This window comes from Marinobacter flavimaris (genome assembly GCF_045057155.1).
In the GTDB taxonomy this organism is placed as follows: domain Bacteria; phylum Pseudomonadota; class Gammaproteobacteria; order Pseudomonadales; family Oleiphilaceae; genus Marinobacter; species Marinobacter manganoxydans.
This window is the reverse complement of record NZ_CP171359.1, coordinates 509,462-567,132: the sequence shown is the minus strand read 5'-3', so window position 1 is coordinate 567,132 and position 57,671 is coordinate 509,462. Positions and strand designations below refer to the sequence as shown.

Sequence of the window (57,671 nt, the reverse complement as noted above, 5' to 3'; positions counted from 1 at the left end):
CCACCATGGGCACCCTTTCCGGTGGAGGCAACATCATCATTGCCGTTGGCGAGAACTGCCTGATCGGCGCCAACGCCGGTATCGGCATCCCGCTGGGCGACCGTTGCAAGGTCGAGGCCGGGCTGTACATCACAGCCGGCACCAAGGTTGCGCTGCTCGACGACAACAACGAGCTGGTTGAGGTGATCAAGGCCCGCGATCTGGCCAACCAGACAGACCTGCTTTTCCGCCGTAACAGCCAGACTGGCGCGGTGGAGTGCAAAACCAACAAGTCTGCCATCGAGCTGAATGAAGAGCTGCATGCAAACAACTGATTCCCCGACCCTCGAACTTGCCGTTGATCTGATCCGCCGGCAGTCTGTCACGCCAGACGATGCCGGCTGTCAGGAACTGATGATGTCGCGCCTTGCGCCTCTGGGCTTCACCGGCGAGAACCTGCGCTTTGGCGATACCGATAACCTCTGGGCCCGAAAGGGCTCCGAGGGGCCGGTGCTGGCCTTTGCCGGCCATACCGATGTGGTACCAACCGGGCCGGAAAAGAACTGGTCGCACCCACCCTTTGATCCCGTGATCAGGGATGGCTACCTCCTCGGCCGTGGCGCCGCGGACATGAAGGGCAGCCTGGCAGCCTTCGTAACCGCATGCGAGCGCTTCGTTGCAAGCTACCCGGACCATCGGGGTTCCATAGCCCTGCTGATTACCAGTGACGAAGAGGGGCCAGCCCAACACGGTACGGTCAAAGTGGTGGAAACTCTCGAAGCCAGGAACGAAAAGATCGACTGGTGTCTGATTGGCGAGCCGTCCAGCACCCGAGAAGTGGGTGATGTGATCAAGAATGGTCGACGGGGCTCTCTGCATGGTTACCTGACCGTGCATGGGGTTCAGGGCCACGTAGCCTATCCGCACCTGGCCGAGAACCCGGTTCACCTGGTTGCGCCTGCCCTGGATGCGCTGGCAAAGGAATTCTGGGATAACGGCAACGACTTTTTCCCGCCAACCACCTTCCAGATTACTAAGCTGGAGGCCGGTACGGGCAGCAACATTATTCCCGGTGAATGCCTGGTGCACTTCAACTTCCGCTACTGCACGGAAAACACTGCAGAAAGTCTGGAGGAACGGGTGGTAGCCATCCTGGACCGCCACAACCTGAAATACGATCTGCAGTGGCACCTCAGTGGCCGTCCGTTCCTGACGGACAAGGGCGCACTCGTGTCTGCCAGCCAGAGCGCCATTCGCACGGTGACAGGCCGGGAAACCGAACTTTCAACCTCCGGCGGCACCTCGGATGGTCGCTTCATTGCACCTACCGGCGCGCAGGTGGTCGAACTTGGCCCCATCAATGCGACGATTCACAAAGTGGATGAGTGCGTAAAGGCCGAAGATTTGAATACCCTGTCTGAAATCTACGAACAGATTCTGATCGAACTGCTGGCATAAAAGCAGGAGCCGGAATCCAACGAAAAGGGATCAGATGAAACCTTCATCTGATCCCTTTTTAATGCGCCACTTTCAATAATGAGGGGGAGGTGTTTCGTCCTGCTCTGACTTGATATTGGACGGTGAAACATCTTTCAACTGTTTGTGCAGCAGCCGCTTGGCCTCCCACAACTCACGGATATCCATTTCCTGCTTGGCAACCTGTTCGCTCAGGGTATTGATAACGTCGTCCTGAAAGGCCAGCCGCGTTTCCAGCTCGTCCAGTCGGGTTTCCAGATCGTTCTGGCTCATCGGGTATTGGTACTCCCCTGGGTAGTTCTCTCTAGAATGTGATTGATGACACTGCTTATTCCGTTGCTTGGTCAGCGCTCGGGATAATCTGGTATCATGCCGCTTTTGCCCGCCAGCACTCCCGTTTTTCGGGGTACTGTCGGTTTTCACCGGCCGGATGTGCGATTTTACCCGATATCCGGTTTTTATCGTTAGCGTTACAAGAATGGAGAAATTTCAGTCAATGCGTAATCCATCCAAAGCGATCCTTTTTTCTCTCCTGATCGCCATCCCCGCACCGCTGGTGCTTGCCCTGTTGCTGTCTTTTACACCAGAGCCTCTTCGCCTGATCGCTGCAGGTCAGCTTATTGAGGCCCTCGGTAGCACTCGTGGCATCGCAGCCTACATTATTACGCTGATCGTTTTCGGCATTGCGGGCTTCCTGGCCATTGCGCTTTCAGTCAAGAAACCGGCCGAACAGCAAAGCCCATCCCGGCCGAGCAACCGTGCCCCCAGCCAGAACCACAATGATGACGATGATGATGGCTATGACGAAAGCAGCCCTGAGGGTGATGAAGAAGGCACCGTAAAGTGGTTCAACGTCAAGAAAGGCTTCGGCTTTATCGTGCGTGACAGCGGTGACGAGGTATTTGTTCACTTCCGGGCGATTCGTGGCCGTGGGCGCCGGGTCCTGCGACAGGGTCAACTGGTCCGCTTCAATGTTGTGGAGGCAGACAAAGGCCTTCAGGCCGACAACGTATCCATCCTGAGCGATTGAATCGCCCACTGAAAACAAAGAGGCAGCCCAAGGGCTGCCTCTTTCAGTTCCAGACGACCTGTTGTTCGCCCCGGTGGTCCAGGCGCCACCACTTTTCATCCTCTACCGGCTCGCCCTCTTTCCAGTCTCCCGGGCTGCAACGGATCTCGGCACCCATGGCACGCCAGGCACTGCGCGCGCAGTCGAGGTCGCTGTTCCAGGGCACCTTTGGCCCCTCAATGACCAATGAGGTGAAACGTTTGCCAAATGCCCCCGGATAAAGCGATATCCGCAGTCTCTCGCCCTCGAAGCGGGCAAAGCCCTTGATCACGCCTGTTACCTCAACGTCATCCAGTTCCAGTTCTTCAAGGTGGTTCTCAAGCCACCCGGAAACCGCCCCCGGCTCCAGATCACGAATGTAAATTTCCAGATCCTGCACCCGCTGAATCTCCATCCTGATTATTGCAATGCCGCACATAGTGAACCGGCCCGGGCCGCGCTGCAACCCAGCGTTCCAGTTCCTGCCGCAAATCTTCAGTGCTCAGCTGCCGGAGCTTGCCGGCGGCTTTACGCTCATGCCAGGCAACCTCTGCAGCCACACGATGAAGCTGAATTTCACCAAGCGAAGCCTCGATGTCGTCGATCGGCTCTTTCCGCGCCAGGGCAACCAGGGACTGACGCCTCAGAGTATCAGCCTGTCCAGCCAGGGCCACCGCCTCGGCCGGGCCTCTGCGGGCAACGAGGTTCAGCCGGGCGGCCGCCCGTTCCAGCCACTGCAGCATTCCGCCCGGCGTGCTCACGCACCGGCTCCGGCGAGAAGCAGCAAACCGGATCGCCGACCGAGGCACCTGCACATTCCACTGCTTCTCGATGGCGGCCTGGTGGGCTGTCAGAATGGCCTGACGCTGAACCACGCTTGAAACCGGCATATCAAAGGTGTCGAGGGTGCGGCCCAGACGATGCTGCAGCGCCAGGGCGGCACTGCTTTCGCGAGGCTCTTCAGGCCCCAGCAGAAGTATTGGACCTGCCCATTGAAGTACCAGCGCTGACGCCAGCCCATCAGGAAGATCCATCAGCGCAATCAGGTCCGCTGGCGAGATATTGTCCAGTACCAGTACCGGCCAGCGTGGCCCTTCCTCTCCCGGACCGCCCTCCGATGAAAGCGCCGGAAGAACCGGAAGATCACTGGCCATGATCTCCGCTTCACGCCTGAGATCCAACTCAACGTAATCCTGCTCCAGTACCGGAAGCAGCGATTGCAGCCAGGCGGTCTTGCCCGCTCCACGCTCGCCACGGACCCAGATCATGGCTGACGGCGACGCCGCCAGACCGATCGCGACATCCTCAGCCAGCTCAACCCATGCGGAATCCGTCACTACCACGGGCGCTCTCTGGAAGTTATCAATCGGCGCCGGCTCCCGCTCCCCGGACGAATCGGGCCAGCGTGGGACCAACTCAAAAACCGCCACATAGGCTTTTTCCTGCAGCCGCTCCGCGTGGCGAACCAGCGCCCCCAACAGTTGAGACCATCCGAGCCATGGCGAATCGTTGGTTTCCCGGGCCGCCGCGAACCAGTACATCAATTGGGAAGATAATTGCCCTTCGCCGCCCACTTCCGTCACGATCGGTTGTTCGCATTGAATGGTGCGGGTGAGTTCATCCATATCCACGCCGCAGCCGCGCAGAAAGCGGGCTATAGCGGGTGCGGAGTCCAGCAGCGCAAGCAGGTAGTCTTCAACGGTAATCACCGAGCCACCACGGCGTTCAACGCTTTCCCGGGCTCGTAATAAAGCGGTCTGGCACTGGGGATCCAGGCATCCTTGCCAATCGTCCATCAAACTTCTCCATGTTCTGAGTGCATCATCCTGATGCGAAAGCTATGTTGCGGAGCCTTATTGTATCACGCTCAAGCCCCTTGCGGTGCCCCGCCTGCGGGCTTACCAGGTGCCAGTGTTTTCCATGCTGGCCCAGGGTTCCTTCGGTGGCAGCGCCTCGCCTTTCTGCAGAAGCTCAATCGAGATGTTATCCGGCGTGCGGATAAAGGCCATATGGCCGTCACGGGGCGGACGATTAATCGTTACCCCATTGACTTTGAGATGCTCACAAAGGGCATAAATGTCATCCACCCGGTAGGCCAGATGGCCAAAATTACGCCCGCCGGTATACTCTTCCGGATCCCAGTTGTAAGTGAGCTCGATCATCGGCGCCCGGTCTTCACGGGCACGGGCTTCGTCTTCCGGTGCAGCCAGAAATACCAGGGTGAATCGGCCTTTGTCGCTGCTCTTGCGATTGATCTCAACCATTCCCAGCAGATCGCAAAAGAAATGGAGTGTCTCGTCCAGGTTGCTCACCCGGATCATGGTGTGAAGATATTGCATGAAGCCTCCTTCAGAACTGTATTGATCATCGTGCCTTGCGGACAGTTTACGGTATTCTGGCCATATGGATGCAAAAACAACCCCCTACTCAACTCGACAACTGACCACGCCGGCGATCAGGCACCTTGCCTGGCTATGCCGGGCGCCCCAGCTGCTGCAGTCACCACTGACGTTTGAGCCGGCCAGTTATCTCCCTGACGGTATTACAGAACAACTTCAGGCCTGGGATGAAAAGCCGGAAATAGCGCCTGCGCTGCTCAGAGAGACACCCCAGAAGCGGCTCGGCTTCTATTTCGAGCAGCTTTACCGCGTATTACTGGAAGACCTTCTGGGCTGGGATGTTCTGCTTCAAAATCGACAAATCCAGTCCCACGGCCGAACCATGGGCGAGCTGGATTTCGTGGTGCATAATCGGTCAGAAGATCGAATCGAGCACCACGAAATTGCCATCAAATACTATCTGGGAGTTCCGGAGCAAAGCGGGAGAACTCTGTGGTATGGCCCGAATGCCAAAGACCGGCTCGATCTGAAAACAGACCGGATGCTGCGCATGCAAAGCCAGAGAACCGCGTTGCCCGAGGCCCGGGCGTTGCTGGCAGACGCTGGAATCGCAGAGCCTGTCATTCCCCGGATTTTCATGCCGGGGTACCTGTTTTACCCGGCAGGAACACAGGTGATCGCTCCTGAGTCCGTGCCAGCCAGTCACCTGCGCGGCCAGTGGCGCTATCTCTCACAGATTGAGACATCGGACCTCCCCGGCTGGGTGGTATTGAACAAACCCCACTGGATCGGCCCGTGGCGTCAAAGCGAGCCACCGGCCCCCAATGCAGTAACTGCTGCATTGAACACCATCGAGCGCTACAACATCCCGCTCCTGTTCGCGAAACTCGAGGAGGACTCCATCAGCGGCCTCTGGCAGGAAACCAACCGCTTTTTCGTGGTGCCGGACAGCTGGCCATAGCCGTCTTTCAGTTATCAATAAGGTCGGTTGCCCACTGAGGCAAGACCTCCTGACAGGTACGCCACTGCCCCGCCTCCCAGACCGCAATGCGCACGTAGGGTTGATCGAGACTGGAGTTATCAACGAGGTGCAGTTCGTCCGCCAGCCCGATACATTCGCGAAGATTGGCAAGGGTCCTTGGAATTCTGGACTCAACCTTGGCCTCGGGCACATGATGGCCGCCGGATCTTACCCGGGAAGCCACCCGAGCCTTGTTCAACGCAGCGAATTCGAGGTGGAAATAAAACAGCCGAATGCGAAATCCGGCAGCCTTGGCAGCCCCGACAAAATCCACCTTCGAGGAATGAGAAAAGACAGTTTCGAAACAGAAACTCTGGCGCTCCTTAAGCAGTCGGAACCGTTCCTGTTCAGCAATCAGCGCCGCCTCATAACTGTGTTTCTCGGGCGCGTCAGGCCACACACTGCGGGCGATGTTATCGGCATTCACCAGAGGAATCTTCCGGCGGGCCAGGAACCGCTCATAGAATGTGGTCTTGCCGGCACCGTTGCCGCCAACCAGCAGCCAGAGTTCAGGCTGCGTTGTCACGGTCACTCAGTGCTTCAAAACGCCCGTTGCGAAACTGACCGACTTCCCGAGTGCCATCCGGATAAATCGCCTCCAGATAGCCGGGCTTTTCTCCAGACGCCTGATACACCGTACGACCTCTGGCAATCGAGCGCCCCAGATTACCGCTTTCCCGGGCCTGATCTACTTCAGCCCAGAGGTCATCACTGGAAACAGACTCAGCCACCACCGGTTCAACCCGCACCTGGCGGATACCCTGCAGAATAGCAATCAGATCTTCCGCACTCACGTCCCCGGCAACGGCACGGCCTATCTCGGCCCAGTACTCAATCTGCTTGGGTGTCGAACGCCGATGAACCGCGCCCTCTGCGGCGGCGTGGCGGACCAGAGTGTCGTCGAGACGGACAGCGGTTGTCATGGTGGCCTCCTGAGGTATTGCTTAACGCTTGTAACAGGCTACCACATGCGTTGCATTATGCAACAATTGAGGTTTTGTTCATCAACCCGGCTTTAGATTGGCCACGCACCGGGCGGTCGCAGCTTCCGATACTCCTCCATCGAGATCTTGCCCAATTGCGGCGTAAGCTTGCAGGTTCGGCTTCCCCAAGGAAACCTGCTCTGGCGCTGGTGGACCTCTGTCCAGCCTTCCCCGTCCTTCCAGGATTCAAGATCCAGGTCCCGCCAATACCTCGGGTTCCGCCCGGTCTTTCTGTCATGCTCAGCTGTTACCGGGTCCAGATGACGGAAGGGCTCTAGTCGCGGTGTATCCGGCAGTGGCTGGGTCACATCCATGTAGCGTTGCAACATATCCCACAACGCCAACACTTCTGACTTTTCCGACTCAATGGTACTGAAGCCTGTTTTGTTAAAGGTTTTCTGAGTGTAACGGTGCACCAGCATCAACCGGTAAAAGATACCGCCGTGCTGGACAACACGTTCCACATAAGCATCAAACTCCGCGAAAGGCGCCTCGAAAAAACGCCCCCGACACAGGGCAATACGAACCTGACCATCAACGCGGTTGAATTCGCTACAGCCGTCTTCAAGGGTGGAATCCAGTCTTTTGTTAATGGTGTTTTCGAAGGGTTTGAGGAGGAAGCTTATTCCGGTGCTCATTATCCAGTTGGTTGAAGGGGGAATAATCCAGAATGAAAATAACAACCAAGCTGGTACCAACAAAAAAAGCAGCAACAAGTGAATGAATGAGGGAAGTCCATACTCAGTCGCGGCATCAAAATCCTTATTAGAGAGGCTGATCCGCATTTCCCGGGGAACGATGATCGGCTCTTTCTGCCCCTCCGGCACGAAACACACCTCGCGGCGTTGGCGGTTAAACGGGCGGGCGTTACGTTCTTTAATTTGGAATAAGCCTGCCAGCACGGAAGGGAGAGTGTGAACAAGCCCAAAGAGCCACCTAACGTCATTTGCCAACCGAACACCGATGTCGCCCCTGCCCAAAAAGTCCAGGTATCCGTCATTCACTTCCCCCACCGCATGGCCATGATCCACCGGCGGCAGGCCGGTTGGCAGGGGTTTGGGGGATAAAAGAGTCAGCCGGCCACTCGGGAAAGGCTCGGAACGCCCCGCGTGTAGAGGCTGTTCGAACTGAGTACTTTTTGAGTTCATGAGAGACCGTCCATCGTCTGCCATTGACTGCAGACTAGGGTTTCCGATCTTCCAAGCTGATCAAGCTCGGCTTGTGACAGCTGAATGACGCCATAAAGCCTGTGCGGTTTGCGTTTACAATGTTTGTCATCATTTCCTCCTTGAAATGGCTTTACTACTTCATCAATTGGTTGATGCCAGCGGCAGACGGTCCTCCTCGGCATACACTTCCGCAAAGACTTCATAGGGCAACCGCCCCGGACGGGCCTTTTGCTTCTCAAGAACCTTCTGGCTTAAGCGCTTGAAGGTCTCGCTGGGCTTGGCCCACTCGCTCTCAGATAACGGTTCAGACCACTCCGCCATGTCCCTGGGCAGCGTTTTTCGGGTCATGCGTTTGATCTTCCTGACTTCCCACTCCACCAGTCGGTTGGGCAGGGTCCAAAAGGTCATCAGGTGGTACAGGTACCAGCCGGTCAGGTAGTGCACTCCCCGTTTGCCTTCCCGGTATTCCTCATGAAGACGTTTGCGGGCATTGCGGAAAACATGGACGCCCTCCCAGGGCGGATCATCCGGGCCCTGAAGTTCCAATGGATCCTGGATCTCTTTCAGGGTGTGGACTTCGTACTCCATGTAGGCCCGGATGGCCTCCCAGTTGCTGATGGCCTGGGGCAAACCGTAAGTCTGGAATTCCAAGCTGTACTTCTCGCCGGTTTGTGGGTGGAGAAAGCCTACACCGAAGCCGTACTGGCGCTGTACACCGTACTCGGTCACCCCCTGGGCCTCGGTCACCCAGGCCACCAGTTCCTCCCAGGGTACGAAAATGGGCTCCCGGTGACCATTGGGCACGAAGCACACCTCGCGGCGCTGGCGGTTGAAGCGGGTGGGGATGACCTGGGATTTTTTCTTGAGTTCTATTACGGACGCAACTAGCCACCAAAGCATTAAACCTCCCCCTCCCCAAAAGCCAATCCAGAAGCTGATCTCTATCACTCCCCAAAAAGCATGAATGGCATCGGGCAGACCATTGCCGAGCCAGTAAAGCATTAAAAAGGCAATCGCCGGAAAAACCATGGCCACCATAACGAATAAGCCAAAAGGGCCGCCAAGAGTCACCTGCCAGCCAAACACCGAAGGCAACCCCACCCCGAAGTCCAGATAGCGTTCGTTCACCTCACCCACTGCGTGCCCGTGGTCCGTGGGCGGCAAACCAGTGGGCAGGGGCAACGGTGACAGGTACGTCACCGTTCCGCTGGGGAACTTGTCACTTCGCCCGGCCCTGGGGGCGTTCGCTATATCCGCCTTGGGCGTTTCCTGTGTCATTCGAAGATATCCAGTTCCATAAAGGGATTGCGTACCTGGTACCAGAAGGTCCTGCCTTCGTTATCCTGGGGAGGTTCCTGGACAGGCGTCACCGGCCAGTCACTGTCAGGCGTTACCTTGAGCATGTACACCTCCTGGGTGTAGCGGTCCTCCGAATGGTGGGTGTCCAGCCGGACCATCAGCGCCAGGTCACGGGTTTCGGGATACGGATCGCTCTTGCTGTGGTCCGGGGGCGAGAACGCCAGTTGCAGATGCCCGCCCCCTTCCCGGATGGCCAGGCTCGTCAGGATATCATGGGAACAGCGCACCCAGGTTTCCGGGGTGTCACGGAACCAGCCCGAGCGTTCTGGCCGGATGCGCCAGGCACTGAGCCACACTCGCCGGGGCGCCGGCTGGTCCAGGGGCTCTATCAACCCCGCCGCCGTCAGAGCATGGCAGTTCAGCACCAGTTGGTCCTTACCGTCTTGCTCTTCCGCCGGGACCTTCTCCAGGGACAGGCTGTTGCCGAGCTGGGCGAAGGCCTGCTCGTACTCCTCCAGCGATCCGTTGTGGATCTGGCCGGGTTCCCGCGACCAGGGGGTGGTCTGCAGCCACTGATCCCGCTCGCTCAAATTGTAGCGGTTGTACAGCCAGGTGCCCCCCAGCTCGAGCATGGTAAACGCCAGCCCGGCAATGTTCAGGCGGACGAACAGGCTGGACAGACGGGTGCCTGCGGTGGCCCAGGCACCTGCCTTGTCGGCGGCTCGCCATACCTCCATCGCAGCTATTCGTGTCTGGTTTAGGCCATATAGATTTGTCGCCGTCAGCCCGCCGCTGCCCACCATGCCAAGGGTCGCCCCCAATTGCGCCTGCGCATTACCGGTCCGTACGGCTTCCAGCCAGTTGCTGGCATGCTTGTAGGTGCCGATGGCGGCGCTGATAGCACCCGCGCCGTATGCAAATATTCCCAACCCAACATGCAAGCGGCCCATCTGGATATGGACCGACTGCACGGCGCTGCGCTGCCAAGAGTTTGCCAGGGTCTGGGCCCTGGAGGACAGAGCGGTGTCCGCCAGGCTTTGGGCGGCCAGGAAACCGGCGCCGGATGTAGCAGACAGACTTTCGATAAGTTTGCCATAGCTCCTGGCGTCTGGTGACTGAGCTTTAACTTCGGAAACAGCGTGAAAAAAGTTCACCAACTGCGCCGCAAACACCATCACACCCAGCCCATCCCCCAGCAGGTTCACCCGTGGCGCAGAGGTCAGGCCCTGGCGGAGGTGCCCCATCAGTGTGCCCATCTGCTGCTGGCCCGCGGCAGGCAGCAGCAGGGAGATACCCGCCCTGCCCGTGGTTGCGGGCTCGAGCCGCAGGCCGGTATTGGTTTCCTCCACCGGGCTGAGGGCGCCGGCCAGACGCCGGCCCAGGGCCCGCTGTTCCTCCCGGGTGGCCTTGAACTCGTTGACGATGCTTTGCGCCCGCTCGGATTTGTGGCCGTGGGTGGCCTTGGCCACGTCGTGGTCGTGGGCCAGGGATTCCAGCCGCTCGTTCAGCGACAGCAGTTGTTCCAGGTTCTGGCGGAAGGTGGCCAGCTCCGGTTCCGAGGCAACGCGGAACTCTACCTCACCGGCTTGGATGACCTTGAGCATCTTGCCCTTGAAAAAATACGGCAGGTCCCGGAACAGGTCGTCCAGGGGCGGTATCCGGTTTGCCTCAATGCCTTGGTAAAGCTGTTCCATAGCCCGGGCGATACCTTTTGACACCGCCGGTGCCAGGGTGTCGCCAATGGCGGCTGCCTTTGCCTGGATTTCATGGGAGCGTAACTCAAGGTCCGGCAGGTGTCCGGCCTCCGCCTCGGCCAGGCGCCGCGCCCACTCGGCGGCCCTGGTCACCAGGCTGTAGCCGGCCCCTGCGATACCAAAGTAGGTGGTCGATGGCTCTGCATCCGGCGCCTGGGCGGCCTTGGGCAAGGTGTGGAACAAGGGGTGACTGTACTGGGGATTCTCCTCCAGCCAGGCCAGTACCTTTTCCGCCGCCTCGTCGGTGCGGCAAAGATCCTTCACGCAGGCATAGTTCAGGTCCAGGGCCGCCTCCAGTTGCTTCTCATCCGCCACGTCGAAATACCAGGCGGCCTGGTGGAAGCGGGAATCACACAACAGGGTGGCCCGGTCATCGGTGATGTCCGCCAGCAACCCTTGCCACCGTGCCAGCTTGGCCCGCTGCGCCGCCATGAAGGCATCCATACGGGGGCGGTCGATCAGTTCATTGATGCCGCGCTGGCCCAGTTTGGCCCCGTTAAGCTGGTAATAGTTCTGCAGGTTGAGCTGATTGATGGTGTCCCGGTGCTGATCGTAGTTCGCCTGCCCCAGGGCATCAATCATGGCCAATTGTGCCCGGACCAGGGGATTATCCCCGTGGTGCTCGCGCAGGTAGGTTTCGGGGCCCATCGGTTGCGGGCCACGGTAATCCCTTCGCACCTCCAGGTAGTCGTAGATGGACTGGCGTTGTGCATCGTCGGTACTCTCGTACAGCGACTGGAAAGGTTCGCCTCCCGGTCTTTCGCCAGCCGTCTCCAGAGCGTGATCGTTGATCAGTGTCATGGACTCTATCCAAGCACCCAGCATATAGTCCCGCTCGGTGTGCCCCGGCTCGTCACCACCTTCCGCCCAGTCGCCGATCCAGCCCACCACATCATCCTGCTGCTGAGCCAGGTCCAGCATCACGCCCACGTCGTCCCTCAGCACCAGGCACAGGCAATTGTCCGGGTCTTCCACGGCCTGCTGCTTGATCAACTTGCCAAATCGGCTCTTGTGGTAATAGGGCTGATTCTCCCAGTGATAGGGCTCGCTTTCCTGGGCGTGGCCGTTTTCGGGGGCATCCGGCGTATAGTCTTCGCCAAATTCAGCCACCCATTGTTTGGCCTGTTCAGGCGTCAGCAGGTGCTCACCGCCGCTGACCGGCGAGGCACTGGCCAGGTCGATTTCCTGCATGAAGTGCGCACGCTCCTCCTGGCTGTCAAGTATCTGAGCTTTCTTGCGTTCGGTGAGGGGCACATCGGCGAAGCAAACGTAGAGGGTGTGCTGCTTCGGGTATTCCAGCTTGCCACCGTTGTGGCCCGTCAGTTCACCATTTTCATGCAGGTACTCGTGGAGCTCCCCGGTATCTGCGTCCAATACATAAAGATAGCGATACCTAAGAAGGCGGTAGCCAAGCGGGCGGGAGGTCAGTGAGTAGGGGTACCCCGGGTCTGTATCGGCGGGCGCAACTTCTACCCTGCCGTACCGAATAGGCAGCAGGTTCACGGTTCTCAGCAGCGGGCATGAAGCGGGTTCATCAATGGGGGTGCCTGGTTGTTCCCAGCACAAAAGATCGTTGCTTGCCCGGTCGTCAGTGGGGCGTTGTATCCGTGTCATTGTTCATCCTTGATTCAATGGAGGCGCCGTTTCCGTCACGGCATTGCTATCGGCTTGTGGTGGCAAGGTTACGAACAGGAATTGCATAACCTCCCGCAAGTTGTTGCATCCGTTGCCAAGGGCCTCTTCCAGTATTCTGCCGAGTGCCGGGTAGGCATCCCTCAAATCAGGACCACCCAACTGGTTGCGCACCGACTCATGCAGGTTGTTCCATATGTGCAGTGCGCCTTTGCGCCGATTGAAGGCATCGAAAGCGCCCTTCAAGTCCCGCGAGGCCATCATTTTTTCGGGTTGGTCACCTATGTCGCCAGACTGAACAGCCGGGGGCTCGACAAGGTGCCACTGCTCGCTGATACAATCCGGAACAATCAACCGGTCCACGGCCCTGGTGGGGAAACGCGGCAAATTGCCCCCGATCACCGTGGCAGCCAGTGCCGGATGGGCAATCCGCACCAGTTCTTCACAGCCCGGCGCCACTTCTACCTGCAGGTGGGAGCGCATCCAACAGGCACAGCTAGCATGGTCTGTGGCCGAAATCAGCAGGTAACCCTGCTCTTGCCTGGGCCCCTGCTCCAGGAACCCTTCCAGCACCGGGTCTTCTGGCCCACTGAGCCATACAAGCCAGGGGGACAAGTCCGAAACCGCCTCCCAGCGGGTTGCAACGTACAGGCACTCTGCATTAATGGTTTGTCCGCCGGCCCACTGGTAGATTTGCTCACCGAGTTCGGGGATAGCAACACCATCCAGGACAAGCCCAACAGGTTGATGGCCAGGCCAGGGAACATGGGTAAAGGGCGACTCCCGCAACGACCAGGAATCCTGATTCATGAGTTTTGCTCCTCACAAACCAGGCAGGTTGCATTCCCCTTCCTGAGTGCCGCAACTTGGGATTCTACATTGATGGCCGGAGCGTTCTTCCGTTGTTCAACTTCCGCCAGTGCCTCCTGCTCGGGCTCGTGGGGCTGATCACCCTCAATAACCCTTGGCATTTGCGCCATCACCACGCTCTGTCCAGAACCGCTGCCTGGCGAACCACCAGAATTGATCTTGATGCCAGGCCCGGATAGCGTCACGCCGCTTGGGTCCAGTTTCAAAAAACTGCCACCCGCCGAAATGGTGATTTCAGCGCCGGCATCCAGCACCACTTTGGTTCCCGCCTTGTGGTGTACTTCAGTGCCCGCTTCGCTAAATGTTCCCTGGGAGGATTTCTGGTGGAATGTGCCGCCTATGTTCTGGCTGCAATCGCCTCCGATGGATTCCCGCTGTTCGCCATCGACTGTGCGATGCTCGTTGCCTTTCACATGACTGAAATCGTGGTTTTCCACAGTGCGATGACTGTAGTTCCGAATCACCTCCGTGCGGTTGTTCTCGGTAAGCAGGTCCAGATCTTTCTGGGCGTGTACGTAGATCTGTTCCTGATCGGCCTCGTCCTCAAACCGCAGTTCGTTACTGCCCTCGCCCTTGTGGGTTTTCGTTTTCAGGGTGGTGCGGGTTTTGTGCTCGGGCAGCCCATAGGGTGGCGTGTTGGTCACGTGATGGGTTCGCTGCCGCCTTCCTCTTCCAGAGCCTGGGGCTGCGTTCCGGTGTGGATGATAGACGTTAGCAGCCACTCCCGATTGAGATTGTCACTATCGTGCTCGGTCAGTTCCACTTTCGCGCCGGGGCTGAAATCCGGGCGGTTGCTCTCGCCGGAGGCGGTGCTGGCGTCATTGCGAAGGGATTGCAGTCTGGCTTCGGTAAAAGGCTGGCCACTGGCGTCGGCCTTGAAGCGGCCGGGGTAGTCGTAGTGCTGGTAGTCTTCCCGGTGCTTCAGATCGCCAGAAGCATGCTCATGCATCAGGGCATAGGCGGGATTTCTGAAGGTGTAATCCTTCATTGCCACAGAGGCCACCCGCACCCGTTCTTCATACCGGAACCGATACACCGCCGGGCGCTGGGTGCTGCCGCCTGCTTTGGCGTTGTATGCTGCCGGCTCCAGTTTCGGAGCATCGCCATGATGGTCGGCGATTATAAGCGCCGACTGGGTGTCCCCGTCCACGCTCCCCTGTTCATAGCGGTAATGCCAACCCTCTTCAGCCGCGAGGCGTTCGAGAAAGGCCAGGTCGCTTTCCCGGTGCTGAACACAGTATTCCCGTTGCTCCGGCGTGCGCTTCAGATCGAAGATCGAATCGATAATGCCGCGCTCTTCCAGGAGAGTGCGCACAATGGTGTCGGTGCCCTGGGTTTGGAAAATCCGGCTGTTGTGCATCAGTCCAAGACGCCAGAGCGGCGGCTGGATAATCAGTTCATAGCGGGTACGCCGGTGGCCGGCATCGCCTCGGACGAATTCGTTGACCACCCCGGTAAACCGCCGAAGAGGCATGCTGTCCTGCCAGATAACGAGATCTACTGGTTGCTCCAGAATCTCTGCAGCCTGAATGGAGGGGTCGGTGCTGGCCAGCTCAAGGTGACCCTGAAACACCTCGGACAGGCGCTCGGTCAGTTTAAAGCCAACCACTGAAAATAAATCTGAGGGGAGTCCGCCAACACGGGCGGTAAACTGCAATCCACTTGCCTGGGGCATATCTTCATTCCTTGAAGAGCAATCGGTTTTTAAGCTCGTCCTGAGCAGGCCTCCGATTATAGCCATCAAGCCGTAGAATGAAACCCCGGGGCCAGTCTTGTGTTGGCATGATGAGAGGTTGACCGGAAATCCATTCTGCTGCACCCTAATCTGGTTTCATTATGCAACCGGAGAGAACAAGTGAGCGAATACAAGAACCGAGCCGTCGTGCTCAAACAACGCCCACAGGGCGAAATCCAACAAGGCGATCTCGTTTTGGAAGAGCGTCCTGTCCGTTCCCCTAACGAGGGAGAAGTTGTTGCTCAAGTGCTCTGGCTTTCACTGGACCCCTACATGCGTCCACGCATGAACGATGCCAAGGGTTACATGGACCCCATTGGCATCGATGAGCCAATCGTCGGCGAGAGTGTTGCACGTGTTGTTGAGTCCCGCTCGGACGACCTGAAAGTCGGCGACCTGGTTACCTGCTACTCCGGCTGGCAGGAATACGTCACCTTCCCGGCGGACGCGCCGATGGTCTACAAAATTCAGCAACGGGACAATGTGCCCCTTCAAACCTACCTTGGCGTTGCAGGCATGCCAGGGCGCACCGGTTATTGCGGCCTTATGTACGTCGGCAAACCGAAAGCCGGCGAAACCGTGGTTGTCTCGGCAGCCTCCGGCCCTGTCGGCACTGTCGTTGGCCAAACCGCAAAAACAGAGGGTTGCCGGGTGGTTGGCGTTGCCGGTGGGCCTGAGAAGTGCGATTTCGTGGTCAATGAGCTGGGCTTCGACGCCTGCGTCGACTACAAGGCGGGGAACCTGGAAGCGGATCTCAAAGCGGCCTGCCCCGACGGCATCGACATCTACTTTGAAAACGTGGGTGGAGCCGTTACGCGCGCCGTTGCCCCATTGTTGAATGAGGGGGCCCGGGTGCCCATCTGCGGTTTTGTCTCTGCCTACAATGCAAAAGATATGGCCAGCGTGGAAACTCCCTTCCACGTGCTCGGGGCGCTTGATCCGGCGCCGGAGCATCGTTTTTTCCTCGTGACCGAATGGCAGGACCAGCATCAGGAAATCACGGACATCCTGGCCTCACGGGTTGCTTCCGGAGAACTGAAATACCGCGAAACCGTTGCCGAAGGGCTGGACAACGCCGTTGATGCCTTTAAGGGCATGCTCAAAGGCCAGAACTTCGGTAAACAGCTGGTTCACATTGCAGACTGACTGCAATACCTGAGACGCGTGTGGTCTGTGTGATTCAGTCCGAGATTTTCAGGAGCACCTTGCCGGTGTTCCTGTTCTCAGCCACATAGGCCATCGCCTCTTCCACCTCTTCTATCGGCCAGGTGCTATCGATCAGAGGTTCAATCTGGCCGGCTGCGAGCAGTGGCCAGACGTGCCGGTAGAGCGCCTGCATCACCTCGCCCTTATCCTCGACCGTGCGTGAACGGAGAGTGGAACCGATCAGGCGCTGGCGTTTGATCAGCATGATGCCCAGATCCACCTCGGCCATACGCCCCCCCATGAGTCCGATGAGCACAATGCGGCCATCGACGTTCAGAACCCGCTGATCTTCGGCAATATAATTGCCACCGACCGGATCCAGAACCATATCCACGCCACCCCACGCTGTAACAGCATCAACGAAGGAGCCTTCGTTCCGGTTCCAGACGCCACTGGCTCCCAGATTGCGACAAACCTCCAGTTTGGCCTTATCACCGGCGGTCGCAAAGACCGGATTGCCAAAGGCCGTTGCGAGCTGAATTACCGCGGTGCCAAGGCCGCTGGCACCCGCATGCAGGAGCACACGCTCGCCCGGTTTCAAGGCTGCTTCGTGATACAGATTCAACCAGGCGGTCGCAAAAACCTCGGGAATGGCCGCAGCTGTCTCCAGCGACACTCCTTTGGGAACGGGCAAAACCTGCACCGCGGGTACCACCACACGAGTCGCATAACCGCCGCCGGTCAGCAGGGCGCAGACTTCATCACCGGGTTTGAGATGGGTAACGCCAGATCCGACCGAAGCGATGCGACCACTAACCTCCAGCCCGAGAATATCGGATGCTCCCGGAGGCGGGGGATAGACGCCAGCGCGCTGCATGAGATCCGCACGATTGATGGCTGTCCAGACAACCTCGATTTCGACGTGGTCTGCGGGCGGTTCACCCGGTCCTTCCCAGGGCTCCCAGCTTAGATTGCCCCCGGTTACCTTGATTGCTTTGATCATGTATGACGTCTCGGCCTTGCTCATATGGGCACAGGATACCCCAAGTTTTCCGAGCATTGCACAAATGGCGCAAAGACAGGATCAGCCGGTAACTTCCAGGTTGGACAGCCAAACACTCTGATAAGGTTTCAGGGTGATCGAGCCAGACAGATCATCAATAGTCATCCCGGAAATCAGATCCAGCCAATGATCGGTGCCGATGAGATTGATGTCGCTCAGCGCTACCTGCTGCACCTCGTTACTGATGTTGTGAATGCAGAAGATGGACTGGTCCCGGCGCATACTCTGGCGCCAGAAACCAAACAGCTGCAGGCCAAGATGCAGGGTGAACTGGGTGGCGTTCGGGTGAAACGCTGGCTGTTTACGCCGGATGGCAATCAGCCGTTTCAGCTCCTGGAACGCCTTGCTGTGGTGGCTCAGGGGATCTGCGAGCTTCTGCTCCAGAGTATCCAGTTGCCACTGGCTGCGGTTAATGGATCGAAGCCGGCCGGTGTGCTCCACCCGCTCCAGATCGTTCTCAGTCGCCAGCAGACTGTGAATGTAGAAGGCCGGAATCCCCTCAAGCGCCAGCATCACGGTGTGGGCGCAGACGAAGCGCTGCAACTGCCAGTGGTCCCGACCCGACTCCGCCGTGCCTTGCAGCGCATCGTACAGGGCGATGTTGATTTCGTAGGGCTGGTCGCGACCATCCGGCGTGCGCCGGTACGAGACCTTGCCGCCGAACGAGTCCATGGTGTTGATCAGTCGCTGCTTCTCTTCCTCCGTCAGCAGACCATCCGTTGGCCGCATACCCACACCATCGTGGGACGCAATAAAATTCAGATAGGTGGTGCCCATCTGCGCGGGCGGCATGCTCATCAGCCAGGTTTTCAGGTGCTTGCAGTCACCGGTAACCAGGGTATTGATCAGCAGGGGCGGCAGGGAAAAGTTATAGATTACATGGGCTTCGTTGGCGTTGCCGAAATAGGTGAGATTTTCGCGATTGGGTACGTTGGTCTCGGTAATCACTACCGCATCCGGGCTGTGGTGCTCGATCAACAGGCGCAGGATCTTGATCAGCTCATGGGTTTGCTGCAGATGGATGCAGGGCGTACCCGGTTCCTTCCAGAGGAAGGCGACGGCATCGAGCCGGAAAATGATAATGCCACGCTCCAGGTAGCGCCGGATGATAGCAGCAAACTCGATGAGCACCTTCGGGTTGGCAAAATTCAGGTCAACCTGATCCTCACTGAACGTACACCAGACATATCGCTCGCCATCGTCGGTCTGGACCGGGTTAAGGAGCGGCGAGGTACGGGGCCGCACAACGGCACTCAGATCATCCCTTGGATTGCCCTCGAAGAAATAATCCTTGCCCGGGTCTACCCTTTTGCGGAAATTCTCGAACCAGCGGCTGCGGGCCGACATATGGTTGATCACCAGGTCCGCCATCAGCTTGTAATCCCGGGCGATGCCCTCGATATCCTCCCAGTTTCCGTGGGACTCGTTGACGGCCAGATAATCCATGACCGAGAAACCGTCGTCGGAGCTGTAGGGGAAAAACGGCAGAATGTGCACTGAAGAAATTGAATCTGACAGGCAATCCGCGAGGAACCGATGCAATGTCTGCAGTGGTTTTTCTTCCGCCCGCTGAACCGTGTCGGCATAGGTAATCAGCACCACATCCGATTCATCCCAGTTATTCTGGTGCGCAGGCGGCGGCGCCTGGTTGGGCTCCAGACCCATAGTGGTCAGCAACTGTTCGGCCAGAAATTCACAGTCCAGCTCTGGATAGACGACATCCAGCATGGAAACCAGCTTCGCTTTCAGAGCCTGGGTCATGGCCGGAATTCCTCATTATCCAACTCCACGGCCTCCAGCAACTGCTCCTTGATGTCGGGAATCGCGCTTGTGACCCGGTTCCAGCTGGGAATAAAAGGTGTGTCCATCGGGTTATCGAGGAAATAGGCGCCCGCCCGCATCACGTTCTGGGCGAACAGCTCCACCGCCTTCTCTTCCTTGTGTCGATCAAACGTCAGGCCGTTGATAATGGCGTCGTTCTGATAGGTCTCCACAAAATCCAGTGCAATACGGAAGTACGTGGCCTTGATAGTACGGAATTTCTCATTGGAGAAAATCTCACCGTTGGTCGCCAATTTTCGGAACAGAGCCTTGGCGATATCCATGCTCATTTTGGACAGGCCCTTGCTGGCATCTTCCGGTGAGAGTTCCTGATGCTTGTGATCATAGACATCGGCAATATCCACCTGGCACAGGCGGTTGGTGGCGTAGTTACGCTTCATCTCCGACAGCACACCGATCTCCAGTCCCCAGTCGCTGGGAATACGCAGATCATTGATCACATCCGTGCGAAACGAGAACTCCCCGGCCAGTGGGTACCGGTAACTGTCCAGGTAATCCAGGAAATCGTTGGGGCCGCAGACCTTCTTCAGGGATCGGATCAACGGTGTTACCAACAGGCGACTGACCCTTCCGTTCATTGTTCCGTCCGCTACACGGGCGTAGTAGCCTTTGCAGAACATGTAGTTGAAGCCGGGGTTAGCCACAGGGTAGATCAGCCGGGCCACAAGATCCCGGGAATACGTAAGGATGTCGCAGTCGTGCAAGGCAACGGATTTGCTGACACCCGAGGCCAACACATAGCCAAAGCAATACCAGACGTTTCGCCCTTTACCCATTTCCGTTGGTGCCAGGTTCTGCTCCCGAAGCTTCAGGTCAATGTTCCTGAGTCGAGGCCCGTCGTTCCAGAGCACCTTGAAGTTCTGTGGTAGTTCGGAGAAGTACTCCAGAGCGTGGCGGTATTGTTCCTCGTTGGCTCGGTCCAGGCCAATGACCACCTGGTCCAGATAAGGCACCTTGCCCAGCTCATGCACGATATTTTTCAGGGCCGGCCCTTCCAGCTCCGAGTACAGGGAGGGCAACACCAGGGACATGGGCCGGGTCTTGCGAAAACTCATCAGCTCCGCTTCGAGTTCCTCTACCGGACGCCGAACCAGGTTATGAAGGGTTGTGATAATGCCATTCTGGTAAAAGTCGCCCATGGCGGCTCTCCTTTTTTATACCCACACTCGAACGGGTCAGTACCCGTACTCAAACAGGAGATTGAGCACGCACTCATTCCAGCCCTCGGGGCCGGGCTTGAGGGAGCGAATGGCGTGTTTTGCCGAAGGCAACCGAACCTCTTCGCTTTTTACGCCCCGGATCACCACCGGTATATCCGCCGATTCCAGCATCTGCTGATCGTTGGGGCTATCACCCAGGGCAATGGCCAACACTGGCCCATCGCCATACTGCTCCCGGTATTGCTCTTTGTATTTGTTTAGCAAGAACCGGGCCCCATCGGCTTTATCAAATATACCCATGGCATGGAGGAAACGTCCGCCTGCTACCAGGCGGAGATCCTCGGCACTCAGAGCCGCTTCAAACTCCGCCAGCTCCTGCTCCGAGCCCTGCCAGATCAATGGTTCGGTTCCCAGCCGCTCTTTGGCCCGCCCGGCCGCTGCCGGATCCAGGCCGGTCTGCGCTGCCAGTTCATCGGTAGACATGTCGGCAAAGCCCCTGAATCGCGCGCCCTTCTTCCGTTGCGTGCCCAGCACCTCAAGGACGCGTTCCCGGGTTGCACCAAAATTCACCACTTCTTCTTCCTCATTGCCCAGGGCGTGGGGCGGAATAACCACGGCTGCACCGTTTTCGACAATAAACGGATCGTTGTTTCCAAGTTCTTCCCTCAAAGCCCGGATCTCCGGCATGGTTTTGCTGGAGTTAAGCACCAGGGGAATATTGGCTGCCTTCAGCCTTTCCAGGGCGGGCCCCGCCGCGTGCCAGCGGTAGTCGTCGTGGTCCAGCAGGGTGCCGTCCAGATCCGAGAAGAGAATCAAATGGGGTCTGGCCATGGCCGGTCTCCGTTAGGCCTCGCGAAACTGCGGAAGGCCAAGGGAATGGTCCTCGGCCACGTTGATCAGAACATCAGCCCGCCCAGGCATTTCTGCGAGGCAGGCACGAGTAACCCGTTCATAGTGCATCACGAAGCGGCCGACTTCTTCGTCGGTCATAATGCGCAACTCCTGTGCACCATCATGGGGCCCGCCACTTTTTGGTGCATTGCGGATTTTATTTGCCAGCTTTTGTTCCTGGAGTCGACGCCACTCAAGAACACACGCCATGGAGGGAGCCTTCAACATGATCAGAAAATCGATTTCATCAAAAAATTTCCGGTATTCCCCTTTCAACTGATCATTAACATAGCTGCGCCAGACTCCGTCCGGGTCCTCGTTCTCCTCCAGAGGATTCATCGGCTGGGCAAGCGCACTGTCTTGCTCCGGTCGCGCATCAAGGCACCACCCCTCAAGAAGAATGACCTCCGCACTTCCCCCGAAGACAGGCCACTGATCCCGGGGAACCCGGTCGTCCCGCGACTTGTCGAATGCAGGAATCGGGGTGGCATCTTCAGGCACTGCACTGCGCAAGCGGTTCAAGACCTGTTGCCCGAGCGCAACGTCGTGTGTTCCCGGCACGCCACGGGTTATAAACAACGGGTGCACCCGTTCGGCGAGGTCCTGGCGTTCACCTCTGGTAAGGTAAATATCATCCAGGGAAAAATTGGCCGCAGACCGGTTGCGGTGGCGCAGCAGAATTTCCCGTAAAAAGAGTGTCAACGTAGACTTGCCCGTACCCTGGGCTCCGTGAATACCAACCACAATGGGTTGCTTTTCCGTATCATGGAGCGCACAGATTCGGTCTGCGAGCGGCAGAATGGTCTTTTCTACCGTTTCGGCGTAGGCATCGGGCAGGCCTTCCTGCTGAATCAGGGCACTGATGGTTTGTTCTAGCGAGCGATCAGACACGTTGGGTTTCCAGTTCAATGGATGACTTAAGAGAGACGGCAGCAGAATTCATACCAATGGGAGTATAGGCGTTTTATGAGTGGCAACGATTTTCGAATAGAGCATCGCTACCTGGAGCTCCCGGACAGTTTTTATACCCGGGTTCAGCCCTCCCCTCTGAAAGACGCAAAGATGGTGTGCTTCAACCACAAGCTCGCGGGGCAGATGGGCTTTCGCGCCGATTCCGAATCCGACTGGACCGGCGTGGGTGCGGGATCGGAGTTACTCGAGGGCATGGAGCCTATGGCCATGAAATACACGGGCCACCAGTTCGGCGCCTACAATCCCGATCTGGGCGACGGCCGTGGACTGCTACTGTGGGAAACCGTTGGCCCCGATGGACGACGCTGGGACTGGCACCTCAAAGGCGCCGGTATGACTCCCTACTCCCGCTTCGGAGATGGCCGCGCTGTGCTTCGCTCCACCATTCGCGAATACCTGTGCAGTGAAGCCATGCACGGACTGGGTATCCCTACCACCCGGGCACTGTTCATGGTGAGCGCCAAAGACCCGGTGCGCAGGGAATCCATCGAGACGGCGGCGGCACTGGTGCGCGTGGCTCAAAGCCATATTCGCTTCGGACACTTCGAGTTCGCCGCTCACCACGAAGGACCTGAAAGCGTAAAGACTCTGCTTGAGCATGTGATCTCGCTGCACTTCCCTCATCTGATCAACCTGCCGGATGACGATCGATACGCCCGCTGGTTCGAGGAAGTGGTGGAACGCACCGCAAGAACGATTGCGGACTGGCAGGCAGTCGGCTTCTGCCATGGCGTGATGAACAGCGACAACATGTCCATCATCGGCGACACCTTTGATTATGGCCCTTTCGCATTCCTTGATGATTTCGATGCCGGCTATATAAGCAACCATACCGACCAGGGCGGGCGCTACGCCTACAACCGTCAACCACAAGTCGGGTTCGAGAATTGCCGCTACCTGGCCACAGCCCTGCTCCCGGTAATGGAGGAGGACGACGTGCGCCGGGGGCTTCGCCGCTATGAAGTGGCCTACAACGAACGCTTCCTCCAGAACATGCGAGACAAGCTTGGCCTGATCATCGAGGATGAAGCGGACCTGAGCCTGATCATGGATACCTTCAGCATGATGCACGAGCACCATGTCGACTACACGGCTTTCTTCCGGGCGCTCTCGAATCTGCACAGCCATGGCCATGGGCCGGTGCGGGATCTGTTTGTAGATCGCAGCGTGGCAGGCCAGTGGCTGGAGCGTTATGAGGAGAGACTCATGAACGAAAGCCGCGCTCACGATGAGCGGGAATACGCCATGCGCCGTGTAAATCCGAAGTATGTGCTGAGGAACTATCTGGCCCAGCAGGTTATCCAGGAAGCGCAAAACGGGGATTACGAACCGATAAAAGCACTATTGAAGGTTCTCGAACGCCCCTATGACGAGCAACCGGAAAGTGAGGCTTATGCTGCATTGCCGCCGGATTGGGGCAAGCACCTGAATATCAGCTGTTCAAGTTGAGGTAGCTGCGCCAGTCAACGAAAAAGGGCCGGACGATATACTCGTCCGGCCCTTTTGTTTTTTCTGCAACCTACCGAGATCAGAGCGCCTTGGCAGCAATGATCTTCTCGTGCCACTCCGCAGGACCTGTCTGGTGCACAGACGAGCCGCGCGAATCAACGGCGACTGTGACCGGCATGTCTTCGACCTCGAACTCGTAAATGGCTTCCATTCCCAGTTCCGGAAAGGCAACCACTTCCGCATTCTTGATGGCCTTGGAGACCAGGTAAGCGGAACCGCCCACAGCCATCAGGTAGACCGCACCAAATTCCTTGATGGCGTCGATGGCCACCTGACCGCGCTCGGCTTTACCGATCATTCCGGTAAGGCCGGTCTTTTCGAGCATGGTGTGGGTAAACTTGTCCATTCGGGTTGCAGTCGTCGGGCCTGCAGGACCAACCACCTCTTCGCGCACCGGATCAACGGGGCCCACGTAGTAAATGAACCGTCCCTTCAGATCAACCGGCAGCTCCTCGCCTTTCTCGATCATGTCGACCATCTTCTTGTGGGCAGCATCGCGGCCGGTCAGCATCTTGCCAGAGAGCAGAACGGTTTCGCCCGGCTGCCAGTCCTTCACGTCTTCGGGGGTCACCGTATCGAGGTTCACGCGACGCACGTTGTCGCCGACTTCCCAGGTGATTTCCGGCCAGTCTTCCAGGCGCGGCGGCGTCTGCAAGGAAGGTCCGGTGCCATCCAGAGTGAAATGCGCGTGGCGAGTCGCAGCACAGTTCGGGATGATGGCCACCGGCTTATTGGCAGCGTGCGTCGGGTAATCCTTGACCTTAACGTCCAGAACGGTGGTCAGGCCACCCAGCCCCTGGGCACCAATACCGAGATCATTCACCTTGTCGAACAGCTCAAGACGCAGTTCCTCGGCTCTGTTCGAGGCACCGCGCGCTTTCAGGTCGTGGATATCGATCGGATCCAGCAGGGATTCCTTGGCCATTTCCATCGCCTTTTCGGCGGTACCGCCAATACCAATGCCCAGCATGCCAGGCGGGCACCAGCCAGCACCCATCTGCGGGACCATCTTCAGAACCCAGTCTACAACCGAGTCGGACGGGTTCAGCATGGCAAATTTGGACTTGGCCTCGGAACCGCCGCCTTTGGCAGCTACGTGCACTTCAACGGTATCGCCCGGGACCATCTTGTAGTGGATGATGGCCGGCGTGTTATCACCGGTGTTCTTACGCTTGCCGTCCGGGTCATCCAGGATAGAGGCGCGCAGCACGTTGTCTGGATGGGTATAGGCGCGACGCACCCCTTCGTTGATCACATCATCCAGGGCCATCTCGCAGTCCCACTGGACGTTCATACCGATGTTGACGAAAACCGTCACAATACCAGTGTCCTGACACAAGGGCCGATGCCCTTCCGCACACATGCGCGAGTTGATCAGGATCTGGGCCATGGCGTCCTTCGCCGCCTGGGACTCTTCCTTTTGGTAAGCCTCATACACACCATCAATGAAATCTTTCGGATGGTAGTAGGAAATGAACTGCAGCGCGTCCGCTACGCTTTCAATCAGATCGTCCTGGCGGATTACGGTGGTCATAGGCGCCTCATCAGCTTGATATCGTTATGTCGTGTCGTAAAAATCGGGAGGCGAGAGTTTACCAGAAAATCGGTTTGGCGAGTGATTGGACAGATGGCGAAGCAAGGATTAAAACCCGTGAAAAACGCCACGAGAAAAGGGTACCATCCTAACCAAACTAGAATAACACCGCAGGAGACACCGTGACTGACCTCGTCCTCACCGAAATAAAAGACCGGATTCTCATCGTTCGACTGAACCGGCCAGAGCGCAAGAACGCCCTCACCCACGCCATGTACACCGCCATGGGGGACGCTCTGGAGCAGGCCCGGGATGACACCAACATCCGGTGCGTACTCTTCACCGGCACAAGCGAGTGTTTCACTGCAGGCAACGACCTGAGCGAATTTGCCGCCGGCTTGCCCGGTGATTTCGAACAAACCCCAGTCGGCCGCTTTCTTTTATTACTGGCCAGTGCAACCAAACCTGTGGTGGCGTCGGTCAATGGCGCGGCCGTTGGCATTGGCACCACTATGTTGCTGCACTGCGATCTGGTGTTCGCCGGCAACAACACGGCGTTCCAGATGCCCTTTGCCAGCCTCGGCCTGTGCCCCGAGGGCGGCTCGAGCCTGCTACTCCCCTCCTGGATAGGCCGGGTGCGCACTGCCGAACTGCTGATGCTCGGCGGCGCCTTTTCCGCGGACGAGGCCTTCCGGCTTGCCCTGATCAACCGGGTTTGCGAGCCGGAGCAGACAGAAACCAGTGCCTTCGAGACCTGCCAGCGGCTGGCCGAAAAAGCGCCAGCTGCGATTCGAGCCACCAAAGCCCTTTTGAATCAGCCAACCATGGCGGCACTTCGGGAGACCATGCTCGAAGAGGGTCAGCTGTTTGCCGAGCGCCTGAAATCCCCAGAAGCTGCCGAAGCCTTCCGGGCCTTTATGGAAAAACGCGCACCGGATTTCTCGCGCTTCGAGTAAACCTCGACTGCGCCTCAATTTCCCCGTTGCCGGACCTCGACAAACCGTTATCCGGCAACTATTTTTCTCAAAGGCCGAACTCCAACTGTGCGGGGAGGATTCAATCCAGAAGAATCACACTTTTGGCTGATCAACACTTGCCATACTGTCGCTATAGTCAGAGATACAGAAATTGGCTTACAGCGCTGGCTACAATTTCAGACAACAGTTTAAGCAGAACAGGCCACTGACAACGGGCTTACCGGATCAGACCGGCCCCGTCAGCTGCCGAACATAACGACACAACAACAGGAAAAGGTTCCACCCATGTTCAAGAAAACTCTAATAAGTCTTGCCGTGGCGTCTTCCGTTGGACTTACAGGCTGCCTTGAGGGCGGCAATACGGGGGCGAATGCCAATCCGGACTACAATATTTCGCAGTCTGACGCACAAGCGGAATTCCTGGCTCAGTTTGAGGGCAAGGTGTGGCCCGTTTTTGATCCTTTCCCGGCCGTATCAGATCTGCCAGTTCCCAACGATCTGATTTTTGGTTCAGTTGGTGACGGCACGTTTGAAGTTGCCGACACCAGCCCACCTGTTACGACTGCGCTTAACAACCTCAGCGGCGCATCCACCGTTGCGCCGATTGACATCAAAATGAGCGGACGCATTGAAGCAACGTCGTTGAAGGGCCCGGATTTGCAGGCCATCGCAGCACTGCTAAAAGGCTCAACTGATCCACAGCTGGTCCAGCGTGTGCTCGCGCAGAATGTTTTCCTTGTCGAGCTGGAATATGCCAGCGGAGCACCTTTGCAGGCGCTTCAGGCCAGCGAAAAGCCAACCGCGGCACCTTTCCTGGACTTTGAAGTGAAGGTCAAGGAGCTGAACGACTCGCGCCTGGGCCCGACTGATTTCATCAGGATCATCCCCACCAAGCCCCTCAACCCGAATAAACGCTACGTGGCTGTCGTGCTTAACAACATCCTTGACGCTGATGGAGAGCAGATCACTAACTCCCCAGCCTATGCAAATATCAAGGACGAAACCGAAGTACTTGGCGCCAGCGCTCTGAAGAGCGTAAGAACCTTGATAAACTCCTTATGGGAGCCGATTGCAACCAACGTAGTAACCGGTTTCCAGAAGACATTTAATCCTGCCGCACCCGGTGTTGGGACCGACGATATTGCACTTACCTACAGTTTCACCACCTCAAACGATGAGCAGGTGCTGAAATACATGGCTAACCCTGCTTTCTGGGCCGGCGATCAGGTCCTTGCCGCAGCAAAGCTTCGAGTCACCAAAAAGGTTACCGGTGCGGCACTTTTCTTCGCCAACCAGCAGGATCCCGAAAACAACGTTGCTCCAGGAAGCGCATTTGATCTCAACGACGATGACGCTGTCACGGTTGCGGACTTTGACAGGGATAGCGATGGCGCAATTACCCCGGCAGACTTCATCCTTGCCGACAGGGATGGCGACAGTACCATAACGCCTGCCGATTTCCAGGCAGCCCTGGCACCGAATAGCCAGCAGCCTTTTGGTTTTGTTGACCTGCAGGAAGCAGTTGATCAGGCGGAGATATCCGCAGTTCTTGGGAACCCTGCCCTGGCATCCTGTGACTCAGAGCCCTATCAGATTCCGGTACCGGACGTCGGTATGGTTCCTGTAGAAAGCCAATCCTTCTGTGTCGGCACCCTGATCAAAGGTTCTCTTGCTCAGTCCGGAATCAACCTGCCCTCGCCGAGCTCCGCTGGCGAAGATGGCATTGTTGCCGATTTCACTACAGCCGAGAGCGCCCCGCAGTTATCGGCCCTGCTGGGCTCTATCACCGGCTCTGACAACGTTAATGTCGTTCAGGGCTCAATTACCCTCCCGTACTATCTGGGCCTCCCCACAGGAAGTCTTTCAGCGGACAAAGACATCCTCACTGGGAGCTTCTGGAAGGCCGACAGCACACTTGCCGTCCAGCTGAATGGTTTCCTCAAAGCCGCAGGCCTTGATCTTGTGCTACCACAGGGCAAAGACGGCGAAGAAAGTTCCGACATCGTAAACTGGATATTCCCCTTCCCCGAAAAGAAAGGTGATGTCAGTGTACCCATGTTGGTGATGTACCCGAAGGCTCTGGATTCAAACAGCGACGGCACTCCCGATCTGCCCTTCGATCCAACTTCCGCAACCCCTCCGCAGATTCCGGTTGTCATCTACCAGCACGGCATTACCACTGACCGCACTGCTGCACTGACCTTTGGCAGCGCTCTTGCCGCTCAGGGTGTCGCGGTTGTCGCCATTGACCAGCCGTTCCACGGGGTGAGCCCGATCCCCCTAACCACAGATGATCCGGACGCTGGCCCCCTGGACAGCATCACAAGTACAGCCGGTGTAATCCTGACAGCGATCGAGAGTCAGAATAGCCTTCCCGAGGGGACATTGGTTCCAGGTTTGGTTGCCCCTCTGGTTGAGTCAGCTTTGGCATCGGATAACACTGCTTTTGTTACAGCAGTAAACGGTTCGGCGCTTCCGGCCAACCTGAAAACAGCATTGACCGCTCAGGCGCCCCTGCTGGTTGATACCGTTGGCAACGCTGGCAGTCAGATTGCCGGCATTGCGCCACGGTTTAAGGGCCAGGGCCTTAACCCAGAGGGAGCCACCGAGCGCCACTTCGGTTATGGCACAAATGCCCTGGGCCAGGTCATCCCCATGAACTTTGATCCGACGAATGCCCAGGGCGCCTCCGGCGATCTGTTCATCAACCTTCAGAACTTCATGAACGGGCGGGATATCCTTCGGCAGGGTGCCGTGGATCTGATGACCGTAAGGGCATCAATCCAGGACATCGCTCCAGCGTTCGACGCGACAAATGTCTACTTTGTAGGCCACTCACTCGGAACACTGAACGGCGGAGCCTTTGTGGCCGCAGCCAACTCCAGCGTGACTCCTCTGACCCCGTCGCTTGAGCTGAAGGGGGCTAACCTGCTCACGCCGGTTGCCGGTACGGTCCGCATGCTTGAAAACTCCCCAAGCTTCGGCCCAGAGATCCTTGGGGGCCTCAAGGCAAAATCAGGGCTGACCCAGGATGACGCGAACCTCCAGACCTTCCTGAATGTGCTCCAGGCTACGATTGATACCGTCGATCCGATAAATCATGCCGAGCTGCTGGACAATGTCCTGTTCTCGCAGATAAACGATGACTCCGTGGTCATCAACAACGGTCGCAATACTCTCGTCGAAGACACATCGTTCGAAACGCCTGGCGGCTCCATTCCGCTGAGCCTGAACGGTTCGCTCGCGCCGCTGTCCGGCAGTGAGCCGCTTGCGGCACTTGCGGAGGCCAACGCGCTCAATTCGAGCAACACGGCCGCCGACCCAGTGGAGCTCCCGGCGTTTGTGAAATTCTGGAACAAGGGCGTTCACAGCACACCTGTGCTACCGGCTGACGATGACGAAACAGCAGTCTTCACCCAGATGGTTGTTCAAACTCTGAGCATCATCGCGACAGATGGCGATGTCGCATCAGTGATGAGCACCGACGCAGTAGATCCAGCGGAGGACAGCCTGCGCTCTGTGGTAGATCAGTAAAAAGTGTGGAAACCGAAAGCCCCGCTCCGGCGCAAGCCGTTCACCTAAAGTGGATCTAGCTTGGCCAGGCTGGGTGAGCAAGAGGGCCGGTGGAAAAACCCACCGGCCCTTTTTTATGAACTAGTACATGGTTCCGTTAATACTATTGCATTAATATCACCAGCTACTAACCTTGCTCTCAAGGTAACTATTCAGTCGGTGTAACTATTCAGCTCATTCTCAGAAAAAAGTTCTTGACAGGGTTTTTGCCCGGTTTTGCAGAACTTCACCCACACTCGCCCCATTGCCGTAACATCGCGCTCAACCCCCCTGTTCTTCCTTCATTGCGGTCTTGAGCTGCCATACATCGAGCGTGCCGGCAACGAAAAGATCGTTCAAAACGGCCCTCAGGAGGAAAAATCCAGCCTGAAAAAGTCGTGCGATAATAGCCCATCACTCGACGGTACTCAGGTTCATGAAAATCAGCAACATCGATGTTGACGCCGCCTTGGCGGGCGTCAAGCAACAGCTCCAGAGCGACTCCTCGGTCTCGGTCTCGCCATCGCTGCGGGCGGCAATCGAGCTGCTGATGGTGCTGATCCAGATTCTGACCGGTCGGATCAACACCAACAGTGCCAACAGCAGCAAGCCCCCCTGCCAGGATCCCAACCGACTCAAGAAGAGCCGGCCCAAAAGCAAGCGCAAGCCGGGCGGACAGCCGGGCCGTATCGGCAAGACGCTGCAACCGGTGGAGGATCCGGATGCGATCCAGACCGTGAAGCTGGATCGGCGCACCCTACCCAAGGGCAGTTCGTTCCGTCTGGTGGGCCACGAAAAGCGCCAGGTCATCGACCTCGACATCAGTCGCTTTGTCACCGAGTACCAGGCCGAGATTTTGGAAAACGCCCAGGGCCGGCGCATCGTGGCGCCATTTCCAGCCGGCGTCGAGCGTCCGGTGCAGTACGGTCCCGGACTGAAGGCGCATGCGGTCTATCTGTCGCAGTATCAACTGCTGCCCTACGATCGCATTCGCGAGTACTTCGAAGATCAGGTCGGCATTCCCCTGAGCGCGGGGTCGCTGTTCAACTTCAATCGGGAAGCCGGCGACCGGGCTGCCGGCTTCGAGGTTTGGGTCAAAGATCGTCTGGCCGAGTCGGATCGGATCCACGCCGATGAAACCAGCATCAATATTGGCGGCAAGCGCCACTGGCTGCATTGTGCCTCCAATGACGACCTGACCTGGCTGTCACCCCATGCCCGGCGCCGGATGAAAGCCAGCGACAGGGCAAACGCGGCCGACTCAAACGCTCAAAGGCCCGCAACCTGCTGGAGCGGCTGCGCGATTACGAAGCGGATGTGCTGCGCTTCCTGGATGATCCGGCGGTACCCTTCACCAACAACCAGGGTGAGCGGGATATCCGTATGCTCAAGGTGCAGCAGAAAGTATCCGGCGGCTTCCGTTCAATCGAAGGCGCGCAGATCTTCTGCCGAGTGCGCAGCTATCTGTCCACGGCGCGTAAGCAGAAGCTGACGGCCTCCGATGCGCTGATGTCCCTGTTCGAGGGGCGTATGCCGGCCTTCATGACGGCGCCACCAGTTAATGATCAGAACGTTTTAAATGAAACCGACTGAATAGTTACCATCGCGTCATCCTTGATGCTCGTTTTCCATAGATTCACCATTACTGGTGACACTTATAAAGCTAGCAGAGCCCTCATTTTCGACCAGAAAAAACTGAATCGATACTCACGGTTTTCCTTCTAAAGGAATTGTTCGTTATCAGCCCCAGGCATTTTGCCAATCCGGGACGTTTCCGATGGCGTTTTCTCGAACTTGATGGGAAACCCGATCTGCCTCTGTTGGGTGCCGTCACCCCGGTCCACACCAATCACCATCTCCCTTGCCTTAAGCTGCGGATGCTCAGCGGCCTCGGAGATTGTCAGAACCGGCTCCACGCAGGCATCCTGACCGGCAAAAATCTCCTGCCACTCGGCCAGGGTTTTCGAGGCAACCCTTTCTTTCAGGGCGGCTTTGAGCCGTTGCCGATGTTCGGGTTTCTGGCTCAGGGCGTCGCTTTTCAGGTCGGCAATCCCCAGGGTGTCGCACAGGCGTGCGGAGAACTGCGGTTCCAGACTGCCGACCGATAGCCAGCGGCCGTCACTGGTTTGGTAATAATCGTAGAAGGAGCCACCATTGAGCAGTGAGCTCTCCGGTTTCTGCTCTTGTCCACCCGCCAGGCAGGCGGCGCCGGACATGGCATTCAGGGCAAAGGCGGCATCGGTCATGCTGACATCAACGAACTGCCCCTCTCCGGTTTGCTGTCGGTGTATCACCGCCGCCAGAATACCCATCACAGCATGGTGAGAGCCGCCGGCAACATCGGCAATCTGTATTCCCATCGGGGGCGGACCGCTGTCCGCTCGGCCACAGTGGCTGCTGACGCCGGCCAGGGAAAGATAATTGATGTCATGGCCCGCGCGGTCCTTGTAGGGGCCGGTCTGCCCGTAACCGGTAATGGAGCAATAGATGAGACGAGGATTTACTGCTTTGAGGGTCTCGTAGCCAATGCCTAGCCGGTCCATCACTCCCGGGCGAAACTGCTCGATAACAATGTCGTGGTCTTTGACCAGCTCCAGGACTTTTTCCCGGCTCCCCGGCTCTTTGAGGTTGAGACCGAGCGACTTCTTGCCTCGATTCAGAAAACCATGAGCCGTGCTCACCCCCGCATCATGGGGCGGCATCACCCGTGTCAGATCCACCCGGTCCGGTGCTTCCACACACAAAACATCTGCCCCCATGTCGGCCAGCAGCATGGTGGCGTAGGGGCCGGGCAACAAGGTACTGAAATCCAGAACTTTCAGCGAAGTCAGAGGACCCGCCATGATGATCTCCTTTTTATTGTGAGAGTTGTCCGAATAGCATTCGTTTCCTTCATGCTGCCCGGTTTTGCCAACGGGGCCAACTGCCGGTTCCGTCATTCCGATTGGCCGTTTCTACCAGCCTGTCCGGACGGCGTCGGTTGCATTGTTCTGCCGGGGTTTTATGATGGGTTTCGTTTTTATGGAATGGCGAGCGTGATGTCCGATCTGACGGTTTCGAAGCACTTTGTTCAGGCTGCCCTGGGGGGTGCTGAAAGACTTGGTTTTGATACCCGGGAAATGCTCCGGGAGGCAGGGATCTCGCCCGATCTCCTGCGTATCGAGATGGCCCGGGTCAGCAGCGACCAGTTCAGCCATCTTATGCAGGTGCTCTGGAACCGGATGGGGGACGAGTTTATGGGGCTTGGGCCCAGGAGGGCCCGGACAGGCACCTTCGCCACCATGTGTGCGCTGGTAATTGACTGCCCCAACCTGGAATCGGTGTACCGGCAAGCCTTCCAGTTTTCCCGGCTCTTCGAGCCCATGGTGTCGATGGAGCTCGAAATCGGCGAGGACAAAGCCCGACTGGTGGCCAGGATGGAAGGCGAAATAAACGATCCCAGTTTCTTCTTGAGGGAAAGCATCCTCGTAATCTGGCATCGTTTGGGCAGCTGGCTCATCGGGCAACCCATAGAACTGGAAAAGGCGGAGTTCGATTACCCCCGGCCGCCCCACGGCGACGAATACCGGCACATTTTCCATTGCCCCCTGGCGTTCGAATCCGACAGAATTGCCCTCACCTTCGACAAACGCTTCCTGTCGGCGCCAGTTATCCGCGACAAGCCGGAGATGCGGCAATTCCTGAAGACGTCGCCCGCAGACCTGCTGTCCCGGCCTGACGAGAGCAACACCTTTACGGGGCGGATTCGTGCGCTGATCGGGCGAGATTTCTCAAAGCCGTTACCGGATTTCGAATGGATTGCCGCAGAGCTACATACCAGCCCGCAAACGCTGCGTCGCCGGCTGAAGCAGGAAAATACCTCGTTTCAGGAAATCAAGGACCTGCTACGGCGGGATATGGCGATTTACTACTTGAGCCGGCAGGACCTGCCCATCAACGACATCGCGGCCAAGGTTGGCTTCACCGAGCCCTCAACCTTCCACAGGGCTTTCAAGAAGTGGACAGGGGTGACGCCCGGCGCATACCGGGAGGGCGAACGAGGCAACCTCCCTGATTGAATCAGGATCCGGACGGTAGCTGAAGTGTCCGGATCAACTGCCCCAGCGTCTCAGCAATCTCCTGAACTCGCTCACGGTTCGCGGCCAGTTGAAGCAGGCGGGAGCCATCCCTTGGATCGTAAACCCAGCAGGTCGAAACAGCGGCTTCACAACGCCACTCAACCTGGGGGTTAATGCCAAACACCGACATCGGCTCGGTGCTCCTCAGTATACGGCCATCTTCGGCTCGCCTGATTTCCTGCACCTGAATCTCGTCTCCCTGGGTTCCCAGGCGATATTCCACATCTGCCGGCCGGTCCAGCCGCACCACTGCCTGATCACGGCGCCAGCCTGCGAGTTCAAGAAGGCTGTTGATATGAAGGGTCAAGGCTTCACGGTCTGAATCCGCCAGATAGAGCTTGCGCAGTGACTCAACGCGGCCCTCACCCGCTGGTTCAATAACCGCAACCGGCTCGCTTTCGCCAGCAGCCTGGGGTGCGACAGCGTTCTGTCGCCTGGTCTTCTCGATAGAGGTGATCAGCTGAAGGGATTCCTGATAGTGGGCTCCCTCCGCACCCGCCTGGCTTACATAGGTCTCAAGGGCCGACTGGGCCTCGTTCAAATGGGAGGACTGGAGCATCACCCTGCCCCGATAAAAATAGTAGTCTTCCGGCTTTTCCCCCTCCAGTTGCTGCAACCGGTTGAGGTATTCCGCAGCCTCACCCCAGTTTTCTGCAACAACGGCCTCTTCCGTAGCCAGCATCAACCTGCGGGTTTCATGTTCGGGCGCCAGCGCCAGCGCCGGCCCCGCCAGGAGCACGGAAGCCAGGGCGGCCCCGAGGACAAAACAGCGACCTGTTCCAAATAATACTGCCATGGCATCTACTCCTGCTCGTTATCTGCACCAATCGCCTGCTCCTCAGAATCAGGCCGGTCGTCGTCCCCGGAATGAAGGAATTCGTCGGAATCGTCCACTTCCGCCTGATCCATGATCCCCTTGGGCAATTCTTTCTTGACCCGAACACCCAGCTCAACAAAGCGATTGGCCTGCGAGATCAGGTTACCCCGCCCGCGGGTCAGGGTGTTCATGGCCGAGTCGTAGGTTCCCTGGGCGGTATGCAACTGGGTGCCAAGGCGTTCCATCGCTTCCACGAACACCCTGAGTTTGTCATAAACCGCGCCTGCCCGCTCGGCGATTCGTCGCGCATTCTGGCTCTGACGCTCATAACGCCAGATGTTTTCGATTGTTCTCAATGTTGCCAACAAGGTTGTTGGAGTTACCACAATAATCTTTCGCTCAAAGGCTTCTGCGAAAAGGTTCTCGTCCTGTTGAAACGCCGCCACAAAGGCAGGCTCGATTGGCATGAACAAAAGCACGAAATCCGGCGAATGAAGGCCATGCAGTTGGCTGTAGTCCTTTTCACTCAACGTACGGATGTGATTTCGAACGGCCTCAACATGCTGTTTCAAAGCCTCTTCCCTGACCACGGAATCCTCGTCTTCCGTGACCCACTGCTGATAAGCCACCAACGACACCTTGGAATCAATGATCAGGTTACGGTTGTCTGGCAGATGCACGATGACATCCGGCCGATACAGCTGATTATCGCTGTCCCGATAACTGCCCTGAGTGTCGTATTCAACGCCCTTACGAAGGCCGGACTTTTCCAGTACACGCTCGAGAATCAGCTCACCCCAGTTGCCCTGGATTTTCTTGTCACCCTTCAGTGCGCGGGTCAGATTGGCGGCTTCTTCAGTGATCTGTCGGTTCAGGTCCTGTAGTGATTTGATCTCACTGCGCAGGGCCTGACGGTCCCGGGTTTCATTGGTATACACGTCCTCGACGCGCTTTCGAAAGTCCTGCAGCTGATCCCTGAACGGATTAAGCAGGGTATCCAGGCTGGTTCGTGTCTGCTGGCTGAAACGCTCGCTCTTCTGCTCGAAAATCTTGTTGGCAAGGTTTTCAAACTCCTGCTTCAGGGCGTCACGGTTACGCTCAAGCAGCTCCAGCTTCTCATTGGCTGAACGGCGCTCCTTATCAATTGTCACTTCCTGCTCCCGGAGCGACATGCGGGCCTCACCCAGCGCTTCGGACAGCTCTTCCGCCTTTGCCCTCAGGGTCTGACGTTCGCTTTCCACCTGCGCAAAGCGCTCTTTCCGGCTCTCCAGCTCCGACTCAAGCCCGGCCAGTCGGTTCTCGAGGCTTGCGGCATGCTGCCTCCAATGTTCGACGTCCTGCTCAAGTCGACCATTCCTGCCCCAAAGCCCTTTCAGAACGACCAGAAGAATCAAAACAACCATCAGCGCCGCCATCAGATCAGGACGGGACAACATCTGTTCCATGATGGCTTCAGGCACCTGGCAATACTCCTGTTAAAACTCTTTTCAGATGAATGATCGGTACGATTCTGCTTGAACACAGTCTAACCCACGCAGGGAACCTTTTGCCCGGCGCACCGTCAAGTTGACTGGTGCTGCCGGTAAGGACCACGACTGTTTGGCAATAATTCGAAGCCCGGGCATCTAGCTCTGGACGCCCAACGTAATATCGTCTAAAAGGGTAAAATGTTCACCCGCCAAGTGGTTATTACCCTTTGGTAACCGTATGACGGGCACGGACGGGATCAGAAATGGATAACAGATCATGCTGAAAGAATTGTGGCGAAAGCTGGGGGCGGAGTTTCTCCACGATGACGGCTCCAGTCAGGACAGCCAATCCGGATTGTTCGGTACAGGCGCATCCGGCAACAAGGAAGCATTCAGAATCCTGCCGCACATTACCCACACTGGCGAGTTTCACCTCGAGCGCCTCACCAGCCTGCTTAAAACCCGGTACGGAAAGAGTTTCGGGATGCCTTCCAGCAGTGCCGAAAGCGACGAGAACATCCGGGAGCTGATCAGTTTTGCCGCCCGAATTCAGGATCAGGATGTGCAGCGCGAACTGCTGCTTTTCTACCTCAATTGCTCCCCCGTGATTCAGGAATACCTGCGTGCTGAAACCGTGCTCGGTGAAGGACATTTCCTGTCACGGTAAACACTACTGCCCCTTAACCATCTGTAAATCAACCACACAGGTTGGATGTTGTATACTTCCATTCCGTTTTTATCCGGTTTCACATGCACAGACCGTCATCACCGTTCCCACTCGGGTATGACAAGCTGCCAGCTCAGGGGTTATTCATGGGTTTGAAATGTTTTCGGGCTGGACTGCCTAAACCTTCCTTCATCGCACTCGCAGGCATCCTCACACTGACGGGATGTTCGGCAGACCGTTATTTCATGGTTCCCAAAACAGACCTCAATGAGCTTCAGGGATCCGTCAAGAGCCAGCGTGCGACTCTCGTTACCATGGAAGAGAATGCAGCGACTCGACACGAGCAAGCCGTTGCCCAGACCCGCTCATCGACTCAAACCATACTGGACGCGATCGCCACCCAGGTAGAAAAACCCGAATGTCCGCCCGTTCAGGTCCAGAAGCAGTGCCCCGCAACAGACAACTCAAAAGGCCGCGCTGATCGCCTCAAGGGGAAAGTCATTGTCGGTGAGGTAGAGAATTTCTACCTCGCGGGCCCCGGCTTGATCTACAAAGCTCGAATCGACAGCGGCGCCGAAACTTCCTCCATCGACGCACGCAACATCACCCGGTTTGAGCGGGATGGCAGCAACTGGGTGCGGTTTGATGTACCCGTTCCCGGCGCCGACAAGTTCGTGACCCTGGAGAAAGAAATCTCCCGTCGTGTCCGGGTTATCCAGGCCAGCGCGGACGAGGCTGAGCGCCGTGTTGTTGTCGAACTCCAGTTCTTTATTGGCGACCATCGGCAGGTAGCCGAGTTCACACTTGCCGACAGAACAAACCTGACCTACGAAGTTCTGATCGGCCGCAATATTCTGCGTGACGTAATGCTGGTCGATGTCGGCAAGGAGTACGCCACCGAATTGCCTGAATCCATCCGCAAAAGCAACGGGAACGAATCGTGACCACCCGCTCGCGCCTGCCGTTTTATATTGCCGTTTTTCTCCTCATCGCAGCGGGCATTTCGCTTGCTGTCTGGAGACACATTGAGCTTGGTATCCCCTGGCTGACAGGCGAGCAGCGTCCTGTCTGGATGGTCGAGGCCCGAATCGATTTTGACGCCGGCGACGGATCAGTGCTTGCCAGCCTCAACATACCCGAGCAACCTCCGGGATTCCGTATCCTTACCGAGCAGGCTGCATCACCTGGCTACGGCTTCTCTATCATCGACAGCTCGGGAAGCCGCCGGGCGGAATGGAGCAAGCGGGAAGTCTCCGGACCGCAGACACTGTATTTCAAAGCCCAGTTTATTCCGGACGCTAACGCCCAACCGGAAATTCCCGTGCGGGAACCGAAAACACCAAGGACCTTTTGGGAAGAACCCGAAGCCACAGCCGTTCAGGAAATACTGGACCAGGCCAGGGTCCGTTCGAGTACTCCAGAAAGCATGACCCGAGAGCTGATCCGGCTGATGCAGCCAGACACCCGCACCCAGAACACCACCCTGCTGGTCTCGGAAGAGAACTACCTGGACCTTCTGGTCGATATGCTCAACCATAGCGGTATCGCTGCCAGGATAGCCGACGGCCTCAGGCTTGAGGATGCGCGCCGGCGGCAACAGCTGATGCCCTATCTGCAAATCTACAATGGCAAACAGTGGCTCACCTTCAACCCGAAAACCGCTGAACAGGGCGTACCTGACGATCTGTTGCTCTGGCGCCAGGGCTCTGCTTCTTTGCTGGATGTCGTGGGCGGGGAAAACTCCGAAGTGAGCTTCTCCATGCTCCGGCAAACTGTTCCGGCCCTGCAACTGGCGACCATGGAATCCGCCTCCAACGGCCTCGGTTTCCTGAGCTTCTATGAGCTGCCCATTGAAGAACAAAGCATGTTCCGGATGCTGCTGTTGCTGCCACTCGGTGCACTCATGGTGGCCTTCATGCGGATCGTCATCGGCATCCGTACCTCTGGCACTTTCATGCCCGTGCTCATCGCCGTGGCCTTCGTCCAGACAACTCTGGTGCCCGGGCTGATTGCTTTCCTGTCGGTTGTCGCCATAGGTCTGCTCATGCGCGGTTATCTGTCCAGTCTCAACCTGTTGCTGGTGTCTCGAATATCCGCCCTGATCATTCTGGTTATTTTCATCACCGCGGGCTTGAGCATTATCGGTTACCAGATGGGATTCAACACTGGCATGACGGTCACTTTCTTCCCGATGGTTATCATTGCCTGGACGATTGAGCGCATGTCCATCCTCTGGGAGGAAGAAGGCGCCCACGAGGTCATGGTTCAGGGTGCCGGCAGCCTGTTCGTGGCCATCTGCGCCTATCTGCTGATGAGCGCGCCTCTGGCTGGCCATCTGACCTTCAACTTCCCGGAGCTGCACCTCGTGATCCTCGGGCTGATCCTGTTGATGGGCCAATACACCGGCTACAAGCTCAGCGAGCTTCGACGGTTCACGCCAATGAAGGCTTACGACTGATATGGACTGGATTTCACCGCGATCTCTCAAGAGGCTCGGGATGCTCAATATGAACCGGAGAAATGTCGACTACATTTCCCGGTACAATGAGCGCTCGTCGTACCCTCTGGTGGACAACAAGCTGAAGACCAAGCTGGTGGTTGCTGAATACGGGGTAAAAACGCCCAAGCTGCTTCAGATTGTCCGCCAACAGCATGAAATATCCCACTTCCGGGAGATGGCTGAAGACCTTGAAGGCTTTGCGATAAAACCGGCGAAGGGGTCGGGCGGCAAAGGCATTACGGTGATCACCGGGCGCGATGGTGATGATTACATCAAGGCTTCAGGTTCCCGTGTCGATTCTCCTTTCCTTGAGCGTCACTTGACCAATATTCTGGCCGGTCTCTACTCTCTTGCAGGCACTCCGGACGTTGCGATTGTCGAGAACCTGGTGGAATCCGCTCCTTCACTGGCAAAGTATTCGCATCAGGGTGTGCCCGACATCCGTATTGTGGTGTTCCAGGGTTACCCAGTGATGGCCATGCTGAGACTGGCTACAACCGCATCGGACGGTAAAGCCAATCTGCATCAGGGAGCTGTAGGCGTCGGTCTTGATATCGGGTCTGGTCGAAGTCTGAACGCAGTTCAGTTCAACCGTCCCATTACACTTCACCCGGATACCGGTCTTGCTCTGGAAAACATCCAGATTGAAGCCTGGGACGAGATGCTGGAAATGGCCTCTCGTTGCTACGAAGCTACCGGACTCGGCTACATGGGGGTTGATCTGGTGGTCGACGCCAACGAAGGGCCGTTACTACTGGAGCTGAACGCACGCCCCGGACTCGCCATTCAGATGGCAAACGGTCGGGGGCTGCTGCCCCGCCTGCGAGCCATCGAAGCGCTGAAACGCCCGCACTTCACACCACTGGAGCGTTCCCGTTTCGCCATGGACACGTTCGCCAGTTTCTGAGTGCTTCCAGACATAAAAAAACCGGGGCCAAGGCCCCGGTTTTTTATTTTCACAGCGCTCTTAGGTGAGCTCGCCCCTGGCAATCAGGAGTTGCCGCTCGTGACTGAGGCCTTTCAGAAGCCCCCACGTCATGATCAGCAGAACCACCGTAAAGGGCAGGCCAGCACTGATTGCTGTCGCCTGAATCGCGCCAAGTGCATCTTCACCGCCCCCAAAGATCAAGGCCGCAGCAATGGCACCCTCAGCAACTACCCAGAACACACGCTGAGCGGTCGGAGCGTCGGTCTTGCCGCCGGCTGTGATGCTGTCGATAACCAGCGAGCCGGAATCCGAAGATGTTACGAAGAACACCAGCACCAGAATAATGCCCACGAATGACAGGATCCCGGTCAGCGGCAGATTCGCAAACATCTGGAAGGTTGCAAGAGAAACTTCAGTCAAGCCGTTCTCTGCCAGCTCACCAACACCCTGCTGGATCTGTTCGATAGCAGCGCCACCGAAAGCACTCATCCAGACAACCGTGATAACGGTCGGAACAATCAGCACTGCAGTCACAAATTCACGAACGGTACGTCCCTTGGAAACACGGGCAATAAACATACCTACGAACGGTGACCAGGAAATCCACCAGGCCCAGTAGAACACAGTCCAGCCCTGGAACCAGGCTTCATCTTCACGACCAAACGGGTTACTGAGCTGCACAGCGTTACCAACATAGTTGGAAGAGGTAACCCACAGGGTCTCCAGAATGGTCATGGTTGGACCGGCGAAGATAACGAACAACAGCAAGACGGCGGCTACGCCCATGTTGATGTTACTCAGGACCTTCACCCCTCCGTCGAGGCCCCTGAGCACTGAGATCAGCGCCAGTGCTGTAACCCCGACAATGATCGCCATCTGGACATTGATTCCAGCGCCGATGCCAAACAGGTAATTGAGGCCGGAAGCTGCCTGCTGCGCACCAAAACCGAGGGAGGTCGCAAGACCAAAGATGGTGGCTACAACCGCCAGAACATCGATAATGTGGCCAGGCCAGCCCCACACTTTATCTCTCAGCAGAGGGAAGAAAGCAGAGCGGATGGTCAGCGGCATGTTTTTGTTAAACGCAAAAAATGCCAGGGAGAGCGCTACGATTGCATAGATGCCCCAGGGGTGCAGACCCCAGTGGTACATAGTCGCGCCCATCGCAAGATTGCGGGCTTCATTCGTACCCGCCTCTACGTTCAGTGGTGTCTCATACCATCCTGTGTAGTAAGCCACCGGCTCGGCAACGGCCCAGAACATGAGACCAATACCCATGCCAGCCGCGAAAAGCATGCAGAACCACGAAATTGTGGAGAACTCAGGTTTGCAATCCTGGCCGCCTATACGGATCTTGCCCATTGGCAGGAAGATCAACGCCAGGCACACAACCACGAAAATATTGGCACTGATCAGGAAAAACCAGTCAAACGTCGCGATAATGTCCCACTTTGTTCCATCGAGAAGCTCCTTCGCTTCCCCTGGGAACATCAGGGTCCCTATCACGAACGCAACAACCAGTATTGCCGTAATCGGAAATACCGGTGCGTGAAGATCCAGCCCGAACGGTGTGATATTGTCCTGGCCGGCCACGTAGTCCGTCGAATATTCGTCTTTGACTACCTTGCCCACGTTTTGGAGCCTCCTGAGTTGATAATTCGTTTATTCAGAATCGGAGTTCAAACATTACAAGCGCGTTATCATAATGTTTTGAGTTCAAAACATCAAAACTACAATTATTGCCGCCGCCTTGATATTTATCATAGACCATGATCGACAACGGACCAGCCAAAGTCCGGACCAATCGCGGCAGAACTCCGCTTCGTAGGACTAAACTCTTCTTTATCCGGTGAGCGGGTCGAGCCGGTTTTGTGAGACAACCAGAGGATCCCATGGAAAAAACCAAGACCTTTCCGCTTCGCTATTCGGCCTACGCGCTCAGCATCATCGGCTTTATCGTCTCTTTTGGACTGGTCATGTTCGCAGGCGTAAGCTTGGCGTTTCCGCTGATCTTTGGTGCCTTCGCAGCCCTTGGCACCTACGACCTGCTGCAAAGACGGCACACGGTCAGCCGGAATTACCCGATCATGGCCAACTTCCGGTACCTGCTCGAATCCGTCGGGCCAGAAATCCGCCAGTATTTTATCCAGTCAGACACCGAGGAGCGCCCCTTCTCTCGGGAGCAACGCACGATCGTTTATCAGCGAGCCAAGAATGTCCTCGACAAACGCCCTTTTGGCTCCCAACTCGGAATGTATGACGAGGGATTCGAGTGGATGAACCATTCACTCGCTCCCACCCGCCTCGACAGCAGTGACTTCCGGATTCTGATCGGCAGGAACTGTGATAAACCCTACAACGCCAGTGTGTTCAATATTTCCGCAATGAGCTTTGGCTCGCTTTCCGCCAACGCCATCCTGAGCCTGAATACCGGTGCCAGAATGGGCGGTTTCTATCATGACACCGGAGAAGGCTCCATCTCCCGATACCACCGACAGCCAGGTGGCGATCTGGCCTGGGAGATCGGCTCAGGGTACTTCGGCTGTCGCCACAAAGACGGTTCGTTCAACGAAGATATGTTTCGGCAGAACGCCACGATTGAACAGGTCAAAATGATAGAACTCAAACTATCTCAGGGTGCGAAACCGGGCCACGGCGGAATTTTGCCGGGTGCCAAGGTGACTCCCGAGATCGCCGAAGCCCGGGGCGTTTCGGTGGGTGAGGACTGCGTTTCTCCCGCCAGTCATTCGGCGTTCTCAACCCCCATCGAGATGCTTGAGTTCATCGACCGCCTGCGTGAACTGTCTGGCGGCAAGCCCGTCGGCTTCAAGCTTGCCATTGGCCACCCCTGGGAGTGGTTCGCCATCGTCAAAGCCATGCTGGAAACCGGTCGAAAACCTGATTTCATTGTCGTCGACGGAGGTGAAGGCGGCACAGGAGCCGCTCCACTGGAGTTTATCAACCGCCTTGGCATGCCAATGACTGAGGCACTTCTGCTGGTTCACAACACACTGGTCGGCACCCATTTGCGGGAAGACATCGCCATTGGCGCAGCGGGCAAGATCACCTCGGCCTTCAACATAGCCCGAACCCTGGCCCTTGGTGCGGACTGGTGCAACGCGGCCCGTGGCTACATGTTCTCCCTGGGCTGCATACAGGCGCTCAGTTGCCACACAGGGCGCTGCCCGAGCGGCGTGGCCACCCAGGACCCCAGGCGCGGCAACAAGCTCGACGTGGAGCTCAAGAGCCAGCGGGTGTACAACTACCATAAGAATACTCTGGACGCGCTGCAAAACCTGCTTGAGGCTTCCGGGCTCAAGCATCCATCCGAGCTTGGTCCGGAACACGTTGTCCGGCGGGTGTCTAAAACCGAAGTTCACTCTTACATGGACCTTTTCCCGTTCCTTGAACCGGGGGCCCTGCTGGAGGGAAAAACAGACCTGACTGTGTTCGATAAGTACTGGGAATCAGCCCGGGCGGACACCTTCGAACCACCGGAATTCATCCTCAAACTTCGGGAGACCAAGCTACGCTAAAAATTGCGATCAAAATCGCCGTCGGATGTTTATTTTTTCCATGGGCTCGTGTAGACTTCGCTCCCGCTAAGCCACTGAGAATACTCTCAAGTTTCGATGTGGCAAAGAGCGAATCGGGGCGTAGCGCAGCTTGGTAGCGCACTTGCATGGGGTGCAAGGGGTCGTAGGTTCAAATCCTACCGTCCCGACCAGATTCCGACAAAAAGCCCGGGCCGAAAGGTCCGGGCTTTTTGTTATAGGCACTTACTCGGCAAACGAACCCGTAAATTCAATTTTGCCGCGCGCGAGACGCAACCTGCCCTTTCGCTCAAGCTCTTTGAGCAGCCTGCTTATCACCTCTCTCGCTGTGCCGAGCTCAATGGCAAGCTCCTGGTGGGTGATGGTGATTGCGCGGTGCCCGGCTCTTGCCTCAAGCCAGTGAAGAAGTCGTTCGTCCATTCGCCTGAACGCAACCTCCTCCACCAGCAGCATCAGATCGTTCAGGCGGCGACCGTAAGACTCCATTATGCCCAGCCGGAAATCGGCGGACTGGTCCATGAGCCGATCGAACAACCCCCTGGGCACCATCAACACTTTGGCATCCTCCTCAACCACGGCCTCTGCGCGAAAGCCGTCACCGGTCATCAGGCACCCGATCGAGAGCGTGCAAATGTCATCCGCGCCCATCCGGTACAGGACGATGCTATTCCCCGACAGCCCTGTCATCTGAACCTTTACACTGCCATGGAGCACCAGTGGAAGGCCCTGACACGGATCTCCCGCTCTAAAAAGCACCTTTCCATGCTCAAATTGAATCGCCTGCAGTCCGTTCAGAGCGTCCCGCCGAAGGGATTCCGGCAATGTTTCAAGAATGCTGTGTTGCAACGTCAGTTTTTCCATAGTTAACGAGACTAGCTTATCCAGTGCTTTTCCTTGTGTGACTTTATCACTGAACAGCCCGGGAGCAGGCGTTAGAGTGGCCTTACTGCCTCAAATCAACCAAGGAGAATGGATCATGAGCATCAATATGGGATCTGCGGACCGTATCATACGCGCCATTGTCGGCATTGTACTTCTGGCGCTCGTATTTGTGGGCCCACAAACCGCCTGGGGCTGGATTGGCATCGTTCCTCTGGCCACTGCCGCAGTGGGCAACTGCCCCGCCTATTCAATTCTGGGCATCAAGACCTGCAAGAAGCAATAAACCTGCAGGCATAAAAAAACCGGGGCAGCTTCTCGCTATCCCGTTTTTTCTTCAAAGCTTCGGAAGCATTATTTGACCGGCGCGTTGAGAACCTCGAGCACCTCTTCCAGCTCTGTAATCATCTGCCGGATCAGCTGCTTGTACTGGGAGGTATCGTCTTTCACCTCGTGACTGCTCAGCTTCTGCTTCGCGCCACCGATAGTGTAGCCCTGGTCATAGAGAAGGCTACGAATCTGGCGGATGGTAATAACGTCCGCCCGTTGATAGTACCGACGGTTGCCCCGACGCTTTACCGGCGACAGCTGCGGAAACTCCTGCTCCCAATACCGCAGGACGTGTGCTTTCACAGCACACAGCTCCGCTACTTCACCAATGGTGAAATAACGCTTCCCCGGAATGGTGGGAAGTTCGTTGTTATGACTGGGTTCCAGCATACGCTTCTACTTTTTGCTTTAGTTTTTGTCCCGGGCGAAACGTAACGACACGCCGTGCACTGATCGGAATCTCTTCACCGGTTTTCGGGTTCCGTCCCGGCCGCTGCTTCTTGTCCCGCAGATCGAAGTTACCGAAACCCGACAGCTTCACCTGCTCGTTGTGGCTGAGAGCGCCTCTGATCTCATCGAAAAAAGCTTCTACCATTTCCTTGGCTTCGCGTTTGTTCAGGCCCAATTCCTCGTACAACCGCTCCGCCATTTCCGCTTTCGTCAAAGCCGCCATCTCTCAACTCCTCAGTGTTGCCCCCAGCTCTTCTTTCAATGCGTCGATCACACCGTTGAAGAGCGAATGCACTTCATCCTCGTTCAATGTACGTTCGGGGTGCTGCCAGAACAGACTCAGAGCCAGGCTTCGGTTACCCTCACCCAGACTCTCGCCCTCATAGACATCGAACGCACGCAACGCTGTCAGCTGCTCGCCGGCATGCTTTCTCGCTACACGCTCCACATCGGCGAACGCTACCTCGCTTCCGATAATAATAGCCAAATCCCGACGAACTTCCGGGAATTTTGAAATTTCTTTGAAATTAGGCACATATCCGGTAACGATTGAATTCAAGAATAGCTCAAACATCAGGATCGTGCCATTAAGTTCAAGATTTTTCTGAACTTGTGGATGCAGAGTCCCCAGCCAGCCCACGTGCTCGCCGTCGCGCATGAGTTCTGCAGTCTGTCCCGGGTGCAGCGCAGGATGCTGGCTGCCAACAAAATGGATCTCAATGCCCAGCAGACTGAACAGACTCTCCAAATCCCCTTTTACATCAAAGAAATCCGCGGTTCTGCGACCGTTTGCCCAGTTTTCAGGATACTGGCTGCCAACCACCACACCGGCCAACATCGGTTGTTGATCAATCCGCTCGCCCTCCTGGAGGAAGCGCAGACCGGTTTCGAACAGACGTATGCGCGGCTGCTGGCGATTCTGGTTATGGGCCACGGTTTTCAACAAGCCACTCCAGAGGCTGGTACGCATCACCGACAGATCCGAAGAAATCGGATTGGCCAGCGCGATGCCCTGACGATCGGGGTCCACCAGTTGCTGAACCTTAGGATCGACAAAGCTGTAGGTCACCGCCTCCTGGTACCCATGATCCACAAAGAAGTTGCGGATGGCCGATACCGGGCGAACAGCTTCCTGCTCCGGGCGCAGACCGAGTGAGCCCGTAGGCTCGGTTACAGGCAGATTGTTGTAGCCATAAATTCGACCGACTTCCTCGATCAGGTCTTCTTCAATAGAGATGTCCGGGCGGAAGCTGGGCACACTGACACGCCAGCCGTCTTTCAGGAGCTTTTCCACCCGCAGGCCGAGCCTGGTCAGGATCTCCTCGACGGTGGTGCGATCAATTTCCATACCCAGAACATCGTTAAGCCGGCGGGATCGCAGGTCGACAACCCGATCCTCGGGAATATCCTCATCGCTGGCAACTTCGACGATTTCGCCAGGCTCACCACCAACGATGTCCATCAGCAACCGGGTGGCCCGCTCCATCGCATCCCGCGCCAACTTGTAGTCAACACCTCGCTCGAACCGGTGCGATGCGTCAGTTTGCAAACCATAGTGACGAGCCTTGCCCGCCAGCGTAATCGGATCGAAGTAAGCGGATTCCAGCACCAGGTCCCGCGTTTTCGGACTGACTCCGGAATGCTCACCGCCCATGACACCGGCAATGGCAATCGGCTTCTCATGATCCGCGATCACCAGCGTTCCCTGGGTGAGCTCGACCTCCTGACCATCCAGCAGAACGAGCTTTTCACCAATTCGCGCCATGCGGACAACGATCCCGCCCTGGATTTCGTCACGATCGAAGGCGTGCATGGGCTGGCCTAGTTCCAGCATGACGTAGTTGGTGACATCCACGGCGGCATCAATGGAGCGAATACCTGAACGGCGAAGCTTTTCCTGCATCCACAGGGGCGATTCCGCCTGCAGGTTCACATTGCGCAGAATACGGCCAAGGTACCGCGGGCAGCCTGCCGGCGCCTCCACCCGGATATCAGGCACTTCAGAGTGCACCGATTCCACGGGCTCGATTGCCGGGCTGTTGACCAGCATGCTGTTCAGAACACCCACTTCACGGGCGATACCCTTGATAGACAGGCAATCGGCGCGATTCGGAGTCAGATCCACATCAATGGTGACATCGTTCAGCTTCAGGTAATCGGCCACGTCCTGCCCCACCGGTGCGTCCGCCGGGAGCTCCATCAGGCCATCGTGATTATCGGAGAGCCCAAGCTCTGACTCGGAACAAAGCATGCCCTCAGAAGGCTGACCGCGAAGCTTGGCCTTCTTGATTTTGAAATCACCGGGCAGAACCGCCCCCACCACGGCAAAAGGAACCTTCATACCTTCACGGACATTGGGAGCGCCACAGACCACCTGAACCTCGGAGGCACCATCACTGACCTGGCAAACCCGCAGCTTGTCTGCATCAGGATGTGGCCCTACTGACTGAACTTCTCCAACGACCACGCCGCTGAATTGACCGGCCACCGGCTCGAAACCGTCCACTTCCAGACCTGCCATGGTGATCTGGTCCATTAATTCCTGGGTATCGATTTGCGGGTTAACCCACTCGCGCAGCCACTGTTCACTGAATTTCATGGTTATTGCCTTGTCCTGATGCGGTTATGCCTGTTTGATTGGATGCCGTGATCTTGCCGGTTAACGGAACTGGCGCAGGAAGCGCAGATCATTTTCGAAAAACATACGCAGATCGTTCACGCCGTAGCGAAGCATGGCCAGGCGCTCTACCCCCAGACCGAATGCGAAGCCACGGTATTCCTCGGCATCGATTCCGCAATATTCAAACACCTTGGGATGCACCATTCCGCAACCCATGACTTCAAGCCACTTGATGCTGCCATCGGCTTCCCGACCCCATTCAATGTCCACTTCTGCGGAGGGCTCCGTAAACGGGAAATAGGAGGGCCGAAAGCGGACCTGAAGGTCCCGCTCAAAGAACACTCGCAGGAATTCTTCAACAGTACTTTTGAGATCCGCGAAGCTGACATTTTTCTCGACCAGCAACCCCTCCACCTGGTGGAACATGGGGGTGTGCGTCATATCCGAATCACAGCGGTAAACCCGGCCCGGGCAGATCATCCGGAATGGTGGCTTGCCCGCTTCCATGGTTCGAATCTGTACCGGCGAAGTGTGAGTTCGCAGCAGGGTGCCCGGGTTAAAATAGAACGTATCGTGCATCGCGCGAGCAGGGTGATGGCCAGGGATGTTGAGGGCCTCGAAGTTGTGGTAATCGTCTTCGATCTCGGGCCCCTGCTCGACGGTATAGCCGGCCCGGGCGAAGAAATGCTCGATCCGCTGGAGGGTGCGGGTAACCGGGTGCAATCCACCCAGGTCCTGACCACGGCCAGGCAGAGTCACATCAATGGATTCACTGGCAAGTTTCTGCTCGATGGCGGCACGTTCAAGATCGCTTCGCCGGGCATTGATGGCTTCTTCGACCTGCCCCTTGGCTTCATTGATTTTCTGGCCGGCGGCAGGGCGCTCCTCAGCAGAAAGCTTGCCCAGAGTTTTCGCCTGCTGGGTAATCACACCCTTCTTGCCAAGATACTCAACACGAATTTGATCAAGTGCCTGCAGGCTGTCGGCGCTATCAACTGCTGCCAGCCCGTCCTGAACCAGTTGCTCCAGGTTTTCCATTGACCCTGCTCCAAACCAGAAATGGAAGTGCTTAAAAACGTAACTTCAAAAACAAAAATAGGGGAAGAGCGTGCCCTTCCCCTATCAGGAGGCGCCGTCATGAAATCATGAGACGCCCATATCGATCAGCAATCGATGAAAGAGCTAAGCGATCACAGGGACGCTTTGGCCTTCTCAACAACAGCGGCAAACGCCTGCTGCTCGTTCATGGCCAGATCGGCCAGAACCTTACGATCGATTTCAACGTTAGCCTTTTTCAGACCAGCGATCAGACGGCTGTAAGACAGACCGTTAGCGCGGGCACCAGCATTGATACGGGCAATCCACAGAGCGCGGAAAGCACGCTTGCGGTTACGACGGTCACGGTAGGCGTACTGACCGGCCTTGATAACCGCTTGCTTGGCTACACGGAATACCCGGCTACGAGCGCCGTAGTAACCTTTGGCCTGATTGAGAATCTTTTTGTGACGACGGCGTGCGACCACACCACGTTTTACACGAGCCATACTTTAATCCTTCTACCTGTACTTTCTAAGGAATGATACTCGCGGCTGGATCAGCACGCGGTCATACGCTTGATAGATGCAACATCCGACTTGGCGATGAGCTTGGTGCCGCGCAGCTGACGCTTACGCTTCGGGCTCTTCTTGGTCAGGATGTGACTGGTGAAGGACTGCTTGTGCTTGAAGCCGGTGGCGGTTTTCTTGAACCGCTTGGTGGCTCCGCTTTTGGTTTTCATCTTAGGCATTTTTTAAAACTCCGCATTCTATTTTTAAATAAACAATAATGTGCCCCTGAACGACAAATCCCCCGCATGCGCGGGGGACAAGCACCCGATCAGGTTCACTTCTTCTTGCGGGGCGCCACAACCATGGTCATCTGCCGGCCTTCCATTTTCGGCCGCATCTCTACCTGGGCAAGCTCTTCAATATCTGCTTCTATGCGCTGCATGAGCTGCATACCAATTTCCTGGTGTGCCATCTCACGGCCACGGAAGCGGATAGTGATTTTGCCGCGGTCCCCGTTTTCAAGGAAACGTACCAGGTTGCGTAGTTTGACCTGATAATCCCCCTCTTCAGTTCCGGGACGGAACTTAAGCTCTTTGACCTGCGTCTGCTTCTGCTTTTTCTTCGCAGCCGCCTTGGCTTTCTTCTCGTCGAAGATTTTCTTGCCGTAGTCCATTATCTTACAGACGATCGGATCGGAATCCGTAACCTGGACCAGGTCAAGAGATGCCTCTTCTGCTTGCTTGAGAGCATCCTCTATTGGTACTACACCGACCTGATTGCCTTCTGCGTCAATCAGTCGGACTTCGGTTGCGTCAATATTCTCATTGATAGGCGCCTTTGGTGTGCGCCCACCCCGATTCGCTCGCTGTTTAATAATCAGATCTCCGTCTTTGTTTTGCCCTTGCGTTCAACATCTTCACTTAAGAATTGCTCAAACGCTTCAAGCGATAAAGTTCCCAAATCTTCGCCCTTGCGGGTTCTCACCGCAACGGCGTTGTTGTCGACTTCTTTGTCACCGACAACGACAAGGTAGGGAACCTTGTTAAGAGTATGCTCGCGGATTTTAAAGCCGATCTTCTCGTTTCTCAAGTCAGCATTAACCCTATAGCCCAAAGAATCCCACTTTTTCGCCAGATTCTGACAATAATCACGCTGATTATCGGTGATATTGAGGATAGCCACCTGAGTCGGCGCCAGCCAGGTCGGGAATGCACCTTCGTATTCCTCGATCAGGATACCAATAAAACGTTCAAAGGATCCCAATACCGCCCTGTGCAGCATGACCGGGGTCTTCCGCTCGGAATTATCGGCAACATACTGCGCACCCAGACGACCCGGCATCGAGAAGTCCACCTGAATAGTGCCACACTGCCATACCCGTCCGATACAGTCTCTCAGCGAGAACTCGATTTTGGGTCCGTAGAAGGCGCCTTCGCCTGGCAGCAATTCCCAGTCTACCCCTTCGCGATTCAACGCTTCTTCCAGGGCGGCTTCCGCCTTGTCCCAGACCTCATCGGAGCCAACCCGTTTTTCCGGACGGGTTGAGAGCTTGTACAGGATTTCGGTAAACCCGAAGTCTGTGTAGATCTCGTGCAGCATTTCAATAAATGCCGAGACTTCCTGCTGAATAGAATCTTCTTCGCAGAAAATGTGGGCATCGTCCTGGGTAAAGCCCCGAACACGCATCAGTCCATGCAGCGCCCCGGAGGCCTCGTTCCGGTGGCAGGAGCCGAATTCCGCCAGTCTCAGGGGCAGATCCTTGTAGCTTTTCAGACCCTGGTTGAACACCTGCACGTGGCAGGGACAGTTCATGGGCTTGATGGCGTAGTCGTGCTTCTCCGACTCGGTGGTGAACATGTCGTCCTTGAACTTGTCCCAGTGCCCTGACTTCTCCCACAGGGTCCGTGACACCACCTGTGGTGTCTTGATCTCCTTGTAGCCATGCTCCTGCTGCTTGCGGCGCATGTATTGCTCAACTTCCTGATACAGCGACCAGCCATCCGGGTGCCAGAAAACCATGCCCGGTGCTTCTTCCTGCATATGGAACAAGCCAAGCTTCTTGCCGACCTTCCGGTGATCCCGCTTCTCGGCCTCTTCCAGACGGTGCAAATAGGCTTTGAGATCTTTCTTGTTACCCCAGGCGGTTCCGTACACGCGCTGAAGCTGCTCATTGCTGGTGTCGCCACGCCAATACGCGCCGGCCACCTTGGTCAGTTTGAAGGCCTTCAGCTTGCCGGTGCTGGGAACGTGGGGACCGCGGCACAGGTCGATAAAATCGCCCTGGCTGTAAAATGAAAGGTCCTCATCGCCGGGAATGTCCTGAATGATACGGACCTTGTATTCTTCGCCCATATCCTCAAAGAGCTTGATCGCCTCATCGCGGGACATGATGGAGCGAGAAACCGGCAAGTCCTGTTTGGAGAGCTCTTCCATCCGCTTCTCGATCCGCGCCAGATCCTCATTGGTGAACGGGCGGTCGTACTTGAAGTCGTAGTAGAAGCCATTGTCGATAACCGGGCCAATGGTGACCTGGGCTCCTGGAAACAGTTCCTGGACAGCCATGGCCATCAAGTGCGCCGTAGAATGGCGAATGATATCAACGCCGTCTTCATCACGCTCGGTGACGATTGCCAGCTCGGCATCGTTTTCGATGCGATAACTGGTGTCCACGAGCTGGCCATCCACCTTTCCGGCAAGGGCGGCTTTGGCAAGGCCAGCGCCGATATCGGCGGCGACATCATGAACGGTTACGGGTTCGGCAAAACTGCGATGGCTACCATCGGGCAGGGTTACGACGGGCATGAAAGGCTCCTGTTGGTTACTCAGCGGTGATCTATACCAGAGACCACATGGTGACGGCACGGCGCGATACAAACCGCGGGCCGCTTCGAGGCGAAGTCTAACAGAAAAAAACCCGGCAGGTTAATGCCGGGTTTGCACGGACAGGTGTGGCGTCAGGCTGGCTGGCCGGCGGCTTCCTCCCTGGCCCGCCGACGCAACTGACCAAACGCCAGAAGGCCGAGTAACACCAGAGCAGGAATGAACATCAGCTCTTTTGGCGGCCGTTCCAGGTCAACCTGCACGGCATCGATGGTCCAGCCAAACTGGATGCCAGCATCCTCCGCCGGGCTACCGAAACCAACGAAGTCTACCGCCATCTTTTCGCCATCCGGGCTGAGTTCAAGGCCGGCGTCCATCAGACGTTGCTCGGGCGTGTCGCCAGCGGGAATCTCAAGCCGCACATAGGTGGTCACCTCGTCGCCGTCAATCGTCATCCCGGAAGCCTTCAGGACAATCGGTTTGTCTGCTGGCACATCCTCAACATACTCCATGATCTCGGCGCCGGGCCGATCTGCCGTGGGCGGGTAAACCATATCCCACCAGAAGCCGGGCCGGAACATGGTGAACGTAATCAGCAGCAATAACAGCGATTCCCACTTATAGCTCTTGGTAAACCAGAACCCCTGCGTGGCCGCGGAAAAGACCAGCATCGCAGTGACTGCACTGAAGATCGTAACCAGCAGGTCAAACCATCCGGTCAACCCAATGAGCAACAACTGGGTATTGAAAATAAACATGAACGGGAGGATCGCCGTACGGATGTCGTAGGTGAAGCCCTGGATACCCGTTCGTATGGGATCGGCGCCGGATATGGCAGCGGCGGCATAAGCCGCCAACCCCACGGGCGGCGTATCGTCCGCCAGAATGCCAAAGTAGAACACAAACAGATGCACCGCAATCAGCGGCACGATCAGCCCATTCTGGGCGCCCAGAGTGACGATTACCGGCGCCATCAGCGTGGACACAACGATGTAGTTGGCAGTGGTCGGCAAACCCATGCCGAGGATCAGGCTGATAATGGCCGTGAAGATCAGCATCAGCAGCAGGTTGCCGCCAGACAGGAACTCGACAAATTCGGTCATCACCAGGCCAATACCGGTCAGGGTAACCGTACCCACCACGATACCGGCGGTGGCAGTTGCCACGCCAATACCCACCATGTTTCGGGCACCGGTGGCGAGCGAATGCGCAAGATCAAACACGCCATCCTTGAACGCAGTGAGGAAGTTGCCGTGCTTGTAGAAAAAGGCCTTCAACGGTCGCTGTGTAACAACAATGAAAATCATGAACAGCGTGGCCCAGAACGCCGACAGCTGTGGCGAGAAACGCTCAACAGTAAGGCACCAGACCAGCACTACAACGGGCAGAAGAAAGTACAGCCCGGTCTTTACAGTTGGGCCAACCGGCGGCAATTCGCCCATGTCCTTATCCGGATCGTCTTCCTCGAGTTCCGGAAATCGGGTGGCATAGCCAACCAGGCCGATATAGATCAGCACCAGCAAAGGTGCCAACACCCACATCGCCGCTTCACCGAAAAGCGTTTTCGTCCAGCCGATCCCGTAATACACCACCAGGGTCAGCACACTCAGGCCGATGAGGATAACGACCCAATTCAGCATCCGCTGGGCAAGAGTCGGCTTGTTGAGACGCTCAATGCCCTGCATGTTCAGCTTGCAGGCCTCAAGGTGCACGATATAAATCAGTGCCACATAGGAAATCATCGCAGGGAGGATGGCGTGCTTGATGACCTCCAGGTAGGAGATACCCACATATTCGACCATCAGGAAAGCGGCCGCGCCCATGATGGGAGGTGTCAGCTGGCCGTTGGTTGATGCGGCCACTTCCACTGCGCCGGCCTTGGTAGCCGGAAAACCAACCCGCTTCATCAGCGGAATGGTGAACGTGCCGGTAGTGACGACGTTGGCAATAGACGAACCGGAAATAACGCCGCTTAAACCACTGGAAACCACCGCAGCTTTGGCGGGACCACCACGCATATGCCCCAACATGGCATAGGCGACTTTAATAAAGTAATTACCGGCGCCTGCTCTCTCAAGCAGCGCGCCAAACAACACGAACAGAAAGACGAAGCTCGTGGAAACCCCAAGTGCAACGCCAAACACGCCCTCAGTGCCCAACCACTGGTGCGACGCCAGCTTACTGAGGCTCACGCCTTTATGGGCAATCACATCCGGCATATAGGGGCCGGCAATCGAGTATGTGATGAAGACCGCAGCAACGATAGTCAGCGGGAGCCCGAGCGACCTACGCGTGGCTTCCAGCAAAAGCACGAGACCGATAAGCGCAACCCACAGATCCTGGGTGATCGGCGCGCCGGGCCGCGTTGAAAGCTCTTCGTAAAAAACGTAGAGGTATGAGGCGCAGAAAGCGGCAACAAGCGCCAGAATCCAGTCATAGATGGGGACGATATTTACATGCCGCCCCTTGATCATCGGGAAGGCAGAAAACGCCAGGAAAACGGCAAACGCAAGATGGATCGAGCGCGCTTCCGTGGAATTAAAGATTGCGAAATTGAAGATATAGGGCAGCGGTGACGCAATCCAGAGCTGAAACAACGACCACACCAGGGGAACGATAAAAAGAATAACCGCAGCATATCCGCTGGTCGCCCTGCCCCCGGTTTCAGTCTGCAGGATCTGGTCTACATTACTGCTACCACCAGCACCAGCTCCGTTAGCCGGATCGCTCGTCGCCATAAATTAGTCCCGTACGTAAAAATCAATCTCTGAAAGGGCGTCACAGCGGGCTTGAGCCCGCTGTGACGGAGTGCAGGCAGATCAGTCGATCAGACCAGCTTCTTTGTAGTACTTGGCAGCACCCGGGTGCAGAGGCGCACTCAGGGCATCAGAGACCATTTCTTCCTTGTTCAGGTTGGCAAATGCAGGATGCAGGCGCTTGAAGCTGTCGAAGTTCTCGAAAACAGCCTTCACAACCGCGTAAACAACGTCATCGGGCACATCAGTGGATGACACAAAGGTTGCCGCAACGCCGAAGGTGGTAACGTCATCGTCACTGCCACGATACATACCACCAGGGATGACTGCCTTACGATAGTACGGGTTTTCGTCGATCAGCTTCTGTGTGGCAGCGTTATCAACGTTAACCAGTACACTGTCACAGGAGGTGGTCGCTTCCTTGATTGCACCAGAGGGGTGGCCAACCGTGTAGAAGAAGGCATCAATGTTACCGTCACACAGGGCCTGGGACTGCTCCGCGGCCTTGATTTCGGCAGCCAGTGAGAACTTGTCCAGCGTCCAGCCCATCTCATCCATCAGGACTTCAGCAGTGGCGCGCTGCCCTGAACCGGGGTTGCCGACAGATACCCGCTTGCCTTCCAGGTCTTCAAAGGTTTTGATGCCTGAGCCCTTGCTGGCAACAACAGTGAACGGTTCCGGATGCAGAGAAAAGACCGCGCGGAGATCTTTGTTAGCACCATCATCCTTGAACTGGCTGGTGCCATTGTAGGCATGGTACTGCCAGTCGGACTGGGCAACTGCCAGATCGAGCTCGCCCTGGCGGATGGCATTCAGGTTGTAGACGGAACCACCGGTACTCTCCACAGAGCAGCGAATACCGTGCTCTTTACGGTCCATGTTCACCAGACGACAGATAGCACCGCCAGCCGGGTAATAAACGCCGGTTACACCGCCGGTGCCGATGGTCACGAAGCGCTGCTCCTGGGCGGAAACGGAGGTTGAAGCAGCGCCCAGGCTGACTGCGGCAGCGACAGCGAATGCGGAGGCTTTAAGTTTCAGTGTCATGTGAGTTCTTCCTTTTTTCTGTTCATTGTAATTCGGCGCCCGCTTCGGGAGCGGGCAAGACGTACGATCACCATAAAACATAGACCACTTCACACCATAAATAAAGTATGGATTAGCTCGCTAACCGGTTGACCAGACAACAAAAAAGCCCGCAAAGCGGGCTTTTTTGCAGGTCGGTGCGAATGTTATTTCGCAGCTCGAGCCTTGGCAAGCATCTGATCCGGCCGCAGCAGGAACCGGGCCAGGGCCGGCAACAGCCAGATGGCTCCAACCATGTTCCAGAGGAACATGAAGAACAGCAGGAAGCCCATGTCGGCCTGGAACTTGATTGGCGAGAATATCCAGGTGACAACACCCAGACCCAGAGTCACACCGGTAAACATAACCGCCTTACCAGTGGAGCGCAGGGTCTCGTAGTAAGCCTCCTGAAGCGTTTTGCCTTCAAGCAGGTATTTCTCCAGCTTGCTGTAGATATAAATGCCGTAGTCGACACCTATACCGACACCCAGGGCAATAACCGGCAGGGTCGCCACTTTGATACCAATGCCGGATACCGCCATGATTGCCTCACAGAGGATCGAAGTCAGTCCCAGAGGTATCACGATACACAGCACCGCACGGATCGAACGGAAGGTCGCGAAGCACAGCAAACTCACCACACTGTAAACGAGGATCAGCATCTTATCCTTGGCGCCGGAGATAACCTCGTTAGTAGCGGCCTCGACACCGGCGTTACCCGCCGCTAGCAGGAACCTGTGCTCATCAGTGCTGTTGTTCCCGGCAAACTGTTCGACGCGCTCAACGACGGTTTCCAGAGTTTCTGCCTTGTGGTCCTCAAGGAAGACCAGTACTGGCGTCAGGCTGCAATCAGTGTTGATCAACCCGGCAGGCGCCTCACGAATGGACGCATTGATAATGGTCTGGTTGCGGGAGATCTCATACCACTTCCAGTTGCCCTCGTTCAGAGCCTTGGTCACCATCTTGGAAACATCTGCAAGTGATACCGAAGACTGAACGCCCGGCGTGTTCTGAAGCTCCCACTGCAGAGTATCCATGGCCCGCAGCACATTATACTGCGTGCACTGCTCTTCCGGTGTTTTGACCATCACCACCAATACATCCGCACTGGTCGAGTAATTATTGATGATGTAGGCATTGTCCTTGTTGTAGCGGGAGTCCGCACGAAGCTCAGGCGCACCCTGATCCAGGTCGCCAATC

Annotated in this window: 47 protein-coding genes, 1 tRNA gene and 2 pseudogenes (2 of these 50 running past the window's edge); 17 read left to right on the top strand and 33 right to left on the bottom strand. The window is 56.8% G+C overall.

The window, feature by feature from the left end:
* Together dapD and dapE are read left to right on the top strand one after the other, a co-directional pair.
* On the top strand, positions 1–314 hold the 3' portion of the coding sequence (gene dapD, locus ACGK9W_RS02800; RefSeq protein ID WP_008170392.1) for a 2,3,4,5-tetrahydropyridine-2,6-dicarboxylate N-succinyltransferase. Its footprint begins 715 nt before the window's first position; the window shows 314 of its 1,029 coding nt (coding positions 716–1,029); the start codon falls outside the window, past its left edge; its stop codon occupies positions 312–314.
* The gene (gene dapE / locus ACGK9W_RS02795; RefSeq protein ID WP_008170394.1) at positions 301–1,437 is read left to right on the top strand and encodes a succinyl-diaminopimelate desuccinylase; all 1,137 of its coding nucleotides are present in this window, start codon (positions 301–303) and stop codon (positions 1,435–1,437) included. Before dapD ends, dapE begins: the two co-directional genes overlap by 14 nt.
* A gap of 72 nt (positions 1,438–1,509) precedes the next feature.
* On the opposite strand, the gene ACGK9W_RS02790 is transcribed toward dapE, so the two are convergent.
* Entirely contained in the window at positions 1,510–1,728 is a 219-nt protein-coding gene (locus ACGK9W_RS02790) for a SlyX family protein (protein WP_008170396.1), read from the bottom strand.
* A gap of 223 nt (positions 1,729–1,951) precedes the next feature.
* Between ACGK9W_RS02790 and ACGK9W_RS02785 the strand changes: the two genes are divergently transcribed.
* Complete coding sequence (locus ACGK9W_RS02785) at positions 1,952–2,485, top strand: cold-shock protein (RefSeq protein ID WP_008170398.1); 534 nt, start codon at positions 1,952–1,954, stop codon at positions 2,483–2,485.
* Positions 2,486–2,528: 43 nt separating this feature from the next.
* Here the strand turns inward: ACGK9W_RS02785 and ACGK9W_RS02780 are convergent, their stop codons facing one another.
* The 3 genes from ACGK9W_RS02780 to ACGK9W_RS02770 form a co-directional block, all read right to left on the bottom strand.
* Positions 2,529–2,903, bottom strand: a complete 375-nt coding sequence (locus tag ACGK9W_RS02780) for a hypothetical protein (protein WP_288365859.1) — start codon at positions 2,901–2,903, stop codon at positions 2,529–2,531.
* Positions 2,875–4,299, bottom strand: a complete 1,425-nt coding sequence (locus ACGK9W_RS02775) for a hypothetical protein (RefSeq protein ID WP_273156076.1) — start codon at positions 4,297–4,299, stop codon at positions 2,875–2,877. Before ACGK9W_RS02775 ends, ACGK9W_RS02780 begins: the two co-directional genes overlap by 29 nt.
* A 102-nt stretch (positions 4,300–4,401) precedes the next feature.
* Positions 4,402–4,842: a VOC family protein gene (locus ACGK9W_RS02770; RefSeq protein ID WP_288365860.1), complete on the bottom strand. Its 441-nt coding sequence runs from the start codon at positions 4,840–4,842 to the stop codon at positions 4,402–4,404.
* A gap of 64 nt (positions 4,843–4,906) precedes the next feature.
* Between ACGK9W_RS02770 and ACGK9W_RS02765 the strand changes: the two genes are divergently transcribed.
* A complete protein-coding gene (locus tag ACGK9W_RS02765) occupies positions 4,907–5,803 on the top strand; it encodes a DUF1853 family protein (RefSeq protein ID WP_008170407.1) in 897 nt (298 codons plus the stop codon).
* A 7-nt stretch (positions 5,804–5,810) separates the two neighbouring features.
* Here ACGK9W_RS02765 and ACGK9W_RS02760 read toward each other — a convergent pair whose 3' ends face one another.
* The 7 genes and pseudogenes from ACGK9W_RS02760 to ACGK9W_RS02730 form a co-directional block, all read right to left on the bottom strand.
* Positions 5,811–6,389 carry an AAA family ATPase gene (locus ACGK9W_RS02760; RefSeq protein ID WP_008170409.1) on the bottom strand — a complete coding sequence of 193 codons (579 nt, stop codon included), beginning with the start codon at positions 6,387–6,389 and terminating at the stop codon, positions 5,811–5,813.
* A complete protein-coding gene (locus tag ACGK9W_RS02755; protein WP_008170411.1) occupies positions 6,373–6,786 on the bottom strand; it encodes a TA system antitoxin ParD family protein in 414 nt (137 codons plus the stop codon). Before ACGK9W_RS02755 ends, ACGK9W_RS02760 begins: the two co-directional genes overlap by 17 nt.
* 92 nt (positions 6,787–6,878) lie before the next feature.
* Complete coding sequence (locus tag ACGK9W_RS02750) at positions 6,879–7,877, bottom strand: hypothetical protein (RefSeq protein WP_141201820.1); 999 nt, start codon at positions 7,875–7,877, stop codon at positions 6,879–6,881.
* A 279-nt stretch (positions 7,878–8,156) separates the two neighbouring features.
* Complete coding sequence (locus tag ACGK9W_RS02745; RefSeq protein WP_008170416.1) at positions 8,157–9,293, bottom strand: hypothetical protein; 1,137 nt, start codon at positions 9,291–9,293, stop codon at positions 8,157–8,159.
* A complete protein-coding gene (locus tag ACGK9W_RS02740; protein WP_405419000.1) occupies positions 9,290–12,682 on the bottom strand; it encodes a toxin VasX in 3,393 nt (1,130 codons plus the stop codon). Before ACGK9W_RS02740 ends, ACGK9W_RS02745 begins: the two co-directional genes overlap by 4 nt.
* 3 nt (positions 12,683–12,685) lie before the next feature.
* The gene (locus ACGK9W_RS02735; protein ID WP_008170421.1) at positions 12,686–13,510 is read right to left on the bottom strand and encodes a DUF4123 domain-containing protein; all 825 of its coding nucleotides are present in this window, start codon (positions 13,508–13,510) and stop codon (positions 12,686–12,688) included.
* Positions 13,507–15,245 (bottom strand): annotated as a pseudogene (locus ACGK9W_RS02730) (type VI secretion system Vgr family protein). Before ACGK9W_RS02730 ends, ACGK9W_RS02735 begins: the two are co-directional and overlap by 4 nt.
* A 180-nt stretch (positions 15,246–15,425) precedes the next feature.
* Here ACGK9W_RS02730 and ACGK9W_RS02725 point away from each other — a divergent pair.
* Complete coding sequence (locus tag ACGK9W_RS02725) at positions 15,426–16,451, top strand: NADP-dependent oxidoreductase (RefSeq protein WP_104270313.1); 1,026 nt, start codon at positions 15,426–15,428, stop codon at positions 16,449–16,451.
* Positions 16,452–16,485: 34 nt separating this feature from the next.
* Here the strand turns inward: ACGK9W_RS02725 and ACGK9W_RS02720 are convergent, their stop codons facing one another.
* The 5 genes from ACGK9W_RS02720 to ACGK9W_RS02700 form a co-directional block, all read right to left on the bottom strand.
* Positions 16,486–17,451 (bottom strand): NAD(P)H-quinone oxidoreductase, encoded by a 966-nt coding sequence (locus ACGK9W_RS02720; RefSeq protein ID WP_405421152.1) that lies wholly within the window; start codon positions 17,449–17,451, stop codon positions 16,486–16,488.
* A gap of 84 nt (positions 17,452–17,535) precedes the next feature.
* Complete coding sequence (locus ACGK9W_RS02715; RefSeq protein ID WP_053114826.1) at positions 17,536–19,275, bottom strand: sugar phosphorylase; 1,740 nt, start codon at positions 19,273–19,275, stop codon at positions 17,536–17,538.
* Complete coding sequence (locus tag ACGK9W_RS02710; RefSeq protein ID WP_053114825.1) at positions 19,272–20,495, bottom strand: glycosyl transferase; 1,224 nt, start codon at positions 20,493–20,495, stop codon at positions 19,272–19,274. The genes ACGK9W_RS02715 and ACGK9W_RS02710 overlap by 4 nt, the downstream gene beginning before the upstream one ends.
* 36 nt (positions 20,496–20,531) lie before the next feature.
* Positions 20,532–21,347, bottom strand: coding sequence for a mannosyl-3-phosphoglycerate phosphatase (locus ACGK9W_RS02705; RefSeq protein WP_053114824.1), 816 nt, complete (start codon positions 21,345–21,347; stop codon positions 20,532–20,534).
* A gap of 12 nt (positions 21,348–21,359) precedes the next feature.
* Positions 21,360–22,298, bottom strand: a complete 939-nt coding sequence (locus tag ACGK9W_RS02700; protein ID WP_075267679.1) for a hypothetical protein — start codon at positions 22,296–22,298, stop codon at positions 21,360–21,362.
* Between the two features lie 75 nt (positions 22,299–22,373).
* Between ACGK9W_RS02700 and ACGK9W_RS02695 the strand changes: the two genes are divergently transcribed.
* On the top strand, positions 22,374–23,828 hold the full coding sequence (locus ACGK9W_RS02695) for a protein adenylyltransferase SelO (RefSeq protein WP_405418996.1): 1,455 nt from the start codon (positions 22,374–22,376) through the stop codon (positions 23,826–23,828).
* A 79-nt stretch (positions 23,829–23,907) separates the two neighbouring features.
* Here ACGK9W_RS02695 and ACGK9W_RS02690 read toward each other — a convergent pair whose 3' ends face one another.
* Positions 23,908–25,422, bottom strand: a complete 1,515-nt coding sequence (locus ACGK9W_RS02690; protein ID WP_405418994.1) for a fumarate hydratase — start codon at positions 25,420–25,422, stop codon at positions 23,908–23,910.
* A 182-nt stretch (positions 25,423–25,604) separates the two neighbouring features.
* Here ACGK9W_RS02690 and ACGK9W_RS02685 point away from each other — a divergent pair, with 182 nt between their 5' ends.
* From ACGK9W_RS02685 to ACGK9W_RS02675, 3 genes and pseudogenes are all read left to right on the top strand, one after another.
* Entirely contained in the window at positions 25,605–26,378 is a 774-nt protein-coding gene (locus tag ACGK9W_RS02685; RefSeq protein ID WP_405418992.1) for an enoyl-CoA hydratase, read from the top strand.
* Between the two features lie 306 nt (positions 26,379–26,684).
* A complete protein-coding gene (locus tag ACGK9W_RS02680) occupies positions 26,685–29,933 on the top strand; it encodes a hypothetical protein (protein WP_341581591.1) in 3,249 nt (1,082 codons plus the stop codon).
* A gap of 454 nt (positions 29,934–30,387) precedes the next feature.
* Positions 30,388–31,544 (top strand): annotated as a pseudogene (locus tag ACGK9W_RS02675) (transposase).
* Positions 31,545–31,672: 128 nt separating this feature from the next.
* On the opposite strand, the gene ACGK9W_RS02670 reads toward ACGK9W_RS02675, so the two are convergent.
* Positions 31,673–32,794: a CaiB/BaiF CoA transferase family protein gene (locus ACGK9W_RS02670; RefSeq protein ID WP_405418990.1), complete on the bottom strand. Its 1,122-nt coding sequence runs from the start codon at positions 32,792–32,794 to the stop codon at positions 31,673–31,675.
* Between the two features lie 195 nt (positions 32,795–32,989).
* On the opposite strand from ACGK9W_RS02670, the gene ACGK9W_RS02665 reads away from it, so the two are divergent.
* Positions 32,990–34,009, top strand: coding sequence for an AraC family transcriptional regulator (locus ACGK9W_RS02665; protein WP_041645126.1), 1,020 nt, complete (start codon positions 32,990–32,992; stop codon positions 34,007–34,009).
* A gap of 1 nt (position 34,010) precedes the next feature.
* Here the strand turns inward: ACGK9W_RS02665 and ACGK9W_RS02660 are convergent, their stop codons facing one another.
* Both ACGK9W_RS02660 and rmuC read right to left on the bottom strand, forming a co-directional pair.
* Entirely contained in the window at positions 34,011–34,865 is an 855-nt protein-coding gene (locus ACGK9W_RS02660; RefSeq protein WP_053114818.1) for a hypothetical protein, read from the bottom strand.
* Positions 34,866–34,870: 5 nt separating this feature from the next.
* Positions 34,871–36,346 carry a DNA recombination protein RmuC gene (rmuC, locus tag ACGK9W_RS02655; protein ID WP_108019169.1) on the bottom strand — a complete coding sequence of 492 codons (1,476 nt, stop codon included), beginning with the start codon at positions 36,344–36,346 and terminating at the stop codon, positions 34,871–34,873.
* Between the two features lie 286 nt (positions 36,347–36,632).
* On the opposite strand from rmuC, the gene ACGK9W_RS02650 reads away from it, so the two are divergent.
* From ACGK9W_RS02650 to ACGK9W_RS02635, 4 genes are all read left to right on the top strand, one after another.
* Positions 36,633–37,022, top strand: a complete 390-nt coding sequence (locus ACGK9W_RS02650; protein ID WP_014576600.1) for a hypothetical protein — start codon at positions 36,633–36,635, stop codon at positions 37,020–37,022.
* A 245-nt stretch (positions 37,023–37,267) separates the two neighbouring features.
* Positions 37,268–37,966 (top strand): RimK/LysX family protein, encoded by a 699-nt coding sequence (locus ACGK9W_RS02645; protein ID WP_014576599.1) that lies wholly within the window; start codon positions 37,268–37,270, stop codon positions 37,964–37,966.
* Entirely contained in the window at positions 37,963–39,480 is a 1,518-nt protein-coding gene (locus ACGK9W_RS02640) for an inactive transglutaminase family protein (protein ID WP_405418987.1), read from the top strand. Before ACGK9W_RS02645 ends, ACGK9W_RS02640 begins: the two co-directional genes overlap by 4 nt.
* Before the next feature lies 1 nt (position 39,481).
* Positions 39,482–40,429 (top strand): alpha-L-glutamate ligase-like protein, encoded by a 948-nt coding sequence (locus ACGK9W_RS02635; protein ID WP_092031564.1) that lies wholly within the window; start codon positions 39,482–39,484, stop codon positions 40,427–40,429.
* Positions 40,430–40,489: 60 nt separating this feature from the next.
* On the opposite strand, the gene ACGK9W_RS02630 is transcribed toward ACGK9W_RS02635, so the two are convergent.
* Positions 40,490–42,082 (bottom strand): BCCT family transporter, encoded by a 1,593-nt coding sequence (locus ACGK9W_RS02630; RefSeq protein WP_053114815.1) that lies wholly within the window; start codon positions 42,080–42,082, stop codon positions 40,490–40,492.
* A gap of 260 nt (positions 42,083–42,342) precedes the next feature.
* Here ACGK9W_RS02630 and ACGK9W_RS02625 point away from each other — a divergent pair, with 260 nt between their 5' ends.
* Together ACGK9W_RS02625 and ACGK9W_RS02620 are read left to right on the top strand one after the other, a co-directional pair.
* Entirely contained in the window at positions 42,343–43,986 is a 1,644-nt protein-coding gene (locus ACGK9W_RS02625; protein WP_405418985.1) for an FMN-binding glutamate synthase family protein, read from the top strand.
* Positions 43,987–44,100: 114 nt separating this feature from the next.
* Positions 44,101–44,177, top strand: a tRNA-Pro gene (locus tag ACGK9W_RS02620).
* 52 nt (positions 44,178–44,229) lie between these two features.
* Here ACGK9W_RS02620 and ACGK9W_RS02615 read toward each other — a convergent pair.
* A complete protein-coding gene (locus ACGK9W_RS02615) occupies positions 44,230–44,850 on the bottom strand; it encodes a Crp/Fnr family transcriptional regulator (RefSeq protein WP_227507738.1) in 621 nt (206 codons plus the stop codon).
* A 130-nt stretch (positions 44,851–44,980) separates the two neighbouring features.
* Between ACGK9W_RS02615 and ACGK9W_RS02610 the strand changes: the two genes are divergently transcribed.
* The gene (locus tag ACGK9W_RS02610; RefSeq protein WP_053114790.1) at positions 44,981–45,169 is read left to right on the top strand and encodes a DUF2892 domain-containing protein; all 189 of its coding nucleotides are present in this window, start codon (positions 44,981–44,983) and stop codon (positions 45,167–45,169) included.
* Between the two features lie 68 nt (positions 45,170–45,237).
* Here the strand turns inward: ACGK9W_RS02610 and ACGK9W_RS02605 are convergent, their stop codons facing one another.
* The 11 genes from ACGK9W_RS02605 to ACGK9W_RS02555 form a co-directional block, all read right to left on the bottom strand.
* On the bottom strand, positions 45,238–45,603 hold the full coding sequence (locus tag ACGK9W_RS02605) for a MerR family transcriptional regulator (RefSeq protein ID WP_008170477.1): 366 nt from the start codon (positions 45,601–45,603) through the stop codon (positions 45,238–45,240).
* On the bottom strand, positions 45,584–45,886 hold the full coding sequence (gene ihfA, locus ACGK9W_RS02600; protein ID WP_007151838.1) for an integration host factor subunit alpha: 303 nt from the start codon (positions 45,884–45,886) through the stop codon (positions 45,584–45,586). Before ihfA ends, ACGK9W_RS02605 begins: the two co-directional genes overlap by 20 nt.
* Positions 45,887–45,889: 3 nt before the next feature.
* Complete coding sequence (gene pheT, locus ACGK9W_RS02595; protein WP_405418982.1) at positions 45,890–48,262, bottom strand: phenylalanine--tRNA ligase subunit beta; 2,373 nt, start codon at positions 48,260–48,262, stop codon at positions 45,890–45,892.
* Positions 48,263–48,322: 60 nt separating this feature from the next.
* The gene (gene pheS / locus ACGK9W_RS02590; protein ID WP_008170484.1) at positions 48,323–49,321 is read right to left on the bottom strand and encodes a phenylalanine--tRNA ligase subunit alpha; all 999 of its coding nucleotides are present in this window, start codon (positions 49,319–49,321) and stop codon (positions 48,323–48,325) included.
* 152 nt (positions 49,322–49,473) lie between these two features.
* Positions 49,474–49,827 (bottom strand): 50S ribosomal protein L20, encoded by a 354-nt coding sequence (gene rplT / locus ACGK9W_RS02585; protein WP_008170485.1) that lies wholly within the window; start codon positions 49,825–49,827, stop codon positions 49,474–49,476.
* A 50-nt stretch (positions 49,828–49,877) separates the two neighbouring features.
* The gene (rpmI, locus tag ACGK9W_RS02580; RefSeq protein WP_007151842.1) at positions 49,878–50,069 is read right to left on the bottom strand and encodes a 50S ribosomal protein L35; all 192 of its coding nucleotides are present in this window, start codon (positions 50,067–50,069) and stop codon (positions 49,878–49,880) included.
* Between the two features lie 95 nt (positions 50,070–50,164).
* Positions 50,165–50,710 carry a translation initiation factor IF-3 gene (gene infC / locus ACGK9W_RS02575; protein ID WP_075267677.1) on the bottom strand — a complete coding sequence of 182 codons (546 nt, stop codon included), beginning with the start codon at positions 50,708–50,710 and terminating at the stop codon, positions 50,165–50,167.
* Positions 50,707–52,632, bottom strand: a complete 1,926-nt coding sequence (thrS, locus tag ACGK9W_RS02570; RefSeq protein ID WP_405418978.1) for a threonine--tRNA ligase — start codon at positions 52,630–52,632, stop codon at positions 50,707–50,709. The genes infC and thrS overlap by 4 nt, the downstream gene beginning before the upstream one ends.
* A 152-nt stretch (positions 52,633–52,784) precedes the next feature.
* Positions 52,785–55,388 carry a TRAP transporter permease gene (locus ACGK9W_RS02565; RefSeq protein ID WP_008170492.1) on the bottom strand — a complete coding sequence of 868 codons (2,604 nt, stop codon included), beginning with the start codon at positions 55,386–55,388 and terminating at the stop codon, positions 52,785–52,787.
* A gap of 81 nt (positions 55,389–55,469) precedes the next feature.
* Complete coding sequence (locus ACGK9W_RS02560) at positions 55,470–56,453, bottom strand: TAXI family TRAP transporter solute-binding subunit (protein ID WP_008170494.1); 984 nt, start codon at positions 56,451–56,453, stop codon at positions 55,470–55,472.
* Between the two features lie 185 nt (positions 56,454–56,638).
* Positions 56,639–57,671 carry the 3' portion of an RND family transporter gene (locus ACGK9W_RS02555; RefSeq protein WP_008170496.1) on the bottom strand. Its footprint extends 1,352 nt past the window's final position, so 1,033 of the gene's 2,385 nt are visible here — the last part of the coding sequence; its start codon lies off the right edge, out of view — the gene reads right to left on this strand; it ends in the stop codon at positions 56,639–56,641.

Excerpts from the sequence above, each read along its gene's own strand:
- dapE (WP_008170394.1), top strand. The coding sequence starts at position 301 with ATGCAAACAACTGATTCCCCGACCCTCGAACTTGCCGTTGATCTGATC.
- ACGK9W_RS02790 (WP_008170396.1), bottom strand. The coding sequence starts at position 1,728 with ATGAGCCAGAACGATCTGGAAACCCGACTGGACGAGCTGGAAACGCGG.
- ACGK9W_RS02785 (WP_008170398.1), top strand. The coding sequence starts at position 1,952 with ATGCGTAATCCATCCAAAGCGATCCTTTTTTCTCTCCTGATCGCCATC.
- ACGK9W_RS02775 (WP_273156076.1), bottom strand. The coding sequence starts at position 4,299 with ATGGACGATTGGCAAGGATGCCTGGATCCCCAGTGCCAGACCGCTTTA.
- ACGK9W_RS02770 (WP_288365860.1), bottom strand. The coding sequence starts at position 4,842 with ATGCAATATCTTCACACCATGATCCGGGTGAGCAACCTGGACGAGACA.
- ACGK9W_RS02765 (WP_008170407.1), top strand. The coding sequence starts at position 4,907 with ATGGATGCAAAAACAACCCCCTACTCAACTCGACAACTGACCACGCCG.
- ACGK9W_RS02755 (WP_008170411.1), bottom strand. The coding sequence starts at position 6,786 with ATGACAACCGCTGTCCGTCTCGACGACACTCTGGTCCGCCACGCCGCC.
- ACGK9W_RS02745 (WP_008170416.1), bottom strand. The coding sequence starts at position 9,293 with ATGACACAGGAAACGCCCAAGGCGGATATAGCGAACGCCCCCAGGGCC.
- ACGK9W_RS02740 (WP_405419000.1), bottom strand. The coding sequence starts at position 12,682 with ATGACACGGATACAACGCCCCACTGACGACCGGGCAAGCAACGATCTT.
- ACGK9W_RS02735 (WP_008170421.1), bottom strand. The coding sequence starts at position 13,510 with ATGAATCAGGATTCCTGGTCGTTGCGGGAGTCGCCCTTTACCCATGTT.
- ACGK9W_RS02715 (WP_053114826.1), bottom strand. The coding sequence starts at position 19,275 with ATGACCCAGGCTCTGAAAGCGAAGCTGGTTTCCATGCTGGATGTCGTC.
- ACGK9W_RS02710 (WP_053114825.1), bottom strand. The coding sequence starts at position 20,495 with ATGGGCGACTTTTACCAGAATGGCATTATCACAACCCTTCATAACCTG.
- ACGK9W_RS02705 (WP_053114824.1), bottom strand. The coding sequence starts at position 21,347 with ATGGCCAGACCCCATTTGATTCTCTTCTCGGATCTGGACGGCACCCTG.
- ACGK9W_RS02695 (WP_405418996.1), top strand. The coding sequence starts at position 22,374 with ATGAGTGGCAACGATTTTCGAATAGAGCATCGCTACCTGGAGCTCCCG.
- ACGK9W_RS02690 (WP_405418994.1), bottom strand. The coding sequence starts at position 25,422 with ATGACCACCGTAATCCGCCAGGACGATCTGATTGAAAGCGTAGCGGAC.
- ACGK9W_RS02680 (WP_341581591.1), top strand. The coding sequence starts at position 26,685 with ATGTTCAAGAAAACTCTAATAAGTCTTGCCGTGGCGTCTTCCGTTGGA.
- ACGK9W_RS02670 (WP_405418990.1), bottom strand. The coding sequence starts at position 32,794 with ATGGCGGGTCCTCTGACTTCGCTGAAAGTTCTGGATTTCAGTACCTTG.
- ACGK9W_RS02665 (WP_041645126.1), top strand. The coding sequence starts at position 32,990 with ATGTCCGATCTGACGGTTTCGAAGCACTTTGTTCAGGCTGCCCTGGGG.
- ACGK9W_RS02660 (WP_053114818.1), bottom strand. The coding sequence starts at position 34,865 with ATGGCAGTATTATTTGGAACAGGTCGCTGTTTTGTCCTCGGGGCCGCC.
- ACGK9W_RS02650 (WP_014576600.1), top strand. The coding sequence starts at position 36,633 with ATGCTGAAAGAATTGTGGCGAAAGCTGGGGGCGGAGTTTCTCCACGAT.
- ACGK9W_RS02645 (WP_014576599.1), top strand. The coding sequence starts at position 37,268 with ATGGTTCCCAAAACAGACCTCAATGAGCTTCAGGGATCCGTCAAGAGC.
- ACGK9W_RS02635 (WP_092031564.1), top strand. The coding sequence starts at position 39,482 with ATGGACTGGATTTCACCGCGATCTCTCAAGAGGCTCGGGATGCTCAAT.
- ACGK9W_RS02625 (WP_405418985.1), top strand. The coding sequence starts at position 42,343 with ATGGAAAAAACCAAGACCTTTCCGCTTCGCTATTCGGCCTACGCGCTC.
- ACGK9W_RS02610 (WP_053114790.1), top strand. The coding sequence starts at position 44,981 with ATGAGCATCAATATGGGATCTGCGGACCGTATCATACGCGCCATTGTC.
- ACGK9W_RS02605 (WP_008170477.1), bottom strand. The coding sequence starts at position 45,603 with ATGCTGGAACCCAGTCATAACAACGAACTTCCCACCATTCCGGGGAAG.
- ihfA (WP_007151838.1), bottom strand. The coding sequence starts at position 45,886 with ATGGCGGCTTTGACGAAAGCGGAAATGGCGGAGCGGTTGTACGAGGAA.
- pheT (WP_405418982.1), bottom strand. The coding sequence starts at position 48,262 with ATGAAATTCAGTGAACAGTGGCTGCGCGAGTGGGTTAACCCGCAAATC.
- pheS (WP_008170484.1), bottom strand. The coding sequence starts at position 49,321 with ATGGAAAACCTGGAGCAACTGGTTCAGGACGGGCTGGCAGCAGTTGAT.
- rplT (WP_008170485.1), bottom strand. The coding sequence starts at position 49,827 with ATGGCTCGTGTAAAACGTGGTGTGGTCGCACGCCGTCGTCACAAAAAG.
- rpmI (WP_007151842.1), bottom strand. The coding sequence starts at position 50,069 with ATGCCTAAGATGAAAACCAAAAGCGGAGCCACCAAGCGGTTCAAGAAA.
- thrS (WP_405418978.1), bottom strand. The coding sequence starts at position 52,632 with ATGCCCGTCGTAACCCTGCCCGATGGTAGCCATCGCAGTTTTGCCGAA.
- ACGK9W_RS02565 (WP_008170492.1), bottom strand. The coding sequence starts at position 55,388 with ATGGCGACGAGCGATCCGGCTAACGGAGCTGGTGCTGGTGGTAGCAGT.
- ACGK9W_RS02560 (WP_008170494.1), bottom strand. The coding sequence starts at position 56,453 with ATGACACTGAAACTTAAAGCCTCCGCATTCGCTGTCGCTGCCGCAGTC.